Raw genomic sequence first — 57,671 nt, 5'->3', positions numbered from 1 at the left:
CGATAGGCCCAACATTTTCCAATTTTACATTTAAATTTGATAACATGGAATCCCCTTATTTTAATAAAAATCGTATAAACTAAAATAAATGCTTATATTATAACTACTCATTATGTTTATTTAATTCTACTTAAATAATTAACTGAAATAAAAATCTATGCATAAAATAGATTATAATTAATTTACATATTCCTTGTAATTATCATATATTTTAAAAGGAACAACAGGTTCAACTAATTTTCCTCTTTTAATAGCAATGACTTTAAAAGTGTCCATTTTTTTAACTTTATATTCCAGTTCTTTCCAAAATTGGGCGCATAAATGCCTATATTTGAACGGCACATTTTTTCTTTTAAGAAATATCCTTCTTAAATATTTCATTTGTTTTATGGCAATGTGATTCCTAAAAGCAGATTCTTGAAAATCAATTGATGGATCATATTTTGATATAATATTAAATATTTCAGTTAAATCAACACCTGACCCTTTTGGTCTTTCAATATCATATATTTTTAAAATTTTTGAATCTGCTTTAATAATTCTTTGAGGGTCGCTTAACCAAGATTGTTTGATGTAATTCTGATCTTTAGCAACAATTTCAGACTTCGCCAATTCAAATGCAAATTCGTCTTTAAAATTCTGAGATTCATTTTCATTTGATGAAACAATATCATTCAGTTTATTTCTCCAATTATAAACAGATAAAATTAAATCAGCATAATTGTCCCAAGTATGGAACTGGGAACCAATATTGATGTCATTACAATTTTTTATCATGAAATCGTCAAAAAGATCTTTATATGTTAACATGAAATTTGAATTATTTATAATCAATTCCTTATATTTCAATTTTATTTCATATGCCGTGTCCTTATTAATATGTAAATTACCTATAATATGCTTATCATGTTTATACATTACCTTACATTCCAAAGGTAAAAACAAACCTTCATTTTTATCATTAACCAACAGGAGAACTTTTTCACCAGATTCAATGAATCTGTGTTGTGGCTCATATTCTATATCTAACCTTTTGCCAATTTTTTCTTCATTATAATAATCATTTATGATATCTGATAGAAAATCGTGTTCAAATTCATCTTGTTTTGGTAAAAGGATTTCTAATGATTTTGGAATATCCCAATCCTCTCTAAACAAAATAGGTCTGCAAAAATTCACATCCATACGATAATTAATGATATCTGTTGTGTCTTTTAAAAATTTATCTCCACCGATAAAATATATTTTACTAATTTTTGAGTGATATAATTCATATGTAATGAATGGAGGAGTTGCAGTAATCACAATTAGATCATCATCGAATTTATTTAATTTATTCCAAGTTATAATTTCAATATCCTCAAATTCTTCATGAAAACCTTTTAATTCTATAATTTTTTTAAATGCTTTAATTTCTTCTCGATTATATAAAACTAATTTGATATTTTTCCTGTCTGAATTTTGGGATGTTTTTTCAATACAATCTAATATTGGTTTTAACAAAGGATTTGAATCATTTTTATAATGCTTTTCATATATTGACAATAATTCCTCAGATAATTCTTTATTAGTATTGTCCAAATACTCTAAAATAATTTCATAATCAATATCCGAATTTTTAATATTGAAATTCAAATTAAAAATAGATGACTTAACAAATAATGGGGATTTTGAAAGCCTATATAAAAATTTAAAATATTCTTTATTTTTAGTTTCATCATAAATTTTGGAAATCAATGATTGGAAATTAGTCAATTCTTCAACTTCAATGGTTTCAAAATCAAAATCAGAAATTGATTCTATATCATTAAATGATAATGAACCTGCGGTTTTAATTTTATTTCGGGACTGTTCTGAAAAATTATTTAAAACAATGTCTGAATCCCATGTATGAACATTAATGGAATATTTATCTATAAATTTATCAAAATCATTGAAACCATATAAATTCCTTACATCTTTAGAATTTGAAAATAGCAATAAATCTGAATTTGTATCATTAATAAATGATAAAAAATTTTCATCAGTCTCTCGAGAAAATATAATGGAATCAATCATGAATTTGTCTGAATCGGAAAAAATCACGATTGATGGGTTAATATCGTGTATTAAACTAAATAAATCTTCTCTTTTTTGTGAAATAAAATATAACTGAGATTCATAATCCCAATCCAAATCCATTACATTATAGAATATGGTAAAGTATTTAATTTTATCTTTTAATCTGTTAAAGTTATTTATATTTACAATATTTTCTAAAAACTTATTTTTGTTTAAAATAGTTTGTTTAGCAGTCCATGAATAATTATAGCTAAATTTGAAGTTTATAAACCCATTTTTATTAACATAATAATTAACCTTTTTACCATCAACTATGTCCGATTTGACACAATCCTCCCCGAATTCTTCAATGAATTTTTTTACAACAATCCCATTATATTGTTTTAATGTTGAGCCTATACAAACCTCTGAGTGATCCATAGGAATGTCTGGAAACTCATGACCCTTTTCAACATTAATATGATAATGAAATTGATTCAACTTTTTAAATATCTTTTTTGCTGAAAATAAACGGCCCCATTCTTCTTCAAGGTCATCATCATACGGGGTTGTAGTGGATGAGTAAACCAAATTCTCAAACAGTTCTAAAGAATTAGGTTTAAAGAACAAATCCTTATTATTCTTATCAATATCATCAATTATAACTATTTTAGATTTTGGATTCATAAACAAATATTCTGCTGCCAAAATAGGTATGAATTTTACTTCTTTCCAAGGCCAAGTAATCAAATACTTTCCATTAATTTCATTTATCCAACCGATATACTCTTTTTCAATTTCATTCAAATCTATATTCCAAAATAATGGAACTTTTGAATTAAAATCTTTTGAATTATTAATAAACTCTGATAGCTTTTCAAATTCAATAAAATCCAAATATTTCCTAAAAACTGCACCACAGTTGCTGCAATAGAATAAATCATTATACTTTTCTTTGCGTTCTTTGTATATGTCTCCTTCACAAAAATTTTTTCTACAATTGTCTCCGCATGCTTGGCATAACAGGTCTGGTGAAATCTGTTTAATAGAAGTTCCCTTATAATGGGGTTCATGGCATTTTGGGCATGTTGGAAACAAATGGTAATAACTATGCATTATAATAACCTTTTTATTACTTTTTCTAATTCAAAAGCTATATGTGGATCATCTATAAAAACACCCAATTCATAATTTGAAAAAAGAGCTCTACGTGAAAAATTAGCCGATCCAATAAGTAATTTTGACCTGTCTGAAATTATTATTTTAGAGTGGATAAATTCTTCATCCAAAATGTGGATTTTACAATAATTATAGGAATCAGACAATTCTTTTAGCTTATTTATCAAGTGTAAATAATCTTCATTATAGTAAATAAAAATTTCTATTTCGACACCTCGTTTAAGTGCTAAATGAATTTTGTCAAAGATTAAATCAGAAGTCAACACATATATCGTCATGATTAAAGAATCTTCGGAATTATCTATTAACTCTGAAATAGCAGACATTGTAGGTATTACTCCATCACCAATCCATTTGTCTCCACTAGCAATAATCTCAATATTATTCATTTAATCACCTAATAATAAATGCCTGTCCAAAAACCTATTTCCATATTCACATGAAGTTTCTGAAAGGAACATGCAATTTATACATGCAGCACCATTAACATTATGCCCTCCAAAACGCATGGCATGGCATAACGGATCATTAGAACAATCATTTACAATATTTAATGCATGGTCTAAAACATTGTCAAAATTTTTCGCCGAATTTATTAACCCACCCATTCCGGAATCATCACCTGCAGAAGTATTATATAATAATATACCTCCGCGGTTATCTCTTGTAATATAAATCCGTTCACGTATGGATGCGGAAGAATATCCTGAAATATAACCTAAAGCACGAATAATTGCATGAGATAACGAATGCCACCAAACCAATAATGCCATATCGATATCTTCTAAAAGGAAATATGATAATTCTGTAAAATCTAATTTACGCCATTTTGGGACGCTATTGCTCAATTTTAAATTATCCAAAGGATTTAAATTGGATGTGATAAAAATTCCTTCACCAATACTTTCAAATGCAGGATACCATTTTTCATTACCTAATTTTGGTTGGGACCCAACATCAACAGGTTTCAGATTACTTTCATCAAATTCATCTTTGGAAGAAAATCCTTCGGGCCGAATATTTCTTTGATACGCATATTGAGTAGTTATAGTTTTGATTTTATTAATTGGAGATACTTTGAATTCAAATGGAATTCCATCAAAGTCTGCATTAAATGAGTTGTAATAATCTTTTTCAAAATTATCTTTAACAACAGGCAAATCATTATTTAAAACTTCAAATTCCTCTTCAATTAATTCCTGATAATTCCATTGTTTATTATATAACCTTTTGGCTTCATCAAAGAAAGTTTCCCTATCTTTTTCTATAAATTGTTTTACATCATCTTTCAATAAATCCAAATAAATTTTTCTTATGTTTTCATCATCATAATTTTCAATCAACTTTAAAATTATATCCCTTTGAGTAGAATCTTGATTCTGAATAACTCTTAAACATGGTTTATCATTTTCTGGTAAAATCAACAATGTTCTATTTAATGGGATTCTAAGAGAAGAAGATTGTCTTTGGATAACTCTCATATGTTTTGGTGGGTCTTCACGGCTACTGAATCCTTCAGAGTAACCCACACTATTCCTATCAATTGTTTCCGTTTCAGGATGTCTGGAATGACAATTGTAAGTTGCACTAGCTATTTTCTTCATAGTAGTCTCTTCTTCACATTTAGGACAACGCAATTTAATACTATCCAAAGAGTTACCTTTCGCATCCCATTCAAAATAAGAACCATGATCACAGTCCCCACTTGAATGAATGGCATATTTCCAAGGGACTTCATCTAGATGCCCCTCATAGCATGCACAAACAAATCTTACTGGATTTGAGTATTTACTTTTTCCACAACAAGGACATTTATCATTATGATATTTAGAATTAAATAGAATATTCGTATTAGAATCATGTTCCTTATTGTTATAACAAATCTTCCAAACGGGAAAAATCATTGTTTTATACAAACCTTTATGTTCTTTTTCCCCTTCGGAATCATTAGAAGGTAGTTGGAAAAATCGCACATTATCATTTGAATTGAAAAATGTATTGACTAGATGTTCTAAACGGATATCAGGAACTTGATATTTATCAACATATTTATCAAAATCTTTTCCCAAACCTATTTTTAATGAAGGTATTAATCTTGGACCATTACTACTTTCAATAATTGATCCAGGACCATATGTTAAAATATATTGTGATCTCATTAACGGTTGAGTTCTTCTTGCCATGTTTACACCCAAAACATTGTACTTTCTTCAACTTCTCTTAAAGAATTAGGAGCCTTTTCAAAAATTGATTCAACTTCATCATCATATTCATGATAATAATCGCCTAAAACAACATTAGCTCGTTTATTACGAGTATCCGTATAATCAAAACCAACTTCATTGGTTTTAGTTTTCCATTCCCAAAATGCGGAATCAAAACTCTTTTTAATTTTATTTAACTCGTCTTCATTATCCATAATGAAATTCAATCTATCAATAATATGATTCTTTAATTTTTTATAATCTTGCACCGAAATTTCATTTAATTTCACAGGTTCGCTATCCCAATCAAAATCCATGCCTATTGCATTTCTAAAAAATGATACAATTGCCGGACCGACCGTTTTTTCTAAAGACCCCAATGAAAAGGGAGATACTGAAATTGGTTCAACATCCGTCTGAATTTTATAATGATATGCTGGAAACATCTCATAATGGTTTAAATCTCTCGGCCTACCAGATTTTAAAAATGTAACAACTAGACCACCATGCTTCCTACCAATTCTACCTGAAGCCTGAATATAGCTTCCAGTAGTTTTAGGTTGCCCATTCAAAATCATTAATGATAAATGAGATATATCAACACCCGTTCCGAACATGGATGTGGTGAATATAGCTTTAAAATGAGGCATATTATCTTTTATACCATCATTTTGAATTTTATTAAGTTCTAATGGAATTTCACTAGACGATAACCTGCTAGATAACTCTAAAGAATCAGTTTCGGGATCTAGTGAAATATTACATGAACGACTTACTCTTTCATTAATGTCCTCTTTATATAATGAAATTCCACCACCTAATTCTCGCATTGCATTAAAATATTCGACAATTGTCGAATAAAATAATTTATCTTCACCTTTAACAAATCTTGATGAAGTACATAGCATATTTGACCATAATCTAACTAATGGAGTCATTGGTCCTCTTCCAGGGGCATAAACTCCCATATAGATTCTGCCAGGATTATTTTCATCCCATGGGTCGTTAGGTTCCCTAACAAAAAAGTTATTTTCAACTTTCAATCCATGAGGTGGGAACTGGAACAATTCTTTAGCAAACAACAATCTGGATTGATTTGTTGCATTTTTAATAGTTGCTGATGAGGCAATATATTTTGGGTTAATCCCATTTTGTTTAATAATAGATTCCAATATTAATTCATATATTCCAAAAAGACTTCCTAATGGCCCATCAATTAAATGCAATTCATCTTGAATAATTAAATCGGGAGGTAAAAAATTATCAACAGAAACATTTTTTTCCTTATTTCTTTCAGAAATATTCCTTGGAAACATGTTTATATTCTTTAAAAATCCGTAATACTTGTTATACAATGAAACATTACCAAAGATATTGGCAATTCGACCATTGTACGGTAATCTTGCAATTTTATCAACAGTCCCTATAATTATAGTTGGACATCTTGAATAAATCTGTTCATCAATAACATAAGCGGGAATAGGAATTCTTGAAGAGTTACTAAATGGAGTATCAATAATTTTTTCATAATAAATATCTAACTTTTCATTCTCTTCAAAAGGACTTCCTTCCTTCCATGATACATCAGAATTTAAACTACATGAAGGATTAGTGCAGAATATTTCAAAATCAGAAAAATTATCTCCGTCCTCTGATTTATTTACACCAAAATAACCTGGATGATAAATACTTAATGATGAGACAGTAAAGTATCTTCTAAAATCTCCAAATAAATCATCAAGTTTTTCTTGATTGATAATCTCCTTAAACCTGAATCCTAATGTGATATGTCCTTCTTTATGATTAATATCTGAAACCTCAATCTCTTTAATATAATTTTTATTCATTAATTTATCATGGATTTCTTCTATATTCCCTTCATTTAATTTTACAACTACATGAAAAACTTCATCAGTAGGAATCCCCCCTTCGGGAATAGATAATAAATTACCACAAACTGGACATCGTATTACCTGAACGGGGTTTGATTTAAATTTTAACTCACGTGGAGTTAATCTTTTTAAAATTGCTAATGCAGAATATTTATCTTGAATACTATTATCAATCAGTAAATTATTTGGAGTAACTGCAGAACCTACCCACATTCCAATAGAAAATCTTAAGGACCCATAAATCCAATCATCTTTGATTGTGCAGTTTTTAGGCCTCCAACCCACATTGCCATCAGTATCGAAGACTCTAAGATATTCCGCAGCGGTCACTAATAAAAGTGTTCTTTCAAACTGTTGTATTGTCAATAATCTCAAAGTATAACGTGATATGATGCTTGTTCCACCATAATTTTCATTGGTCAATCTACGGTATGCAATAGTAAATGCCATTATTGCAAGATATGCTTCAGTTTTTCCACCACCAGTTGTAATCCATAATAAATCTAAATAATCCCTATATTCTGAATCCGGATTTACAATTGACTCTATATTCATTAAGAAAAATGCTAATTGGAATCCTCTCCAATTAAATGGTTCATTAACAATGACTTCATCATCATTAGAGTTTATTATTTTCTCTTTTTGACTATTTTTCCATTCATATTGGGTTAAAATTGCTTTATTTGCAAAACAAAAAGCCAATCTCGCCATTTCATCTTTCTTTAATCTGTCAATTCCTTCTTGAATTCTATCTCTTGCTTTGATTTGGTCATCAATAATTTTTAGAGAAATGTCCATATACTCTTCTTCAATTTTTTCTTTTTGAGTTTCAATCCATTCAGAGTATTTATTAACAATAACTGATAATTGTTCATCTATTTCCTCTTCAGACCATATTTCAGATAACACTTCGGCATTCAACAAATTTAATTCTTTTTGTTTACCATCAAAAATATCAAATGATGGCAGCCCCATAGGCGCTAATGGGACAAATTCTGTTCTCAGTTGAGGTTCAATAAATCTTTTTAATTCATTATTTTCGGCAATGAAAAAAGAACCGTCAGGCCAAATATCATCTAAATCAAATTTATTAATATAATCAACATTGTCCCATAATGCAGAACACATATGGCCTCTGGCACGAATATGGTTGTCTTTATAGACAAAAGATAATTTATTATCAAATACATCTTTACTGATAGTGTTTGAAAAATCAGAATCTGAATTAATTCTAATTGATGGTTGGAAAATCATATTGTCTACATCAAGATAGTTTTCTGATTGAGTCAAATTATTTACAAATGAAATCAAAATGTTTAAACCTTCATTTTCGACTTTTTTTGTTTTGACAATTATTTTCACGGAATCATCATCAAAATCATCCCCAATTATTTCTTGCTTCTCATCAAAATCAACATCAAAATTTAAAATTTTATAAAATGGATGCCTTTCCCATTTTTCATTTTCTTCATCCCCATTTGAAATATATCTTGCCCATGAAATACATACATCCAACTTTGGGGTTAAAGATTCCAAAACAAATGAAATTCCAAATGACCGTGCGCGTAGTTTAGGGTCGAGTTCGGATGGGAAAATTTCACCAAAATTCTCGCTAAGATTATCTTCTTCTTCATCAGGAATTTCATCATCTTTTATCCATTCATTTTCTAAAGAAGAATTTTCATTAATTTCTGATAATTCAGGTTTTGGTATAAGAACTCCTGTTAAATATTCGACAGCCGGATTTTCGTCCATTATTTCTTTACAACCTTGTCTAGGACCAAGCACTTCTTTAAGTAATTCTTCAATGAATTTTTCCCTCAATATATCACCTTCATACATTATTTTTAATTTTCTCTGCAATACTTTCAGCCATTAATGGAGGTACGGCATTACCTACTTGTTTAAATTGAGAAGTTCTAGGACCTTCAAACTTATAATTATCCGGAAATGACTGGAGCCTAGCTGCTTCTCTAACTGTAATCGACCTAGCCTGACCAATATCTGGATGTATGAAATAATGACCATCTTTTGATAAATGAGCCATTATTGTATGAGAATAAGGCAAATCTCCTGCAACAATTTTAAATCTATCTAAAAAGGATTTTTTATTTTTATGTGTGGTAAGTTCTTTAGGCAATTCATCATATTTAATTCTTTGATGGTTATTATTCCATGCTTTTATAACCAACCGATAAATTTCCCTATCATTCGCATTATGATTTCTAGCAGCGTGATTGATTACAATATCCCTTTTTGTACGAATATTAGTTTCTTTTAAATATCTTGAAATTTTATTAGTGTATGCAACAGGAGAATCATTTCCTTCCCCCGGATTTAATTTTGGCAAATCGTTTAAGACATCCCAAACTTCAAAGTTATTTTTTTTATCAAAACTAAAATCAAAATAATTTTTGCTATCTTTATGGCCTATAATAATTAGGCGTTTTCTTTTCTGCAATACCTTAAATTTATTTGCATACAAAAGTTCATAATCTATATTATAACCTAATTTTTTAACATTTCTTTCAAAATCCGGAAATATTTCAATATCTGTTTTGGCAGATAACATTCCCGGAACATTTTCAAAAACAAAAAAATCTGGATTGAATTCTTTTAAAAATGACAAATAATGTTTATACAAATAATTTCTAGGATCCTTTTTCATGTTTTCATAGGCACGGCCTCTACCCGCACATGAATAAGCCTGACAAGGAGGACCTCCAATGATTCCATCAATATGTGAAATATCTTGGATTGCAATTAATTCTTTAATTTGTTTAATAATATTTTTCTCTGAATCCGAATCTATTTCTTGATTAATAATTGATGATGCTGGAAGATTCAAAATTTCACAATTATCTTCAAAAAGTTGGCCTAATGTGATTTCCTCATTTAGATATGCATAATAATCATCGATTTTATTTTCTTTTAAAATATGGTAAAAAAGTCTGGTTCTTAATGTTGAACATGCATGTGTGTCCATTTCAACATGAGCAACAGTATTGAAGCCCTGTCTTAAGAAACCTTCTGTTAAACCACCCCCTCCTGAAAATAAATCAATGACATTCATTTTTACACCCTCAAAGAAAAATTGAAATATATTAATATATATGTACATAAACTATTAATAAATGTAGTTAATACCCTAGTTTTTTAAGAGAGCATGAATGAAAGTTGATTAATATGGTTGATAAATTTAGCAAAGAGACTCGTAGCTATGTTATGTCTAGGATTAGAGGCAAAGACACGAAGCCAGAAGTTCTTGTCCGCAGTTACCTTTTTTCAAGAGGACTACGATTCCGAAAGAATGACAAGCGATATCCTGGAAGCCCAGATATTGTGCTCCCAAAATACAAGACCATTGTCTTTGTTCATGGATGTTTCTGGCATCTGCATGAAGGGTGCAAATATGCAGTAATGCCAAAATCCAATGTTGATTACTGGAAGAAAAAGCTCTACAGAAACAAGGAACGTGATGAACGCAATCAAAAAGAACTTGAAGCGATGGGATGGAAGGTCATAACTGTTTGGGAATGCGAATTGAAAAAGGACAAACGTGAACAGACACTTGAGAATTTATATGTCCAAATAACATCCCAACATTAGCTGTTGAAATTATTTTAAATTCTATTTTTAACAAAACATTTATATGTTCTGAAAACATAATATACTCTAATTAAACTCAAATGTGGTTCAATTATGAGTAAAAGAATACAAGTTAATTTCACTGATGAACAGTATGATCTTCTTCAAAAGCTCAAAGGGGAGCTTGGAAGCAGTGATTCTGATGTTGTAAAGAATATAACTATAGCTTGGCTTACAGAGAAGTCATTCATATCAACAACATTAAAAGAAAAATTATTCGGAGAATAAACCATGAAAAAGAAAATGATTAGTTTATTTACAGGTGCTGGCGGTCTTGATTGGGGATTTCACAACAGCAATAACTATGAACTTGTAATAGCTAATGAGATTCTAAGACCTCACCTAAAGACATATGCAGACAATCATGAAATAAAATTGATTGACATTAGAGAATATAACAATGATAATGATGTGGCAGTTTGCGGAGATATCCATGAGCTAATCGTTCCTCTAAAAACAGATATCATCATGGGGGGCCCTCCATGCCAGGATTTCTCCATTTTGCGAGGAAGCGACAACAGAGCGGGATTCACCGTGCAAAGGGGGAAACTATATGAACAATATTTGAGGATTATTAAAAGTTCAAAACCTGATGTTTTCGTTTTTGAAAATGTCCCCGGAATGGTTTCCGCCAATAAAGGCGCAGCTTATGAAGCTATTCAGGAAGATTTCATCAATGAAGGCTATGAGCTAGTCTTTAATGGTGTGTTGAATTTAGCGCATATTGGAGTTCCTCAAGCCAGGAAAAGATTGATCATTATTGGCGTTAAAAAAAGCTTAAATTTAGACTTGAAGAAAGTGGATGAAATCATTGGCAAATACTTGAAGAACAATCTGCTTGAAAAATATCCATTGACTCCTATTGAAGTATTTGAAGGCAAGATATTAACAGACTTGTCTGATAAATACAAATCAATAATGCAATCATACGAACATAGTATGGATGACCTCGATAATGAAGAAAGTGTGAAATGGGCTGAAGAATATTCAGAATTAACTTTGGATATCAAAAAGGATTATATCAAATACAATGACATTAAGGACTTTGATGAAAAGGAATTTGATGATGCAATGAACGAACATGAAGAAATCCTTAGATTATTGGGATATCTCAATAAGAAAGTTGACCAACAGCCTTTCCAGGATGACACTAATAATAGGGGAAGACGAAATAGAAAGGTCATTTCCAGAATGCACCATATTCCACCTTACTATAATTTCCACGCAGTTGACAATACGGAATGGAAAGTAAAAGGTTTGATGAGCAATATCTACAGAAGAATCCATCCTTTAAAACCTTCTCCAACAATAATTGCTTATGGTGGAGGAGGAACCGGAGGATACCATTATGAATATGACAGACAAGGATTGACAAATCGTGAAAGGGCAAGGCTTCAAACATTTCCAGACAATTATCTGTTCAATGGAAAATCTTCTGAGATTCGAGCACAAATAGGGGAAGCTGTTCCTCCGCTTTCAAGCTATTGGATTGAAAAGGCTGTCGATGAAATTTTGAAGCTATAATTCAAAAAGGTTGTACTGGCCGATAGGTTTTATCTTTAAAGGTTTTATCAAACCTGTTTTAATATGGAACCTAGGTCGCACTCCTCTTTTTTGCTGGTCTCTAAAAGTTTCATCACTTCTAACAGGATAATTGTAAACTGACTCGTTTGGAATTAAATAAACATCAAAGCACCCATCATATTTTCCATTAGGGAAAAAGTCCATAAAATACAGTTCATCCCAAATCGATCTTGGGCCAAATGAAGTCAAGTCATCAGCGACACTGGTTGCTTTAATTTGAATTCGGGAATAGGTTTTGGGATTATAGCAATCAAAGGAACTGTGTTTTATTTGAGGGACATTATTCACTCTCCAACAATCATAAATATAACAAAAGATTAATTCGCTGATTTCAGGAAAATTCAGTCTTCTGCAACCGTATTTAGATAAGATGGATGACAATTCATTCCATAATGAGTACATTTTTATCAAATTATTCTTATCACTTTTCTCAACTATTTCTACTTCAGCAAAATAGCTAGTTCCATCAAGGATAAGTTCTCTTTTTTCTTTTTTCATGAAGATAGTTATATTGCTTTTATCCTATAAAGTTGCCTTCTAAATTAATACCAATAGAATGTTCGTATTATTTTTTAACATGAAGTTTTAAGTAATCTATTTATTTTATTTATGTTCAAATATGTAATTATATAAAAATTAATTATAAAGGATGATTTAATATGATACCAGAATTTAAATCTTTTTTTAACCCTACATTGGAATTTTTTGATGACGGGGACATACATACTAAAAAAGAAGTTTCACTAGCTAATGCAAAGTATTTTGATTTAAGTGATGATGAGCTAAAAGAATCAACATCAAAGGGCTATAGTCGAAAGTATAAAAATAGGAGCGACTGGGCCGTTAATTATCTGTATCATGCCGGCCTTCTTGAAAGGAAAAAAAGAGGATTATATATCATAACCGATGAGGGTAAAAAAGTATTAAATCAGAAAACTCTTATTGACATTGAATTTTTAGAGCAATATGAATCTTTTAGATTATTTAAAAATGGAAAGGACAAGGAACAGCAGGAAGATTCAAAAATTGGAACTAATTCTGAAGATAAAGAAGAGGTTTTATCACCAACTGAAAGATTAGAAGAAGCGCATAATGAAATTAATGAAGAATTGTCAAATACAATTTTAAATGAAATTATGAATAACACACCAGACTTTTTTGAAAGATTAGTTGTTGATTTATTAATCAATATGGGTTATGGCGGTTCAAGACAGGAAGCTGGACAAGCTGTGGGAAAAGTTGGTGATGAAGGAATTGATGGTATTATTAAAGAGGACAGGCTAGGTTTAGACAATATTTATGTTCAAGCAAAAAGATATAAAAAAGGCAATAACGTTAACGGTGATGCATTAAGATCATTTAGTGGAGCATTAGATACAAAAAAATCAAATAAAGGTGTTTTCATCACAACATCTGATTTCACACCAGGAGCAATAAAACATGTAAAAGAATCAAGTAAACATATCGCTTTAATTAATGGAGATAAATTAACAGAATTAATGATAAAATTTAATGTAGGAGTATCCGTTAAAGATACTTATGAAATTAAAGAATTAGATATTGATTATTTTGAAAATTAAAAAATTATATATTATTTTCTATTTTAAATAATTGGGCTCCATTAGCATATTATGGGCAAATTTGGCATGTCTTAAAGAACAAATAATGATTAAAAGAATTGAAATATCATTGCTTTTAATTTGATAATTTATAAATTAGTTAATTTATAAACCATTATAGCATATATAATATATTCACGACCTATTTTTTCGATTTTTACTAAAAAACCTTAACTTTCGCTTAAAAGTAGCTATTTATATAAAAGTAATAATAAAATATTATATTAATTAATATATACAGGTTGTAATAGCTATGGCTAATATAAATAATACCTCATCCTACATGGATGAAGACAAAAAGCAAATTATCAAGGAATCCAATTATACCTATAGGGATGCTCTTGAGGTTTCAGCTTTTCTCATTGAAACTGGAAAGTTCGAAAGATTTTATAAGAAAATGCAGATTGCAGACCTTCAAAAGGAACTTAAAGAAATAGATGAAAAAGAATAACTTCAAAACTTGTCTCCCGTATATGACTCTAAAAAAAAACTATTTTGGACTGCAAAATGAATATAAAATTTATTATTTCTTTTATATTTTTTATATAATAAACTTATAAATATTAGACAAGGAGCCACATCATGAACAGAATTCGTTTGTCAAAATCAAGATACTGCAAATGCGTGCAATGCAAAAAGATTCTTTGGCTGGATAAGTACAAGCCGGAGAGTGCCACAGAAGATAACAAGGAAGCGATTTTTGAAACAGGAAAAAATGTGGGCGAACTTGCAAAGGGACTGTTCGGGGATTATGAAGACATTGACTTTGATAAGAATCTCAGCGCAATGATAGAAAAAACAGACGAATTAATGAAAAACAAACCGAACATCATCACGGAAGCGTCATTCACATTCAACAACAACTTCTGCAGCGTGGATATTCTCAAAAATGACGATGACGGAGTGGAAATCTATGAGGTCAAAAGCTCAACCAAAGTCAAGGACATTTACCTGGACGATGTCGCATACCAGTACTTTGTCCTTTCAAATCTAGGATTGAACATAAAAAAAGCATGCCTCATCTACATCAACAATGAATACATAAGAGATGATGAACTGGACATAAGCCAACTCTTCAAAATTGAAGACTTAACGGAAACCGCACGCCAGAAGCAAGCTGAAATCAGAGAAAACATTGAGAGAATCAACGATTTCATGCAGACACACGACAGAGATAACGAGCCTGAAACAATCATTGAAAAGCACTGCTTTGATCCCTATTCCTGTGATTTCTGGGACTACTGCACAAGAGACTTGCCGAAACCGAATGTCTTTGATATAAGCGGAATGCAAAGGCGCTCCAAATTCAAGAAATATCATGAGGGAAAGGTTTCATTCAGGGATCTGGAAAATGAAAGGATTAACCGGAAATACCTCGAACAGATCGATTTCGAGCTAAACGACAGAGAGCCTAAAATAGATAAATATGCAATTAGGCAACTGCTGGACTCCATAAGATATCCCATTTACTTCATCGATTATGAATCCTGCCAGTATGCAATACCGGAATTGCCAAAAACAAAGCCTTATCAACAGATTCCTTTCCAGTACTCGCTGCACATCATCCCCGAAAAGGGCGCTCCAATTGAGCATAAGGAATATTTAGCGGAAGCTGAAGACAAAAATATTATCAGGAACTTTGCCGAAGCCATGATTGAAGACATGCCCGAGGACGGAAGCGTGATTGTCTACAACAAAACCTTCGAAGCCACACGAAACAGGGAAATCGGTGAAATGTATCCTGATTTAAAAGGCGAAATGGAGCGAATCAACGGCAATATCGTTGATTTGATGGTGCCATTTAGACAGAGAAACTATTACACAAAGGAGATGCAGGGCTCCTATTCCATCAAAAAGGTCTTGCCTGCATTATACCCGGATGACCCGGAACTTGACTACGGCAAACTGTCAATGATTCACAAGGGCGATGAAGCCTCAGAGGCATTCGTAAAGCTAAAAGACAAAACACCTGAAGAGCAAAAAGAGATAAGAAATGCACTGCTTGAATACTGCAAGCTCGACACATTGGCAATGGTAAAGATTTGGGAAAAGTTCAGGGAAGTGACAGACTAGCGAATCGGGATGCGCCGCTTGAAGAGCACTGTCGGATTGTCAATGAATCCCATCACTACCAATCATCTTCCATTCTTTGTGAATAACGCCCGTCATATTCATCATCATCCCATATGAATGTAGCTCCGCAATGAGAGCAATATGGATCGCCTTCCATCACTATTTCACCGCAATTAGGACACACCGGCATATTTCGACCTCCTTAACTTTCATCATACATTGAAGTTATAACAATATATGCACAATTATTATATATTACTTTGAAAAGACATATACTTAAATTTAATCGATTTTGCAAAAGCAAAAAAAGGCAATCCCGAATGATTACAGCCAGAAACAAATGTAAAAACATCCGAACAATCGAAGCGAGGTGACATGAATGCCATTGTGCCCGAATTGCGGAAGCTACGTTTCGCCAGGAGCAACCGTCTGCAGCTGCGGAATGACCTTCGGCCATATAAGCGAACCCCAAGAGGAAAGAAAGCCCACTGAACTTGACATCCCGGAAGAGAAAAAGAGAAAGATCAGAAGCGAGTATAACAAGAGGGCGAAAAGGCTCATGGAAGAGGGAAGGTATCTTGAAGCGGGCGAATGCTACGACAGGCTTCTTGAGATGTCGCAATCCGAATTATACAAACTGGGCAAGGCAAAGGCATATTACTTTGCGGGAATGTATGAAGAGGCCCTGCCGCTTTTCAGGCAATCAGTAATGCCGTTTCTTGGTATAGACAACTACATCACATACGAATGGATAGGCCATACCCTCAATGAGCTTAACAGGTTTGACGAGGCAATCGAGGCATACGAGGAGGCCGCCAGCATCGTGAATGACGACTATGAACGGAAAGTGAAATTCCACGAGGAAAACAGATGGAGCGCCCCTTCCGAGTCATACATGAAGAAGCTGCTTGACGAGAAAAACGAAAGGATCTCCTCACTTCAGAAAATGATTGACAAATCAAGCCGCCTTAAGGAAAGATATTCCGAAAGCAAACCTGCAAGAGATGAGGAATATCTAAGAGAGATTGGAAAGGCCTACCTGGTCACGATAGCCGGAACTCATTTTTACGACTGTCCAGAATTCAAAAAGGGAATGAGGCTGAAGCTTAAAAGAGAAAGGGAAAACGAGTTCGACACATATGCCATTGCAGTCTATCTCGATGATACTAAGGTAGGGTATGTGGCAAACGGCGATAGGACCTGCTGCCATCTGACATCAACTGCAAGCGAGGTTCAACTTCCGACATCGCATGGTCTGAATATATACTGCTTTATGCTGGAAGGTTCCATATCGCAAGGATAGAAAGATAATGAAAGCGAAGGTTAATAAAACGATAAGCAAAACCGGTTGCATAATAAATAGTGAAAGGTAAAATGAAGCAAACGAACTGGGGCAGCCATCCTGAAATGGAGGGAGCGGATTGCATCAGAAGTCCTTTCAGTTTCAGTCTATGTTTCCTCCAATCAGCATGTCCAGGTTTCTTACTGGTATTGATTTTAGTGCAGAGTCTTCAAATTCCTTTTTGCATACTTCCCCATATATTTCGGGATGCGCATAGCAAAAGCAAGAGTTTCCATATAATGCACTGATTAGATTAGGGTCTTCTTTTAAGGCATCATCTACAATTTCCTTCATGATGCTTTGCTTGTCTTCCGGATACAGTTCCAGCCATAATTCAATCACTCTTTTTTCATATTCCTCATAGGTCATCGGATATTTCTCAGCCATTATATCATCTCCTAAAAAAAACCATCATTTAAAGAATATTGACATGATCCAGACGATAAATTCAATGATTGACTAGCATATTCAGACACTGAATTGTGGTGACGGCACGTCTAAAAATATGGTTGTTAATAAGATGTTAGTAAAATGTTACTTATAATGTTTTCGATAAAAAAAAATAAGAGATTAGATGAGAATCTCATCTAATACGGATTAACCGGTTTCTGTGTCATGAGCCCCTCTGAAGACCAAACGGAAATCACGGCACGATTGTCGCCCGGATAGCCTCCGTCCTCATAATGGGATGACAGGGTCATTTTCACGGAATGCTTTACCTTTTTGACTCCGACCTGTACCTTAACGGTCTTTTTGAACTTTGCATAGCATTTCTTGTACATGGTTCCTGCAGCAGGATCCGTATATTTTCCCTTCTGCCATGTCTTTACAACCTTCCAGCCTCTGCTTGTGTATTCATCAAGCCAGAACCCGTAGGTGTATTTGCCCTTGCCGAAACAGACCGTTTTGGTCTTGGTCTTGTATTTGTATATCGGCTCTTTTGAAACCACATACTTTCCTGTGCTTACGCTTACCTGCTTGTAGTATCCGCTGTCATGAGCTTTCATTACGCTTTTAATCTGGTTTCCTGTAAATGTTCCCCTGTATTTGCCTACAACAAAGGTCTTTGTGTGAAATGACCTTGAGCCTGCCAGAAGCTCGTCGTCTGAAAGTGAAACGCTTAATGTTTCAGGAAGGCCTGAGCCTTGAGATAGCGCATCATCATCGCTTTCAACAGTCAGGACGTCATCTGAAGAGATGTCCTCACTGACTGAAGAAACCTCATCAGCAGTGCCGTTGTCTGCTGCACTTACGGCGGATACGGCAAAGAGAGCTACAAGAAATATTGCCAAAATCATGAACTTTCTTTTGAACAAAAAAATTACCTCCTTTAATTCTATATATAAGTTGTGTTTATGATAGTATATAATTATTGCCATTATGCAATGGAACATTGAAAAATAAGAAAAAAAGAAAAAAGGATAAAAGCTCAAGTCAAGCTTTTATTTGTGTATCCATACCCAAAACAAGATATTCGCCATCGTTAAGGTTAATGGTCCTGGTTCCGCTTTCAAAGTAATCGTTGGAAACGATATCCACGTGCCTGCTGTTAGACAATATCTCATAATATCCGGAACTGCCCAATGATTCTACCTTGTACTGTCCTTCAGGAATGTCCTTGCCTACCTTGTACATGCCTTCCCTGTAGTACCCGTCTTCATCAGGTCCTATGTAAGGAGCATCATCCAATTCGTAAAGGCTTCCCCCATCTATTTCAAGATATTCCCATGATTCAAGTGTGATGTATGCACCGCCTTCAGTGTTCAGGTTATAGACAATATCATCTATTCTGTTTGAAGGAGCGGGGGAGACTTCAACATAGAGATTGCTGCTTGTGCATTGCACATAGTACTCGCCCGGAGGAAGGTCATCTCCAACCTTGTAGTTTCCGCTTGTGAGAAGCGGGCCTCCATTGTTAGTGTTGGCGTTGCCATTTCCGTTGCCGCCGCCCATGAAATCAAAAAATCCTGCGCTTGCGCAGCTCATACCGACGATGAAAACGGCCAAAATGACAAGCATCTTCAAAACGTTTTTCCATTTCATTTTCAAAACCCTCTCTTAATGAGTGATGTATGTCGAAAATTCTATATTAATGTAATCGAAAAAAAAAGAAAAAAAATGAGTTTTTACAATGGTGATTGACTAAAAAAAACTCAAGTAAAATCATGAAAGCCTAAACCGGAATCTCTATACGTGCACTGTTGCTTAAAAGAAGGTATTGGCCTTCCTCCAGTGTAATGTTAGTGCTGTTGTGGAAATACAGGCTTTCGATTATGTCGCCGGCTATATGCCTGCTGCTGTTTGTAATCTCAAGATAGGCTGAGCTTTCAACTGTTGTCACCTCATACTCCCCTGCAGGGATGTCTTCCCCTACACGGTACATTCCTCCCTTGTAGGTTCCGTTGTCGGGACCTATGTACGGTGTGCTGTTAAGCTCGAATATCTCTCCGCCGTCTATTTCAAGAAACTCCCCTGACTCGACAGTGATGAACACACCCCTGTCGGTGTTCAGGTTATAGATTACGCTTTCGTTGGAATTTGACGTGTCGTTTGCAACCTCAATGTAGAGATTGTTGAAGTTGTCGCAGTATACGTAATACTCACCGGGGGTCAGGTTCTTTCCGACCTCGTAGTATCCGCTTGCCAGAATTGGCACTCCGTTTTTGGCGGTATCGCCTGTGAAAAGCCCAGCGCTTGAGGCGGCTCCGAGTGCAATTATGGCTATGAACACCACTATCAGTAAAACATTCTTGCGATTCATGTCAAATCCTCAATTATTATATTTCATATACAATTTTATAAACTTATCCTATGCCATCGCCATCCATGAAAACGAGCAGGATGAAAGTGATGATAATCCCATCAATATAAGAACCGGACTTACTTAAAGCGTATTGGCTCCCTCATCATCCTTGAACTGCTTTCTAAACTATGGGCAGTTGCCCACGTGATTTTCGACTAGTTACCCATGAATTGCATTCTGGCAATCTCGTTGGTCTTTTCAACCTCAAGATAGGTCAGGATAAGTCCTCCAATCCATACTGCCAAAAGCACTATGAAGAAAATGATTCCTCGTATTCGGACAAACGCAAGGGCAAAAGTGATCACGATTGAACCGATGAAGTACAGCACTCCCTTCAATGTGTCTCCGGCATAGGCGATTCCCAAGCCGGTGAAGAAGAATGAAATTATTATGGCTACTGCCATGCTCTTCTTGTTGGCATTATAAAGCAGATACTTGTTTGCTTCAGGCATTCCACTGTTTTGGGATGCCCCAATCTGGGCACCACACTTCTCACAGAACTTTACGTTTTCTTTCACTTGACTTCCGCATTCGGGACAAAACTTAGACATAATAACCTCCTCAATGTATTGCTATAAGTGCAAATAAAATTATGAATATAGCTAAAAATGCGATAACCATCACTGCCACAATGACTAATACCAAACCCTTGGCTGTCCTCTCTTCGGGGTCCTCACTCAATGGCCTGCCGCAATATGGGCAGAGCCCCATCGGATTCTTGACCTGGCCCTGGCAGTTGGGACACAGCATGACGAACTCGTTGTTGCGCCTTGGCTCAGCGACAGCCTTATGGCCGCACTTGTCGCAGAACTGGGCGCCGGCCTTAAGAGGGCTTCCGCAATTTTCACAAAATTTAGCCATCCAAACCAGCTACCTGTTGCTCATGTACACTCTTGCATTGGCCTCATTGACCTCTTCGACTTCCTTGTGGGTGAGGTAGAGTCCTCCCGCCCACAGCGGAATTGAGACAATGAAATTAAAAATACCAAGTGTAAAAAAGCCAATGACATCAATTATGATTGTGGCCACAAAGTACAGGACGCCCTTTCCAGTGTCTCCGGCATATGCAATTCCCAATCCCGGCAAGAATACTGAAATGATCAACGCCTTGATCATGCTCTTCTCGTTTGCCTTATACAACATCAAGTTGGTCATGTCATCATTCGGACTGGTTGAATCAGAGAGAACCTGGCTTCCGCACTTGTCGCAGAATTTCACGCCGTCCTTGAGCTGGTTTCCGCACTCCGGACAAAATTTCGGCATCTCAATGAACTCCTTAATCTATCACTTCAGCAGGTTTTGCTTCCTCTTCAACTTCATCTTCAACAGCTTCTTCGGCTGCAGGTGCTTCAATGGCTTTAACTTCCTCTTCAGGAGCACCTACATCAGCACCGCATCCAGGACAGAACTTTGAGTCTGCAGTAAGTCCTGCACCGCAGTGTCCGCAGTATGAAACGATTTCCTCATCTGGAGCTGCAGTAGAAGCTGCGGATGCTGCGCCCGGTCCGGCGGCATAGTTCTGCTTGATTACCACAACATCGTCTGAAGCTGTGAAATAGTAAATCAAGGCTGCCGGCCATATAAGGAGAATCAAGACAATCAATAATCCTGTGCTGTATGATTTCTTCTTCAATGTTGCCTGTCCGTTGTAGTTGCTTTCCAACTTGTATTTTTGGGAAAAATACAATTGCAGTTGACTGTTGAATTCATCTTCGCTGTTTACGTCAATAACATAATATGAGCCCATGATTAATCTCCTTTGAAATTAATTGTGTTAATGATAATAGATTTAACCCTTGCAATATTTATAAATATCGAAAAAAATGGGGCAATGCCCAATTTGAATGAAAAATAGCCGGACATATTCATGGCTTTCATGGCCACCCACAAACAAAATGCCGGCACCTCCATCCAACCTAGACAATAGCTTAATAAGAAATATTATCCTTTCATCCTATTTTCAATCCGAATACTATCTCAAACAACCGATTGGAATGACTTTAACACCATCCGGGCGAGTGTATGCATATTTTCCACCAGTCAACACTGCAAGAAATGTCGGATTATCCAATTTTTTATTCTTTTCAATCAAACTATTAATCTTAAGCAGGTTTCCGGCACCTTCATCTATCCCCTCACTTCCAAGTTTACATTCTATCAATGCATATCTCTCGTCCCTCAAATGAACAACACAGTCAACCTCCAAACCGGACTTGTCATGATAATATGAAACCTTTCCACCATGGGAATTCGTATAGACACTTAAGTCACGAATGCACAAATTCTCAAAAACAAACCCGAAAGTTTCCAAATCATTCTCCATTGATTCAGGATTTGCATTCAATGCCGCCACTGCAATTGAAGGGTCAATGAATACTTTCTTGTTGCCTGATCTGATTGCTGATTTGGATTTGATGTTTGGTGACCATCCCCTATTATCCTCAATTACGAATAATCTTTTCAGGGCATCAACATATGAATAGTATGTTGGTCGGCTTATATCCATAAAATTAGCGTTAATATCATCTATAATGGTTTTGTCTTTAGCCAGCGTGGAATTGTTTCTTGCAAGTGAACGCAATAATATTCTTACTCTATCAGGATCCCTTTTAACCCCATCAACAGCAGAAACATCTGTATTGCAAATATTTTCCAAATAGTTATATGCAACAAAGAGCTTGCCTTCTCTGGTTTTTTGATTCATCGAATCGGGCCATCCTCCACGACATGCTGCAAATATCAAGCCGTCCATTGTCAAATCGGATTCACATTCATTGATGTTGATGTCGGGATTGTAAAATAAGTCCATGATTGAAATCTGCCCGTTTGATTCGCCGCTTTCATACAAGCTCATAGGCCTCATCAGCATTCTGTGGATTCTTCCTGTTCCCGAATGCATGATGCTGTCTTCATCAACCACTGTTGAACCGGTTAAAATATACAGCCCATAGCCTTCACTTTCATCCACGCTTGTTCTCACGGAATCCCATAATACGGGAGCTACCTGCCATTCATCGATTAATCGTGGCTTGTCCCCTTTCAATAATCTGGAAGGCTCTATGTCTGCCCACATCATGTTTGTCTTAAAATTGTCTTTATCCTGTAGTTTCAATACGCTGTTGGCATGCTGTTCGCCGGTAGTTGTCTTGCCACACCATTTTGGTCCGACAATGAGAATCGCTCCAATCATTGTGAGATATTTTTCCAGATCATCATCCACTATTCTCGGCAAATACTTGACCGCCATTACGACCACCTCCTGATTTTACAATTTTTCCATATTTTACTTTACATTTTCTCATTAATATACTTTACAATTTTTCCATATTCTAGTTTACAATTTTTCCAAATTTTATTTTACAATTTTTCTATATTCTACTTTACAATTTTTCAAAACGAAACCCCATCACTAATTCATCCTATTTTCACACGGTTTTCACACTAGAAATCATGCACATGATCTCCATTAACTGTGAAAGCAGTCAAGATTTGCGAAAATATCGTGCAACTGAAAATAAGACCTAAAAATGGCAGATACAAAAACAGAAATTGGGCCAATCCTACCGATAATCAGCAAAAATGAAAAAATAGAGTAGATGAAATGTATCATCTACATGACTTTGACGCTGGATTTTACTGTGTCCTTGATGTAAGTCACCTTGACAGTGTATGTCTTGCCTTTCTTGAGCTTCTTTATGACATTCTTGCGCAAGGTCTTTTGCGCAACACCTTTTGCATTGGTCTTGACCTTATAGGTCTTGCCGTTGAGCTTGAATGACACCAGCTTGCCTTTCTGGAGCTTTCCGTTGATTTTAAGTGTTGCCTTCAAGGTGAATTTCTTTGCAGTCTTTTTGACAGTGAGCTTATATGCAGTCAGAACGTGCTTTACGTTGACAGTGTTCTTGAAGGTCTTTCCATTGTAGGTTGTCTTGATGGTGTACTTGCCCGGAGCCTGCGTTATCTTGATTTTGGCGACTCCGTTGCTGTTTGTCCTAACTGAGACAGTCTTGCCGTTGATTGTGAACTTGACTATGGCACCGGCGCCTACAGCATGGCCGTCAGCAGTCACGACCTTAACGCTGAAGCATGAGCCTGAAGAATAGTCCACTGCAATGTCCCTGTTGCCTATCACTTCACTATCGTCCCTAACGGTGTAGACCTTGAGACAAACTGTTTTGTTCAATAATGCAAAATCCGTCCAGCTTTCGCCATTATCGCTTGCCAGAGATGTGCCGTTCAGGTAATGCACCCTTGACCATGCCTGGTATGGAACCGAATTGCTTTTAAACACTACCTTGAAGATGTCATCTTCCCTGATTGGAATGTACTTACTTAAAACGATTGTCCTGAAGCCTGCAAACTCGCTGGTTCCACTCTGGGAATGGACCTTTTCGCCATTGATGAAAACATCAAACGAATAGTCGATTCCGGACTCGTTGAAGTAGGTTCCCACCGCTCCGATGAGCTCGTCATATTCTGATGTGAACTCATTTGAATAGTATGTGTAGTTTTCATCAAAGCCCGCAAGGCAGGTGAGATCTGTCTGATAGTTGACATGGTAATCAACAGTATTCTCGAAGATGTAGGCCACTGCAACCCTTTGGGGTGCAATTGCATAATAGTCTATCTGCGGGAAAGTGGTGTATGCAAGCGGGCTGAAGCCGTACAGGGAATCCTTGGCTATCCAAACGCCTTTCTGGTCATCGTGGATTGGAACACTGTCGTCCCATCCTATGAGTGAAACGAAATGTGTGTCGTGATCCATGATGGCGATGTCCTCGCCTTCAGTCGGTATTTCCTCTTCAGGCTCATTCACCCACTTTTGAACAGATACCGCTCCATATTTCAGTATGGCCCTTTTCAATTGGTCTATGGTATCGTTCAATCCTGTGTAGATGAAAATGGCATCCTGCAGGTGAATCCTCTCCGTGTCCATGTCAACATCTGTAATCATTCCACGGTCATCGTATTCACTGTCCATGGCAAGGACTCCGTACCAGCTCAATGCATAGCCCAGGCCGCTGTATGAAAATCCGGTCAGGCTGTTTCTCAAATCGCCTACATCATAGTATTTCAGCTGCAACTTCTGTACATAGTTCTGGGATAGGTTGTATGCGACTCCGGTTGATTTGAGAAGGGAGGTTTCAAGTGACGCCACTGTGGCAAATGCCCAGCAGTCATCGTTGTCCCCCTGAACCTTTACCGGTGTTACCCATCCCCAGTCACGAGCATCAAACTTGGATGGAAGCTCATCGACCACTATTTCATTGCATGTGAGATTGATCCTGATTCCCCTGTTTTCGATGCTGAGGATATAGTCATGGTTGTCCAGAAGGAATATGTCATCGTTTTTCTCGACGTTTTCAAGTTCGCAATCGCCTGCAAAGTCCGCATAGACTGAAAGTCCTCCATTCTCAAAGACACAATCCGAGAAGCATAAATCAACCTCATGCGCATAGATTGCATTTGTCGCATCGGATGACTCGCCGTGAGCCCTATTGTCCCTGAAAGAGGACCCTGCGATTGTCAGATTGTGCTTGTCGAAGTATATCGCTCCGGCAGTTTCAGCGGCGAGATTGCAGATGAAGCTTGAGCCTGTGATGTTGAGATTGGTCCAGGAGGAATATATCGCTCCCCCCTCAAAGCCTGCAGTGTTGTTTTCAAAATTGCATTCAAAGACGTTCAATGTTCCGCCAAGGATTGATATCGCCCCTCCGAACCTGGCGCTGCAGCCAGTGAAATTGGAATTAATGACATTCATGGTTTTAGGAATGTTATGGGAGGCGGAATCAAGGTCAATGTGAATTGCCCCTCCATCGTTTCCGCATGAGAGATTTTCGAACACGCAGTCCCTGAACACAAACGGATAATTCATGACCGGCTCACTTGAATAGATATTCGGGAAATACTTTGCAAGAATTGCCCCTCCGCTTAAGTTGGAACGGGAATGCACGAACCTTGAGCCTGAAAGCTCAAAGCGGTCCCCCTTGAACTCGATTATGGCGCCGTTCCTGTATGTGAAGTCCTCAAAGGAGGAGTTGGTAACGATCAGCTGCCATCTGCTTGTAAAAATTGCGGCTCCCCCATTGCAGTTTCCATAAAATCTTGAATCGCTGACGGTTGTTCTTGAATATTCACCCTTTATCATATGGTTGGCCAGGTTTGAATGGAAACTGCAGTTGTTTGCAACAAGCTCGGAATCGGAATATGACACGATCATGTCACTGTTCGAGTTATTGAATCCTGTGAAACTGACATTGTTCAATGTGACCTTTCCATAGTTTGACAGGACCGATACGTTGAAGTTTTTGAAGGTCACATCATTGATGACGATTTCCCCTTTGGCATTTGGAAGATAAAGGGATGCTCCGCTTCCGGCACCGTCAATGACATGACCTTCACCGTCAATCACAAACTTGTCCTTAACTACAGAAACCAGGATAAAGCCCCATTTTTCCAGATTGACCTTGTCAATGCTTTCATTGAACCTGTAGTCATGGGTTAATTTCAGCCCCTCACCGGATTCGTTGATGTCCCTGGAAAGGGCAGTGAAGGATGATTCATCCTCAAAACTGCCTCCATCTCCCCCTGAACTCAGATTCAAATCCCAATTCGCTTCCATGCTTGAGTGTTGATTGCTGTTCCCATCAATGCCGGAGGTGATTTCGCTTGCCGAAACGGCCGAAACGCTCAACAGGATGCAGACAACAATCAGAATTACAAAGATTTCAGATTTGACTTTCATTTTGTTTCCCCTATTGAATTTGAAAAATTTTATAATTATAATATACTATAAATTATACGGTTTCTACAATATAGATTATACGGTTTTCATGCTACAAATTATATGCAACAGCTGCTTTTCCAATTGAAAAAGGAGTCAAGGTTTACTAAAATGTCATGAAACTCAAAATGCATTCCATTGATGGCAAAACAGGAATCATCAAAAGCATGCTTTGCAATTAAAAATAATTTAATTCATGAAAAATTAAAAAAAAGAAGAAAATGAGTTTAAAACTCATCTAAAGTTTCTTTCCGCATTCCGGACAGAACGGGGCATTGCCCTGAACTTCGGTACCGCATTCTTTGCAGAATTTGGCGGTGTTTTGCTGGGCAGGTGCTTGCTGCAATGCTGCAACATTGCCCAAGGCAGGATTTCTGTTTTCGATTCCATCGGTGTCTATGCTCAAGAGGAATGAGCAGAACAGTCCGTAGAATGACAATATTATCAGGCATATGTCCTCAGCCAAGTACCAGTATCCATTGCTATATGAAGGAGTGTAGTATGAATATGAGTAATAGCTGGAGTAATAGGATGAGTAATAGTGTGAGCCGAATATGTAATTTGCCAGTGTGTCATACAGGGAATAGAACGCTGATGCCAGACATATCACAAGAAGTATTGCGCATATAATGGCCAGAATCTTGTTGAACTTGATAGTGTCTTTCGGAACTATAAGGAATATTCCAGGCAATGCGATTATCATGGCCCTTACGAAATCGTTGTATAGCATGTTGAATCTATAAAGGACAATGCATGCAAGAATAAGAGCCAGTCCGAAGAGTGTCTTGTTGTCAAAAGTAATTTTGGATTTGAAACCATCAAAAGTCATTTGAATCACCTACAGTTTTTTCCCGCATTGTGAACAGAAAGTCAAGTTTGCATTGACTTTTGCACCGCATTCTTTGCAGAATCTTGTATTCGCAGCCGCATTCATATTGGCGTTTGGAATTGCAGCGTTTCCGACTGAGCCATCTGTTGGAATGAACAGGAGATATGAGCAGAACAGCTCATAAACGTGCAATGCTATAATTAAAACATGTATCACAATATACAGTTGTCCATAACTGATATAAAAATAGAAACCTGAATTATATGATATAAGTGTCCATATATAGAAGAGCAGGCTTATCACTACAACAATTCCGCACACGATGGCCAAAGCCTCATTGTGCCTTAATTTCTCATATGGGAGCACCAGAAATATTGCCGGCAGGAGCACCAGTATGCATCTCACTGCATCGAGATACAAAATGCCCGCACCCATCATTGCGACCATGGCAATTATAGGCACTATCCCAAACCATGCTTTCTTCTCATAAGTAAGCTTAGATTTAAAATTTTCATTCATAAAATCACCATTTTCCTAACTGAAAATAAGAAATATTTTCACATAATATATATCTTTATACAAATGAGTATTAATAATTAATCTTCATGGCGAATGAGCTCATCGACAATTTCATCGCCAACGCTTGTCAGGCGATAGAGCCTTCCACGATGGACCTCCTCATTGATGCACTCCGCAACGCCTGATTCCTTCAGCTCGCGAAGGACCTTTGAGATATGATTTCTCCTGATTCCAGTGTCCTTGGCGATCTTTGTCGGAGTCTTGACATCGTCCTTGAGCGTCTTTGCCGCCTTTGTCCTGTAAGAAGAGATGCCAATATAAGCCATCTTTTTTAACATTTCATCATCCATAAGTTCACCTGTTCTATACTATGTTAGTAACATGATATAAATATTACAGTTACCTGCTGTACTTTCGCACATCGAGCTTCCAGTTCTTTTCGGCAAGCTGCCTGTCGGTCTGCCTCCACTCAAGGCCCTGCCTTTCGGCATTCTTTTTCAATGTCTGCAGGCTATGGGACTTCAAGCCTGTGCCCCTATAGTGCCATAAATCGTCCTTTCTGTAGACGTTCAAAAATCCGGTATAATTGGATTGCTTGTCCTCTTCAACGGATTTATGGGCCAGCTCCTCATCAAGGATGCTCCACTTGAGGCCGTGCATCCTAACCAGAAACTCCAGGTCCTTCAGGTTTGAGGCAGTGTGGGATTTCTCACCGAAAACGTATTTCCAGCTCATGTCGTCCATCAGGTAGACGTTCAAAAATCCTGAAAATTTCATGTATAATAATCTTTCTTTAGAGTTTTAAATACCTTTTCACATGCGGATGCATCTAGACCAAAGCCATTCAATATTGCAATCTTTTGTGAAAGTGCCGTTAGATACAAATCATCTACAAAAAAATAGCTGTTCATCATGTCATCTATGCATTTGATGGACTCATCATGCATTTTAATGTCATCTAAAATCAGTGCCCTTTTAAGCTTCAGCCTTCTTGGAATCTTCAGCTCGCCCAAAAAGGAATCGTTCAGTTCCAAACCCAAGTGGTACCGGCACAAGCCTGAGCCGAAACGTGCGCAATCGGTATCTTTAACATTCAATGATTCATTAAAACAATCCAAAGCATCTCCATACCTTTTAAGCTTGATTAATGTTGAAGCCTTCTTGTTCAATAGCTTGGATATGATTTTAGACTTGAAACTGGAAGGGCTTGAAAGCGCCTTGTCGTAGCTTTCAAAGGCATCCTCATACTCGCCCCTTGCGAAATGCTCGTCTCCGGCATAGATATTGCGCTTGATTGGCGGGAAATTGTCCCTCTCCTCGTTTGACTTTTTAAGCAATAGCTTATGATAATCGACATCCCTTAAATTGTTATCCGCCATCACAGCCTTCCTGTAATGCCTTAAGGCCTTGACATAGTGTGACTGTTTGAAAAGCGCCCTTGACTTCAAAAGCAACGCCTCCGCATAAGCGTCGTCATAGCATATCGCCTCATCAAAGCATTTGATGGCTTTAGGATACCTTTCGGCCTCAAGATAGGAGATGCCCTCATCAATGACGTTCCTTATCTCGATTTCCCTTCTGAGGTGCTTTTCCAGAAAGCACCTGTTCAGCCTTTCGAACTGAATTCTTGCGATAAAAAAGTCATCAATGCCCATCCAGGAGGTCTTGATATCATCCACCTGAAACCTGACCTTATCTTTAAATTCAAAAACAGTAAAATTAAAGCTATAGGCGATTTCGCCGTCGCCTCTTGATAGGACATATTCATCAGGAATGTTCAGAGGGTTCATCATATTATATCTTTATGAACGCCCCTAAATATTATTACGGTTCGGCCATGAAAAAAAGTGATATAGGAGTCAGAAGTGAAACGAGATGCAAAAAAAACATGGCCGAACCGCTGTCAGATTAACTAAATTTCACTTGAAATTTCAAATAATTCATAATCAAATACATACCATATTCTATTTTGACTTTCAACAATTTCCTTAAGCTCGCTCAAACTTCGAGCCCTTATCACATATCCCCTTTCCTCATAACACCAGAATTGCCTGAATTTCGATACCCTGAAAATTCCAGTGCCATTTTCCTCATAATTTCTCTTAAGTTCAACTTCCAGTTCCTCTTCGATTGCAAGCATGATTTGCCTAAGCTCCAAATCCCTTACTTGGTCCAGATCAAGGACGCCCCAATCGATTGCCTTCAACGTGTCAGCATTTACAAAATCAATGATCTCCTGTGCGTATCCTGCGAAATCTAACATGCCCACCTCGAAAATCCTACATCCTCAAAAAGTCATCGATCAGTGCGATGATGAACCTGTTCAATGGATTTTCAAGCGACAGATACTTCCCGCCAGGCCTTCCGGATCCGAACTCGGCAAAATACGGGGTCTGGCCGGCCTCATCGACTGTGGCCCCCAAGGTAATCTCATCGCCCCTGATTTTTATTCCGTAGTCAGCAAGGTCAATGAAATGAACAGAATCAAGGTCATTTGTCCCGAAAGTCTTTTCATCACCTGCGATTTCAATTGTGAAAACCGCCTCGCCGCCAGTGATTTCACCTGTCAGATAGCAGATTCTCAAATAGATGCCCTCGGATGCTATTTTCCTTTCGATGAATTCGAAAAAACCGTCATCCATGCTGTCGTATGTGTACTTCTCATCGGCTATGCCCGCATAGGTCGGCATGCAGCCGTCTTTTGTCAGCTCGTCTACAAAGAAATGGAATTCGGGATGGTTGTTCACTGCTCTTATAACTGTTCTTCTTACATCAATATTATTCTCTCTGATGATTTGCATGTTTTCTCCTCTAATGATGATAGTCAAGTTTCTTATCTAGAATGAAATCTAGACAGGTCGGATTACAAAGGTTTTCTAAGCTTAATCCGGCGGGTTCGATTAAGCGACAATAAAGTTTAAAAGAACACTACGCTCCATGCAATAGTTTTGTATGCTTGTGGCATTGTTATCAACTCCCTAAAACAGTTGAATTCGTATATAGGCAAATTTCTTCGATATAATGGTGTGGTCAGCTTATATCAATTTAAGTATCTATATATAATTATGTCTTCAGGTGATATATAAAGTTTCTGATTTCAGGGAAATATTTCCCAAAAAATGAAATTTAAAAAAAAAGTAAATGTTTGAAGGGGCCTAAAGCTCCCCTCTCTGGCGCCTTTCATCCAGGTACTTGAGCCCCAGATCACCTAGCTTGTACTTCTGGATCTTTCCGCTTGTGGTGAGCGGGAACTCGTCAACGAAAAAGACGTATTTAGGCACCTTGTACCTTGCGATTGAGCCTATGCAGAAATCGCGTATGTCGGCTTCAGTGACATCGTCAAAGCCTTCCTCTTTTATGATGAATGCCCCCACAATTTCACCGTACTTCTCATCCGGAATGCCTGCAACCTGCACATCCTGAACGCATTCATGGGTGAAAAGGAACTCCTCGATTTCACGCGGATAGATGTTTTCCCCTCCACGGATAATCATGTCCTTGATACGTCCGACAATGGAATAGTATCCGTCCTCATCGACTGTAGCAAGGTCTCCTGAGTGAAGCCATCCGTCAGGCTCGATTGTCTCTGCGGTCTTTTCTGGCATGTTGTAGTATCCCTTCATGACGTTGAATCCCCTGCACATGATCTCGCCCGGCTCTCCGACGCCGACTTCCTCCCCAGTTTCGGGATCGACAATCTTTACCTCGATGTTCGGGAACTTGCGCCCGACAGTGTTGATTTTCTTCTCGAAAGAGTCGGCGGCATTTGTCTGGGTGAAGCCCGGAGCGGCTTCGGTGAGGCCGTAGACGCTGGTGATCTCCTTCATGTTCATCTTCTCGATGGCATCCTTCATGGTCTCGACAGGGCATGTGGAGCCCGCCATGATTCCAGTCCTAAGTGAGCTCATGTCGAACATCTCGAACATCGGATGGTTCATCATGCCTATGAACATTGTCGGAACCCCGTAGATTGATGTGCACTTCTCCTTCTGGATTGATGATATCGCAAGAAGAGGGTCGTATTCCTCAAGCACAACCATGGTGGAGCCGTGGGTTATCACTGCCATCACGCCAAGAACTGTCCCGAAGCAGTGGAAAAGAGGCACCTGAAGCAGAAGCCTGTCCTCAGGGGAGTAGTTCATGTTCTCTCCTATGTAGTAACCGTCGTTGACGATGTTTCTTGAAGTGAGCATGACGCCCTTAGGGAACCCTTCAGTTCCTGATGTGTACTGCATGTTTATCACGTCATGCTGTGTGACGGAGTCCTTTATTTCCTGATACTTTTCATCATCATAGCTCATTCCCAAGAGGAGCAGCTCGTTGGTGTTGTACATTCCCCTGTGCTTTTCCTGGCCCACATGGAAGATGAACTTCAGGTGAGGGAACTTCTCGCTTACGAGGTTTCCACGTGCGCAGTTCTTCATTTCAGGGACCAGTCCGTGAATGATGTCGAAATAGCTTGTGTCCCTGAACCCGTCGGTCATTGCCAACGCCTTCATGTCGGACTGCTTGAGCACGTATTCAAGCTCATGTGACTGGTAGGCGGTGTTGACGGTCACGATTGTTGCGCCTATTTTTGCTGTTGCGAACATGTAGGTGAGCCATTCAGGCACGTTCTTGGCCCATATTCCCACATGATCTCCCTTCTCAATTCCGATAGCCAGCATTCCCTTTGCTAGGTTATCTACCCTTTCATCAAATTCCTTATATGTAAATCTTAAGTTCCTATCCGGATAAACGATAAATTCGTGGTCTGGCTGCTTTTCAACCATTGATTCGTAAAACTTCCCTAACGGAAGCTCTGTAAATAGTTCAGACATGCTTTTCACCTCATGATAATTTCAATAAAATAACTTCTCCCAATAATGCAAACCTCTAATGCAATCCCAAGTGCAAATCCAAGTCCTGTGTGTGATTTCTTTTTGGCTTTAAAGTTATTTTACTCATCTTGACAACCTCAGTATGGAGTGTAAAGTACAGCTAATATCTTAGCGTCGTTTTCGCCGGTCGCATGAAGGTGATGAGGGACCGCTGAGTCATAAAATATTGTGTCGCCTTCACCGATTGTGAAAGTGTCCTTTCCGTAGATGACCTCAATCTGGCCTTCAAGAACATAGATGAACTCCTCACCCTCGTGAGATGAAAGCTCCTTTTCGCCCTTCTCATACTTGATGTCTATCATGAACGGGTCTATGTTTCTGTCTATCTTTCCTGCACCCAGTGAGTGGAACTCAAGGTTTGTGGCATTTGTAACGTCTTCCCTTCCTGAGAAGTACAGTGAGTTTTCGGTTACCCCTCCACGGGTCACGACAGGCCCGAGTTCAGGGGTGTCGTCTAAAAATGTGCCCAGGCGAACGCCCAGAGCCCTTGCCATCTTGGTCAATGGAGTGAGTGACGGTATGACTTCACCCGCTTCCATGGCCTCCAGAACCTCCTGCTTAACGCCGCTTCTTTGGGCCAGTTCCTCTATAGACATGTCCTGTCTTTCTCTTATGTCCTTAATTTTTTTTGCAAAATCCTCGTTTGTCATATTTTCACACAATTTCTTTGAATCTACACTTAAAACAATTTAAGTATTTATAGATATATTTGACAAGCTATTTAAAAGTAACCTAAAATTAGGTACATTCCGTTTAATTTCACAAATCATTCATTAAAAGAGAGTGAAAAAATGTTCAATCTGAAATAAATTTTGCATATAAAAAGCAACCTTATCAGATTTAAAGTTTGCAAATGTCGTGTTAGCGGATACAGTTGATATTGAGGGCATTTGGCAATATCCATCTAATCGTCAGCTATAGGAAAAAGCAGACATCCACAAAATAGTCATAGATATCATTGCGTTTGGAAAATTCCCTCATGTGCCTTGAAATCTCAACCACAGTCGAGCCCAACTCATCCATCCGTTTTCCATTAAGATTTTCAAAAGAGTAGATGAAATCCATTGTATCTATATCCGGCTCCACCGTCAAGGTGATTTCACCTAAAAAGTCATATCTTCCAGTGAAATCCTCAAGCTCATCCATGAAAATCCTTTGAGTATCATCCAAATTTTCATAAACCTTTTTCAAAAAGATCACCTGTCAACATACTTTTGCAAGTTTATATGAGAATTCAGGGCTTTAAAATCAATGCTTAAAGATATTAACCTAATTAAATAAATATTTTTTCTTTTATTTAAAGGAAATTCTCCACAAATAAAGCAATACTTGCCAACGACAGCAATATTAAAACTAGAAAAAGGCCCTTGCTATTTTAAGATAAAATCAATCCCGAAGTTCTCCGGAAACTCCATCTTCAGGGCGTTTATGATGTCCTCGACCAGGGCATCCTTGAGAGGACTGCCCTCAAAGGTGAAATCGGTCAAAGACCCTCGCTTCTCATCCGGAAGATACTGCGTGTGGATTCCGACAAAGTAATCCAAGGACTCCTTATAGATCTTCTCATATTCCATGGTGTAGTCAAGCATCATCGCCTCAATGTCGAGACCGGAATCCCATCTTGCATCGTACTGGCGGATGTTGATGCAGTGACGATTATCGGCATCCTCATCGACTTCCTGCTTGGTCTCATAAATCAGGTCCTTTGCCTTTGCGATTTCCATGTCCATGACTTCCTTGTCCATTCCGTTGGACTGGTTGATGTAGTGGGTGATTTGAGAGTTGTCAATGCCATTGAGATATCCAGGATTTCTGAAATAAAAAAGAGCATGCTTTACTGGAGGAAGCTCGGTCAGCTTGCCGTCGATGCACTTGTCGAACGGCGTTAGGGCATGCATGATGGCCAACTCTGTGATTGAAACGTTTCCAATAAAGTCAACAAGTTCAGGATACTCATCCAATGTAAGGCCGTCAATGTCATTCGGGCATGGCCTCCATCCCAGTTTCTGGCCCCTGAAGCAGATGAAAATTGTCCTGTCGGCATCTATGCATCTCAAGTCCTGCAATATGATCCTGCGGGTGAATGCCTCTTCAGGCACGGAAAATGCAACGTCCTCATAGGAAACGTCAATGCCGTGCTTCAGGCAGATTTCCCTGACTTCGGGATAGACCTCCCTTATGAAAAGCAGGTACTCCCCGAACATGTCATAGAATGTACTGTTGATTCTCAATGAAACATGCTTTCTATCCATCAAAAAACCTCACGTGTAATGTTTGTTAAACATCATATAAATAATTTAAATTTAGAAGAATGATTTTAAAAAAAGAAATGAGAAAATAAGGATATCAATCCCTATTTTTAAATTATTCCAAGTTTTAAAGCGGTATTCTCATCCACTTTTCCAGTGACCTTCAATCCGTTGGCTTTCTGGAACTGCTTGACGGCCTTTTCGGTGTAGATGTCGTAAATGCCGTCGACTTTAAGTTTATGGCCGTTGGACTTGATGTAGTAGCCATTGCTTTTCAAGGCCACCTGTATCTTTTTGACGATTGCCTTGTCCTTGCTTCCTTTGGACACTGTCTTGAAGCCAGTTTTCACGGTCAGTTTAACCTTTTTGAACACCTTACTGTAGTTGTCGTCTCCCCTGTAGGTTATTGCGGCTGTGTATGTTGCGGCCCTGGTCAGTTTTGTGAGGCGGAATGTTGCCTGGCCGTTTTCATCTGTTTTTGCATAGTATGTCTTGCTGTTGACCTTAAGGGTGACTGTTGCGTTTGCCATCGGATTGTCGTTGCTGTCCTTAAGGATTACCATGTATTTCTTGGTCTTGTCTGTTGTCTTGAATGTCTTTGCGGTCGCATTAATCACAGGTGTCGCCTTTTTGATTGTGACGTTAACCGCTTTTGCTGAGTTGTAATACTTGGCGCTACCGTTGAAGGTTATCTTTGCATCATAGATGCCGGAAGCCAATCCATTGGTTGAAACCTTGACGGAACCGTTCTCATCAGTGCGGTATGTTTCGACGCCGTTTACATCAACAGTTATGTTCTCACAGCTTATAGGAGTGCCGTTAGCGTCTTTCAATGTAATTACCAGATACTTGTCGGCATTGTAGGTTGCAGTGATAGGGTCTGCATCAATTTCTGTTGGAATCCTGCTTACGGTGACAGTGACGTTTGTTGAATTTATAGCATAGATTTCGCCATCACCGACTTCAACTGTGATGATTGCAGTGCCTTCGCCAACAGCAGTGACAACACCATTTTCATTCACAGTAGCAACAGAGTTATTGCTGGAAGTGTAGGCGATATCAAGCAATATTGTATCAGGACTTTTGGTAGCATTGATTGCATATGTTTCGCCAACATTCAAATCCAAAGTGTCGTTGTCAACAGTGACGCTGGCATCATTCAAGCTAACAGTTACAGTGATAGTCTTGTTTTCAGCAGCTGCATATTTATTATCGCCTGCAAAGGAAACAGTGATAATTGCTTGACCTTTACCTTGAGCAATAACATTGCATTCATCATCAAAATCAACAACATCATAATCACTGGATGTGAAAGTGACATTACCTGCACCGGCTGGAGTCAGATTAGCGACAATGACAGTCTCATCACCGACAAACAAGTCCAGTGAAGCAGGATCAATATTGATTTCAGTAGGTATTTTGCTTACAGTTATAGTTACATTTGTGGAATTGACAGCATAGGTTTCGCCATTGCCGACAGTTAATGTAATTATGGCTGTACCTTCACCTACGGCTTTTACATTACCATAATCAGTGACTGTAGCAACGGATTCATTGCTTGAGGCATAGTAAACAGTCAGGAACCTTGGATTGGCTGTAGCATCAATTATGCAGGTATCACCAACATTTAGATCTATCGTATCGTTTTCAACGCTGACGCTTGCATCATTCAAGGTTACATTAACTGTAATGGTTCTATTTTCAGCCGCTTTGTATTTATCGTTGCCTGCAAAGGAAACAGTGACTGTGGCAGTACCTTTGGTGCGTGCATAGATGATGCCGTCTTCTGATACCAGTGCAATTTCTTCATCACTTGATGCGTATGTTAGATTTCCTGCCTCCGCAGGAGATAATGTTGCCAAATCGCCAACACTTTTATATGCTTTCAGTTCAATAGTCTCATTCCCTAGAGTAATATTGGTAGCTATTCTGCTTACTGTTACAGTCACTTCAGTTGAATTTTCAGCATAAACACCATCTCCACCAACTTTAACCATAATAGTGGCATTACCTTCTTTCAATGCAGTGACAACACCATTTTCAACGCTGACAACACCAGAGTTATCAGGAACATAAGTAACATTCAAGCCGACAGGATCAGTAGTGGCAACAATAGCGAAGTTATCGCCAACGAATAAATCCAAGGTAGAGTTATTCACACTGACGCTGGCATCATTCAAGTTGACAGTTATTGTAACTGTCTTGTTTTCGGCTGCAGCATAGTTGTCATTGCCTGCAAATGAAACAGTAATTAGAGCAGTACCTGCTCCGTTAGCCTTGATTACACCGGTTGATGATACGCTAACGACACGGGTGTCATTTGAAGCATAACTTAAATTACCTGCATCAGAAGGACTTAATTCAGCTGAAACATGCCCCATTGCACCAATAGACATTTCACCGGTAGAACTGGCAATTGTAATTTCAGCAGGTGCCTTGTTTACTGTAATGTTGACTTTTTTGGTTGCAGAGTTATGGTCTTCGTCAGGGATTGTTGTTACTGCCAATGTGTAGTTGCCAACATCCAAGCCAGAAATCGGAATTGTATAATTGTTGACAACAGTAACGTTATTTTCATTGATTTTAGCTGTGATTCCAGTTGCGCCTTCAGCCGTAACAGTGACGTTTTTAGTTTCGCCATAATACAGAACAACATCACTGACATTAACGGTTGAATTGGCTTTAACAATACTTATAGTGGCATAGTTTACGGTTACATTGCTTAATCCGATATATGATGCATTGACCTGATAATCTCCATAATCGTCAAATGTGTGTTCCGCCCACCAGATGCCGCCATCAGCATAAGTTGCATTAATTTCAGTGCCATTTGGTAAGATAAATAGTAATTTACCAGATATAATTTCATTTTTTATAATATTGGATTTTGCAGTAATATTTACAGTCTTATTTGTGGTTTTTATTTCAGTAACGTTAACATGGAATTTCATGTTTGTTTTTATTGTTTCGGCTCCGGTGTAGTAGGAATCCTCATCGTGGCGGACACTGATATAATAGTTTTCACTAGCAATTATATCCAAAACAATTGTACCGTTCTCATCTGTGACTTTAACCTCATTTATAACAAGTTTATCATTAGCAACTACTCCAATTGTTATGTTTTGACCTGCTTCCTTATTGGACCCGGACTTGGTGGAACTGATAGTTGTAATTCCGTTTGCACCCCAATATGTCACATTGTTAAAGGTGACTTCAGCATTATCTCTAGAATAAATCGCATTTAAAAGGTTATTCTGACCCATAAATGTGATTGTAATATTGTTTTCATTTTTGGTAACTTCTAAAGATTCTGCATTTGCCCTATTATTTAAAAAAGTAGAATTTGAAATAGTGAGAGTATGTGAAGAATGCTTGTTGAAGTAAATTGCAGAACCAATAGTCGCTTTATTGTCAGTGAAATTACAATTTACCACAGCACCATCCTCATAGAAGCAAACTGCACCACCACCACCTATACTTACTTGATTATTAGTAAAATTACAATTTTCAACAGTACCAGAACTGTAGAAGCAAATTGCACCACCCCAATAATCACCAGCAGTGTTATTAGTAAAATTACAATTTTCAACAGTATGGGTAGAACCTGAACTACTAAAGTAAATTGCTCCACCACGACTAGATGCAGTGTTATTTGTAAAATTACAATTTGATACAGTACCAGAACCTTCAAAGTCAATAGCACCACCACGACTAGATGCAGTGTTATTTGTAAAATTACAATTTGATACAGTACCAGAACCTTCAAAGTCAATAGCACCACCACGACTAGATGCAGTGTTATTTGTAAAATTACAATTAGTTACATCACCATTACTATTAAAGTAAACTGCACCCCCATATCTAGCAGCGTTATTAGTAAAATTACAATTTATCACCCTACCGGATTTAGCAAAGTAAACTGCTCCACCAGCATCATTAGCATTAGCATTTTCAATAGTTAGATTTTCAATAGTCACATCATCTGCTTGAACATTAAATACTCTTGCTTGGCCTTTGGCATCTATTGTGTATCCGTTACCGTTGATTGTTACTGGCCTATTAATAACAATACCTTTTGCAAATTCCTCATCATAAGCTGGATCAAAATAATAATCATTTGTCAGATTAACTTCGGAAGCATCATTGGCATTGATTGTATGATTCAATACCCAGAATGTACTTTTTGGAATAATTATAATTGTTATTGTTCTCTTGATTGGTTTGAATTCTGCATATTCCGTATTGAAAATAGCATAATAATAACCGACCGGCAAATCTACAGTCCATCCTTCACCGCTTAAACAACTGTAATTGCCAACCCAGCTATCATTATTTTTATAGTATATGCTTATTGAGATGTTTCCATTATCTACAGGCTTGCCGCTGTTTGTTTTCAAGTCAAATGTTAATTTCTCACCGGAATTATAAAGTATTGTGAAATTACCAACATTCAGTGTAGGCGGAAGAATACGTGTTTGATAAGTTGTATCTGAATCTGTTTTAAAAATACATGTATCTGCAGTAACACCCAAATCAACATAACTATAGATAGCTCCACCATACTTAGAAGCAGTGTTTCCAATAAAATTACAATTTAATACATTACCAGGATCCAAAAAGTAAATTGCTCCACCACGATTAGATACTATGTTATTTGCAAAATTACAATTTGTCACATTACTAGTATTATACCATAAGAAAACTGCACCACCAACTTCAGCGGAATTATTAGTAAAATTACAATTTGACACATTACCTGAAACCATATTGATAGCACCACCATCAATGGAAGCAATATTATTAGTAAAATTACAATTATTTATATTGCTTTCCTTTTCAAAGTCAACAGCACCACCAAATTTGGCAATATTATTAACATAATTACAATCTATTACTTTACCCTTTTGCTTAAAGAAAACTGCACCACCGCTATCAGAAGCTTTGTTAAGAGTGAAATTACAATTTGCTACAGTACCAGAGTATATCCAGATGGCCCCACCATGCTTAGAAGCAGCGTTATTAGTAAAATTACAATTATTTATATTGCTTTCCTTTTCAAAGTCAATAGCACCACCATACTCGGCAGAGTTATCAGCAAAATTACAATTTAACACACTTCCTGATTTATCAAAGTAAACTGCACCACCATATCCAGTTGCTTTGTTTTTAGTGAAATTACAATTTGTTACACTACCAGAACTGCCGAAGTAAACCGCTCCACCGTCGCCATTATAGTTGGCGTTTTTAATTATTAGATTTTTAATTGTTACATCACTTGCCTTAATGTCAAATACTCTTGATTTGCCTTTGGCATCTATAGTATATCCTTTCCCATCAATAGTGATGGTTTTATTGATTTTAATTCCGCTAGAATCAAAACCATCATCATATTCGTAGTTTCTGCCTAATTCTAATGTGCCGCTAGATATTGCAGTAATATTATTCTGTAGTTCAGAAAATGTTCCTGCATTTCTTTCACTTATTATTCCTTCATCATTTGATTGTCCAATTGCTTGACTGTCATCATTAACACTTACTGCATCAGTTTGAGCCATTTCAATAAGTGCTGTATCTTCACTAGCCATTGTCGCATCATCCGCATCCGCCGCACTTACGCTGGCAATGCTTACGAGAAAAATAGCCAATATAATTATAATCATGCTTTTTTTGTATTCCATATTCCGGTACTCCCTGAAAAATATTTTGCTAAAAATGTTTTATATTAAACGAATAATCTTTAAATGTATTGTTTTTGCCTAAAACATTCAATACAATTTAAAGTCTATGCCCAGACATATAAATATATAACTATCATGACAGATAGGAAAGCCATATTTATAAAAACTATTTATTATTCGGCCATTAGAAGGTATACAGATAATTGATTTTATAATGTAGTAGATTAAACAGATATGTCTAACTATGAAAATAATTAAGCATCACTGCAAGCAAACAGGATAACATATAAAAATAAGTATATTCAAGATGATGGATGTATACGAAAATATAAAAAAATGAGGAAATGAATCCCCGCTTATGGAAAGCAGGAATCAATCTCAGTGAAAAAAAATGCATATTGCTACAATTTAATATATGCCTGAACAGCTATATAAGGTCTTCCGCAGGCGCTAAAAAATTAATAAAACATGAAATATTCGTGACTACATGTATAGGAAACTATACATGAGCATCAATCCAAATAGGAGGTATTCAAATGCCTTCAGGAATAGCTAATATAATTGAGCAGGAAATTTTGAAGTGGTGGAATGGTCTAGGTCCCAATCAAGTAGGATATAGAAAAAATTCTTGTAAAAAAAAAGAAAAAAATTGTAGATGAAAGAAATCATCTACTTAACGGTTATCTTAGGTTTTACTGTTTTTGCATTGTAGTATTTACTGCCCGCATATTTTATAGTAGCTGTAAATTTACCTTTTTTAGTCAATTTCAAAGTGAATGTAGCAATACCTTTAGTATTGGTTTTAGCAGAGTATGTTTTGCCATTAACTTGTAAAGTAACTTTGGTATTCTTCATTACTTTGTTTTGATTGTCCTTTAAAGTAACTGTATATTTTTTGGCTGCTTTAACTTTATATGTTTTAGCAGATGCAGTCATTTTCGGAGTTGCTTTTTTAACTACGATTTTAGCGGTTGTTGCATCATTTCCATATGTTATTGCTGCAGTATATGTTGCAGGCGCTAAAGTAATAGGCATTGTAGCCTTACCATCGATACCAGTTGTGATTGGTGTAACCTTATTATTAATGTTGACATTAACGATCGCATTTGCTATTGCATTTCCCTTGCTGTCAATTAAATTAACAACAAATTTATTGCTAGTGCCATAAGTTTTGGTAAGATTCTTTGCAGTTAAAATAGGATAAACCTCAGCAACATTGAAGGTTACAGCATTTGATGTGGATGCCTTCAAGTTATTATCCCCATTATAGCTAGCAGTTACAATGTAATTGCCAGGTTCTAAATCCTTAAGTGTTAATATGGCTTTTCCATTGCTGATTACAGCATTCTTATTTTCACCGTTGACATTGAAAACGACATTGCCACTGGCGGTTGTTGGTGTCAATGTAGCAGTTAAAGTAGTAACACCATTGCTTTGAGTTGATGTTAATGCAATTTTTGAATCCGCTTTTGAAATTGTTAGTTTAAATGTTTTTTGCTCATTGTTTGCAGGATTAACAGCAGTTACAGTGTATGTGCCCACGCCCAATGGAATATTTGCAGAAGCAACACCGTTGGAGTTGGTTGTTGCAGAGTATGATGCGGTTCCTATTTTAAAGGTGACCTGTCTGGAAGCTAACGCTTTACCTGCGGTGTTTAAAAATGTTGCAGTGACTTTGGAATTTGAAAAGGTGCCACTTGCATCATTAGCTGTAACAGTTGATTTTACAGTGACATTGGATGTTGTTGAATCACTTCCATATTCTGTTAGGACATTATGAGTTCCGACAGGCAAATTCAAATCCAAGCTAGCCCGACCATTGGAATCTGTAGTAACGGTTGAAGTTTTTCCATTGACTGTGATTTTAACATCTACATTTGATAAAGCCTTATTATCTTTAGTTAGTCTAATAGTGAATTTTTCAGAACTTCCATAATATTTTGTTAAATCAGCTGCATCAATTACAATATTGGCTTTAAATATGCAGTCAACTGTGACTGTTCCGTACACCCCATCATCATCCTCGCCCTTGTTGTTTGAAAAGATGCATCTTTCGGCATAGCCTCCATATCTTTTTCCGCCAATTGTACCTGCAATTGCATATATAGCTCCTCCGTCGCTTTCTGCAGTGTTACTTTTGAATGTTGAATCTTCAATCAGGTTGGTGTAATAAGTGGTTGAAGAACCTGACCTACCTGTACTGTCGAAATAGACTGCACCTCCCTTGCTTGATGCATGGTTGGATGTAAACTCGCAGCCACTTATGCTTTGCTCTTGGCTTGACCAGACTGCGCCTCCGCTTTTTGCTGTGTTTGATGTGAATATGCAGTTTACGGCATTTACGCCCCCAATGGCAGCACCTCCCCTGTCGCTTGCTTCATTGTATAAAAAGGAACAGCCATTCAATTCAAGTTCGCTTCCGCTGCTTACGGCACCACCGTCGGTTGCATTATTTGATATGAAAACACAATTTGTAATATGAAAATTACCACCTCTTGTCGCCCCACCATAGGATGCTTCATTGCTTGTAAAGGTTGAATTGGTGATTATAACATCACCGCTGCCTGTATGGTCTATTGCGCCTCCCCATTTTGCCTTGTTGCCTGTAAAAATACAGTTGCTTATGTCCATGCCCCATGAATACGAATAGATATCGGTAACGCGTTCACCGTAGAAAGTGCTCCTAGTGGACTGGATGGCTCCCCCATATTCACCACCATTGCCGTTTAGAAAAATCACGTTTTTCACTGTGAGCTGGAAACTATCGGTACGACCAAAGTTTTTTTCACCGTAAGTCAGCTTGAAAATTTTTGATTTAGAAAGCCCGTTTATAGTGTGGCCGTTTCCGTCGATGGTGATGCTCTTGGTGATTGTGATTCCGTCAGTGCTGAATCCATCATCATAATTATAATCATTTTCCAAAGTTATTGTAGAACCTTCAGAAGCACTGTTAATCTTCTTTTGCAGTGCCGTGAATGTTCCGGCATCATTAACACCAATTACATCATCATTATCCGTTTGTTCAATTACTTGATTTTCTTCAATGCTAATAACATCTTCAGTTGTTTCATCTACACTAACAACATCACTTGTGGTATTATCTGCTGCACTTACAGCAGAAACAGCAAACAACAAAACAAGGATGATTGTTAATATAAAAATTATTTTCTTGTTAAACATGTTTTTCCCCAAATTTTTTTATTAATTGATATATATTTATGCACAACATTATATTAAAATATATGGTGTGGATGAACCATACAAATTATTAATTTCATGATCAATTATACAATTAGATACATCAACAACTATGAAAATAATTAAGCAATCCTGTAAGCAAACAGGATGACTTATAAAAACAGACTTATTCCAGATGATGAATGTATATACGAAAATATAAAAAAATAGAGATAGATGCAAAGTTGCATCTACATTAAAATTTAAATTATTCCAAGCTTTTTGGCAGTCTTTTCATCAACTTTTCCTGTGACTTTAAGGACCTTGTCATATTGGAACTCCTTGACAGCCATTTCAGTATAATCCCAATAGATGCCGTCAACCATCAGGTAACGATCATTGTATTCAAGATAATATCCATGGTTTTTCAAAGCACGTTGGATCTTTTTGACTATTGCAGATTCTTTGCTTCCTTTGGAAACTGTTTTCCACACAGACTTGACCTTAATTGTTACCTTTTTGGTCTCTTTGTTGTAGTACTTGTTTCCTTTATAGGTTACTGTGGCCTTATATGTCCCCTTATTGTTGAGCTTGGTTATCTTGAAGGTAGCATTACCTTGGGAGTTGGTAGTTGCTTTATATGTTTTGCCTCCAACTTTCAAATAGACTGTACCCTTCTTGATTGCTTTACCATCATTGTCCTTTAAGGTTATTGTGTACTTTTTGGTTTTTGTAGTTGTCTTGAAGGTTTTTGCATTGGCAGTTATTTTAGGAGTTGCCTTTTTAACTACAACCTTGACATCATCATCACATCCAAGATAGTTGCCATTGCCAGCGAATGATATTTTTGCAGTGTATGTTTTTGGAAGCATATTGCTGACTTTAACTTTGACCTGACCATTTTCATCAGTGGTGTAGTTTTTAGCTACACTTAACTCAACAGTTACAGTGGCATTAGTCAATGGATTGCCTTTACTGTCAGTTAATGTGATTACAAGGTATTTGTCGACTTTATATGTTGCAGTCACATCATCTGCAGTTAACTTTGTGGAATCCTTAGCTATATTAACTGTAGTGTTTTTTGAAGCAGATTTGTATTTGTCATCACCGGAGTAAGCTATTTCTACAGTATGATTACCTACATTTAATTCAGGTAACTTGACACTTGCAGTTCCGTTTGTTACTGTTACTGTGTCTATAATTTTACCATCAACTGTTAAAGTTACGTTTCCTTCTGCATCACTTGGCAGCTTGACATCAACAGTAGCATTATCTCCAAATGCAATGTCAGAAGGAATAATAATTTCAGGAAGAGTATCCTTTTTGTAAACAGTTATTTCTTTAGTTTCATTTACCGGATTATATTTTCCATCACCAGAATATGAAATCTCAACAGTATGATTACCAGCACTCAAGGAAGGAATTGTAACATCCACACTTCCATCTTTTACCGCTACACTATCAACAACTTCACCATCAACCTTAACAGTAACATCACCCATAGCATCACTAGGCAATACTACATCAATAGTTGAATTATCACCGACAGTAATGTTTTCAGGTATTGAAACATTTACATTAGTGTCCTGTTTATTTACTGTAACAGCAACTGTAGCATTTGAAGCAACATACTTGTCATCACCTAAGAATCTTACAGTAATATTAGCAATACCTTCACCAACCGCAGTAAGTTCCCCAATACCGTTAACAGTAACAACACTCACATCACTGGATGTGAAATCTAACTCCCCAGCTTCACTAGGAGTTAAAGTAGCATTGACTTTAACTTCATCACCGACTTTTAAATCAAGAGTTGTATTAGTTAATGTAATTTCAGCAGGTATTTTACTTACAGTTACAGCAACTGTGGTTGAATTTTCAGCGTAAACTCCGTCGCCGCCAACTTTAACAAGAATGTTTCCAGTACCCTCCCTTAAAGCAGTGATATTGCCATTTTCATCAACAATGTAAACACCAGAATCATCCTGAACGAAAGTAACATTCAAACCATCAGGATTTGTACTAGCAACAACAGTAAAATTATCATCTACAAATAAATTCAAAGTAGAGTTATTTACGCTGATGATTGCATCTTTTAAAGTGACAGTAACACTGATGGTTTTATTTTTAGTGGCTGTATAATTTTCATTGCCTGCAAATGAAACTGTGATTGTGGCAGTACCTTTAGCAAGAGCTTTAATTTTACCATCTTTAACTATAACAACTGTTTCATTGTTTGATTTGTAGGTTAAGTTGCCTGCATCTGCAGGAGTCAAGGTAGCCCCTGAAAGAACTTCATCAAGCACTTTTATGTCCATAGTTGCAGAGTCAACTGTAATTTCAGCAGTTGCCTTATATACGATGATTTTTACTTCTTTAGATACAGAGTTATGATCACCATCCGGCACTGTTGTTACATTTAAAGTGTAGTTGCCAACAGCCAAACCTGAAATTGGAATAGTATAATTATTTATAACAGTGACATCTGTTCCATTGATACTGGCAGTAATTTCAGTAGCGCCAGTAGTTGTTACAGTAACATTCTTGCTTTCACCAAAATTCAAAGTAATATCATCCAACATTATTGTTGAATCAGGTTTATTTATTGTAATTGTTCCATTGTTGACAGTTACATTATCCAATCCAGTATATGATGCATTTACTTCATAGACTCCGTAATCATCAAATTTATGTACTGCCCACCAAGTTCCATTACCACCATAATTGGCACTAATTTCCTCACTGTTTGGGAGGATAAATAGTAATTCTATTCTCAAAATGGATTTTACCTCTTTTTTCTAATCTGATGAGATTATCCTCAATATTTTCACAGCCAAATCGGGAAAGATCATCAGATTGACGGAATTCAGAAAACTCTGGTACAAAATCGAAAAGTTTAAATTCTATTGGCTCCATATATTCATATGGAGCTTTTGTTTTGATATTGGACATATTAATATATTAGCTCCACTTCATATATTAATTTTACTGCTTTTAAATTAAAAAATAAGAAAAAATAGAACGAAAAAATTTGATACTCAAAAACTAGTGAAAATTCAAATCACACAAGTTTTTGAAAGTGACAATATGGGCGGGAGCGACGGTAAACTGATATTAATAATCCTATCGATTTTTTCATGAAAATGATGGAAGAGATGAATTTCAAACATTATAGATTTTTTAACTTATAACTATTAGAAAGAAACATTGTCTGATTAATAATTCAACCATCTCCCCCGTCAACATTAATATTCACTCAAATTGTCATCCTATATATTTTCTGTGGGATATTTTCACATTATTCTGATTGACCATGGCATATTGCATGGTGGTGTCAATCTGCACATGGCCCAATAGCCTTTGAACTTGTTCTATCGGCATTCCTTTGTCGATTGCATTGGTTGCCATTGTTCTTCTGAACTTGTGGGGATGCACTTTTTTGATATGGGTTTCATGACCAAGTTGGCGCATTTTTTTTCTACTCCAGCGATTCCAAGCCGGTCGTGAGGTTTTCTTAATGACACAAAGAGTGCGGGATTGGTGTCATTTCTGGACTCCAGGTATTTTTGGAGGTGAATTTTTGTTTTTGCGTCAAAGTATACTATACGTTCCGAGTCGCCTTTGCCTAATACTACACATTCCCTTTCACTAAATAAAACGTCATCGATATTTAGGGTTACAAGTTCGCCTACACGCATACCGGTTGATGCCAAAAGTTCAATCATTGCCAAATCCCTGATGTTGGCACAGTTGTCCCTCAAGACTTCGAAATTCTCATCGCTTAAAACCTCTTTTACTACCCTTCTAGTTTTAATCCTGTGAATTCTTCTAACCGGATTTTTTAAAATATAATTTTCATCTTCAAGCCAGCTGAAAAAGCTGGACAGAACCCGTCGGATATTATCGATTGTTGATTTGGATGCATTGCTTTCATTTTTATAGTCAGAGAGATATTTTCTTAAATCATCAGTAGTTATATCTTCAATTCTGGAATTGATTGAATTCAGCATGCCCATAATTGTATTCTTATAATAAGTAATTGTTTTTTGAGAGCAGCCTTCAATCTCTTTGGCTGAAAGAAAAGACAACAGCAATTCATGATTTTCTTTTGTTCATCATGTTTATCTTTTTTAAACACTTCAAAATCATTTAAGATTATTTTAAGATTCATATCAAGCTCTTCAAGTTGAACTTCATTTAAAAAAGGCACCATTTTAGCTTTTATATTATTAATCAAATCATTTTTCATTAAAATCCCATATACGAATATCTTTTTATAACTGCAAAATTATTCCCATAAACCTAACTTCAAGACATGATGAAAAAAGTTAGTAATATACAACTAAAATATTAAAAAATTTAAAAAGTTAGTATTATATACCTGAAAAAATATAATATAATTATGGTTCAAAGAGATTTATACATGAAACAAATTATCCCATTAATTGATAATGAATTAATCAAAGTGATTACAGGCATTAGAAGATGTGGAAAGTCCTATATGTTGGGGCTAATTAAAGAAGAACTCCTTAAAAGAGGAGTAAAAGAGCATAACATCATAATCATTAATTTTGATAGTAAAAAATATAAAAACATCAAAAATAATAATGAATTAGACAAAATTGTTGAAAAATCAATCAAAAATAAAAAAGGAAAAGTATATCTATTTTTTGATGAAATCCAAAACGTTAAAAAATGGGAACGCTCCATTGCAGGATATAAAATAGATTATGACTGTGACATTTACATCACAGGATCCAACTCAAATTTACTGTCTGGAGAATTGGCAACCCATTTAACCGGAAGATATTTCGAAATAAAAATGTATCCATTTTCATATCAGGAATTCCTTAACTTCCATCAAAAATCAAGCAGCTTAGAGATGTTTAACGAATATCTCCAATATGGAGGAATGCCCCAAACATTCATGCTTGACGAAACACAAAAAATAGAATACTTGGATGATTTGTTCAACTCAATTTTTTACAAGGACATCGTTAAAAGATATCAAATAAGGGACATCGGCATTCTCGAAAGACTGACAACTTTCATTTTTGACAATATAGGCAATATATTCTCCGCTTCAAGCATTATGGAATACTATAAAAAAGAAATGAATATTAAAATTTCAAACAAAACAATATCAAACTATCTCAAATACTTGGAAAATGCATGCTTTATAAAAAAAGTAAAAAGGGAAGATTTGGAAGGCAAAGGCATCTTGAAATTCAATGAAAAATACTATGTAACCGACCATGGCTTTTGTGAAGCAAAAGCAAAAGGAAACATTGACAATATAGGAAGAGTTATGGAAAACATTGTTTATTTCGAGTTTTTAAGAAGAGGCTGGAAAATAACAATCGGAAAAACAAAAGATTATGAAGTAGATTTCGTCTGCAGAAAACACAAACAGACTATATATGTGCAGGTAAGCTATTTACTTGAAAGTGATGAAACAATTGAAAGAGAATTAAGACCCTTTTCCAAAATCAAAGACCATTATCCAAGATACATAATAACAATGGATCAGTTTGATAGGTCTCGAGATGGAGTAAAACACATTAATCTATTAGATTTCCTAACAGATGAAACAGACCCGATATGAAAATTTTTCAACAAAAAATGCAATCGACACATCTTAGATATTATTTCATTGTTTAAAATATTAAAACTCCATAAGTTTATAAACTGATATTTATAAAACCAGTTATTCTATATAAATATGCAGATTTAATCCCGATTTGAAAACAGAATTTAAATAGCTAAATAATGGTTTTAAATATAATCGGATAGAAGAAAATCGATTATATTCCTATGTTTCAGACCTTCTCCTGAAAAGTCCATTTGATCCATGCTCAGCACATACTTGTCAAAGTTATCATTGATTTTTGCAAGAGCGGAAAACTCCCTTTCAATTGTCTCATCACCGGATAGCATGTATGTTACCTGGATATAGATTTTTTCTTTGTCTTTTGTGCAGACGAAATCTATCTCCTTTTCGTTTAAGATTCCTATTCTTACATCATATCCTCTGCGAAGCAGTTCTATATACACGATGTTTTCCAGAATTGAACCTATGTTTTCTATCTCCCCATATTTTGCCTGAAAGAATCCATGATCAACCAGATAATATTTTTCGTTGTGCAATAATACTTTTTTTCCTTTGATGTCTTCTCTTTGGGCTTGATGTATGAAACATGCGTTTTTTGAGTATAATAGGTAATCTAGAATTGTGTCCTTTGCTATTTTTCTTCCCTCATGCTTCATGTATTTTGATATGTTTGTTGCTGAGAAGTTTTTTGCCATGTTCATTATGACATAGTCAAGTATTCTGTTGAGCATGTCCGTGTTTCTGATGTTATGTCTTGTTATGATGTCCTTTAGGAGTATGGTATTGTATATGTCTGATAGGTAGGAGTATTTGTCTTGTCTTGCAACCTGCTGTATTGGAGGCATTCCTCCATATTCAACGTATTCCCGAAACAGTTCGTTTAGGTTGATTACATCCCTATTTTCCATTTCCCTTTTGTATTGGAGGAATTCGGAAAATGAGAATGGATATATGTTGATTTGGTAGTATCTTCCGGATATGAGTGTTGCCATCTCTCCTGAAAGCAGTTCTGAATTTGAGCCGGTGACATATAGGTCACAGTCAAGGTCCACTCTGCATGCATTGATGCTTTTTTCCCAGTTTTCCACGTTTTGTATTTCATCAAAAAGCAGGTAAACTCTGCCTTCAGTATTTTCTGTCAGCTTTGCAATGCATTCATCAAGCTGTTTGAAGTTTTCTATTTTATTGTATTTCACTGATTCAAAAGATATCAGGAAAATGTTTTCTTCAGGTATTCCTCTGTTTTTGAGTTCTTCACAAATGCTTTTTAAAAGGTATGTTTTTCCGCTTCTTCGAACTCCTGTAATGATTTTGATTGGTTCCTTATCTATTAATCGTTCTATCTGGTTTAGATAGGATTTTCTTTTTATCATTTTTTCCACAACCTCTTTACTTTTAATAATTTATTGTACTTTAAACCATATAAATATTGTAGATTATACTCGACAAAAAGTATAAAAATAACATAAGTGTAGAATACAATAGACAAAATTGTTAAAATTAACAAAATTGTAGAGTTCAATCTACAAAATAATGGGAGTCAATACATATCATCCATATTGTAGTATTACTTTATTTAATATAAGTATTACTATTTATGGCTCGCATCTTTTCCGACAAAAGATATGATAAAAAGTCATGTAAACTGATATTTATAATCCCACACACAAATCGAATGAGACATCATTTTTTGACAACCATATGTATGCCAGTGAAGTCAAGTCCTGCCGACCCCATACCCAACATTTAAATACGATTAAAAGAATAGCCACCTATAACAGAGCAATCGAGGCATGCCATGAGAAACCTGTTAAGACCGCTTAAAAACAAAGTTCCCCAGATGACATTGATAGTGATTTTTCTCATCGTTCAGGCATACGCCAACCTAACCCTGCCATCATACACTGCAGACATTGTCGATATAGGCATACAGAACACTGATGTTAATTTCATAGTCAACACAGGAATCACTATGCTTTCGATGGTGCTCATCTCCGTGATTGCCGCCGTTTTCATATCATACCTCTCAAGCAGGGTCTCATCAGGATTTGCGAAGGACCTGAGAAAGGTCGTCTACAGGAAGGTCCTCAAGTTCTCGAACCATGAGCTGAACGACATTTCAAGGTCATCGCTCATAACACGCACCACAAACGACATAAACCAGATCCAAAGCGTCATCGGCGTGATTTTTACGACACTTCTTTTTGCGCCTATCCTAGGAATCGGAGGAATCGTCAAGGCCTTCGAGCTTGGAACCGACCTTTCATGGATCATCCTGGTGACTTTCATAGCGGTTGCCGTCCTCCTGATTTTCGTGCTATTGAGAACTCTTCCCTACTTCAAGATCACCCAGGAAATCATTGACAGGATGAACAGGACAGCAAGGGAAATACTGATTGGGATACCTGTAATCAAGGCATTCGTAAGGCAGGACACCGAAAGGGAAAGGTTCGAGGCCATAAACAGGGACTTTCTTGACGTCAACCTGTATGTCTACAGGAACATCTTCATCATATTGCCCTCAATGACGCTGATCTTGAACCTCATGATTGTGGCCATCCTCTACTTCGGTGCATACGATGCACTGAACTCCTCCATACTTACGGGAGAAATCATAGCGTTCATCCAGTATTCGACACAGATTGTGACCTCATTCATCCTGATGGGAGGGTTCCTGATTATTCTTCCAAGGATTCTGGTCTCAGGAAGGCGTGTTGCCGAAGTGCTCAACACCGAAATCACAATAGCCGACGGGAACCTGGAGGCGACCCCCGAAAGGCCGGCACTTGAGTTTAAAAACGTGTGCTACCAGTATCCGGGAAGCGAAAGGCAAACCCTCAAAGACATCAGCTTCAAGCTCGAGGCTGGAAAGACCACTGCCATCATCGGAGGAACCGGAAGCGGAAAATCGACTATCCTCAATCTCATTCCTCGCCTTCAGGACCCCACCTCAGGAGAGATTCTAATCGACGGCACCGACATAAGGGACTTCAAGCTCAAATCATTGAGGGACCTCATCAGCTTCACTCCACAAAAGGCCATTCTCTTTCAGGGAACTATCAGGTCAAACATGCTTATCGGGAAAAGCGATGCCACTGATGATGAAATCGGGACCGCCCTTGAAAGGTCGCAGGTCGACTTCATCCAATCCATAGACGATGAGGTCGCACAGGGAGCGTCCAACTTTTCGGGCGGGCAGAAGCAGCGCCTGTCGATTGCAAGGGCCATCATCGCCAAGCGCTCGTTTTATCTGTTTGACGACTGCTTTTCAGCCCTTGACATGAACACCGAGGCAAAGGTGAAGGACAGCCTGCACGAGCTCAAGGAAGGTTCATCCATATTGATTGTATCCCAAAGGATTTCAACGATTCAGGATGCAGATGAGATTTTGGTGATGGACAACGGCGAGATAATTGACCGTGGTACACACAATGAGCTGAATGACTCATGCAGTATATATCACGAGATTGTAAAATCCCAAATTGACAGCATGGAGGCGAACACATGAGCCCTCCGCCTGCAAAAAGAAAGCCTCCAGAAAAGGCGGCAGACAACAGAAAGGCAATCAGAAACATATTGAAGCTGCTTGGAAGATACAAGCTCAAGCTGATTGTGACCGTAATCTGCGCAGTCATATCAACGCTTTTCAGCATAATCAGCCCGCTTTTCATCGGCCAGGCAACAACAACAATCTATAACGGAATAAGCAACATCGCAAACGGCACCGGCACAATCGACCTGAACAGCCTGATTCAACTCCTGAGCATAGTGGTCATCCTCTACATCATAAGCTCTCTGTTCTCATACCTGCAAAGCTACTTTTTGGTGGGAATCTCAACCAAAATCAGCTATAGCCTAAGGTCACAGATCATGGACAAGATCACCGCCCTTGCAATGGAAAACGTGGACGAGAACAAGAGGGGAGACATACTTTCAAGGCTCACCAACGATGTGGATTCTCTTCAAACCGGAATCACCCAGGCATTCCTCCAGATGCTCACGGCAGTCATCACAATCATCGGAGTGGTCGCAATGATGCTCTACATCAACCTGTGGATGACACTGGCCATAGTAATCCTGATTCCAATCACATTCCTGATGATCATATTCGTGACAAGACACTCACAGAGCTACTTTTTAAAGCAGCTGTCGTTTAAGGGAAGCCTGAACGCGCAGATTGAGGAGACCTTCACAGGCCATGACATGATACGAGCATTCAACCAGGAAGCCTCATCAATCGAAAAGTTCGAAAGCGACAACGAAAACTGGTATGACCAGGAATGGAAATCCCAGTTCTTCTCAAGCCTCACAGGCCCTGCAATGAACTTCATCTCAAACTTCGCATACGTCCTCATAGCGGTGCTCGGCGCAATATTCGCCCTGCAAAAGACAATAGCCGTCGGGGACATACTGGCATTTTTCCAATACATCGAAAACTTCACAAGACCTATACAGCAGATAACAAGAGTGATGAACCTTGTGCAGACCGCAATGGCTGCAACCGAGAGAATATTCGAGTTTCTGGAGCTTGACGATGAAGACAACCCATCCGACAGGCAGCTTACAGAAGTCAAAGAATCCATTGCCTTTGAGGATGTGAGCTTCGGATACGAGCCTAACGAAAAGATAATAAACGGCCTGTCATTCGACGTTAAAAAAGGAGAAAAGATAGCGATTGTAGGCGAGACCGGTGCGGGAAAAACCACAATAGTGAAACTGCTCATGAGATTCTACGACACCAACAGGGGCTCAATCAGGATTGACGGAGTCGACATCGACGAGTTCGACAAGCACTCCCTCAGGTCACATGTCGGAATGGTCCTTCAGGACTCCTGGCTATTTTCAGACACGATAGCGAACAACATCCGCTATGGAAACCTGGATGCGACAGACGAGGAGGTCATTGAAGCGGCCAGGCAGGTCTATGCCGACAATTTCATAAGGCAGCTTCCAGAAGGATACGATACCGAGCTCAACGAGGATACCGACAACATCTCCCACGGACAAAAGCAACTCCTCACAATCGCAAGAACCATCCTCTCAAAAAAGGAAATACTGATTCTCGATGAGGCAACATCATCCGTAGATACAAGAACAGAAAAGCTAATTCAAAAAGCGATGGACAAACTGATGGAAGGAAAAACAAGCTTCATAATAGCCCACAGGCTGTCAACCATCAAGAATGCGGACAAGATCATTGTAATCGAGAACGGAGAAATCATAGAGCAGGGAACACATGATGAGCTATTGTCCCAAAAGGGATATTACTACAACACCCTGAACTCACAGAACAAGAGAAATATTATCTAAACAAAAATATCCTATTAAATTTATTTTATTAATACTTACAATATTTTATAAAAAATTATAAATTGAGATAAAATTATAAAAAATAGATTATATGGTAATATTAATTGATTAAAAACCATAAATATAATTATTATTAAGAATAAGTAATATTATGATAAATAAAGACTTAATAGAAAACTATCACTATGAAAAATTAAACAAATACCCTGATTTAAGCAAGTTTAGTTGTGGTGTTAAAGACCTTGATGAATTTTTAAAAGAAGATGCGTACAACCAACAAGAAAAAAATCTGAATGTGACATATCTAGCCATTTATAAAGATGAGGTAATCGGATATGTGTCATTATTAACAGATAAAATTAAATGTAAACAAATTGATAAATCAATTCAATCTGAATATGAAAGCTATCCCGCCATAAAAATTGGAAGACTAGCAGTAAATGAAAAATATAAAGGTTTAGGATTGGGGAATAAAATTTTAGCCTCAATTTCTGAATTAATTAAAGAAATTTCTGAAGAAGTTGGCGTTAGTTTTATTACAGTAGATGCATACTGTAATGCAAGAAAATTTTATTTAAAGAATTCATTCAAACAAAAAAGAATTCATAATAGCGAAAATCTAAAAAGAAAATCACAAAGAGATGAAACAACATCAATTTTCATGTATAAACATATAAAAAAAGTGAAAATTACCTAGATGAATTAAATCTAGGGATTTTCTTTGCATTTTTTACACGCTCATTAAATTCTTTTTCTTGTTGAGTTAATGGCCGCTTCATATATTTTTTTAAATCATCTACATCCTTTTCATCAAAAATAGGAGTAGGAGCTATAGGTTTTGCCATTTTATCACCTATCATATATTATATTCCCCATAATTAATAAATTTTATTCATGAATGGCTTCAATTTTACATACATAGAACAATTTTTTAACAATCCAGAAATATTAATCATCCTTTAGATGCTCCAAGCACTCAGACCAAACTTTAAATGAATCCTCATCCAGATATTCAATTGAGTTTGCTTTTGAAAACATCTCATCGCAGAGGGCATAATCTCCCATGTCAAAGCATGTGAATGCAATTCCCTTGACGGCCTCGACGGATTTTTCGTTCCTTTTCAAAACGGAATCATATACATCTATCGCATCGCCGAAGTCTCCGTTGAGCCTGTTTGCATTTCCAATTGCCAGCCACACTTCCACATCATCCTTCAGTGAAAGGGCATTAACGAACTCGTCAATGGCTTCAGAGTATCTTTCCATGTTGACCAGTGCCTGGCCTTTGATGAAATAAGCATCAAAATTCTCTTTTCTAACAGCAAGGGCCTTATCGCAAAGCTCGATTATTCGTATATTGGTCTTATATACATCAATGAACTCCCCTGAATTCAATCTGGCCATCTTTTTTCTTGCCCTTCTTATGTAATCCTCATCCCTGTTCAAAAACATTTGGGTGTTTCTGTATTGCCTTTTGACGTCTTCAGGCAAATCATCAGAGCTGATTATTTCAGACTTGAATTTGGATATGTCATCGACAATGTCATCGGCCCGCTCAATGGCCTGCCCGCTGAATTCATCAAAATCAAAGTCATCCAACTGTCGCTTGAACTCATGCGAATCGATGTCGCTTAAAATTTCCTCTTTAAAAAAATCGATCTTATCGGAAACTGACTGTATGAAACTTGATTCGAAGAATACCTTATCTGTGCTTCTTCTGTTAACCTTAATATCATCTTCTGCCTTGTCCTTTTTCATGAAAAACACCACAAAAACAATGACTGCTAAATGATATTACATGTTGAGATATAAAAAGCTTTCTAAAAAATAGTTTTTGAAAAAAAGAAAAAAAGTTAGTGAGAGGTTAGTCTCACTAGTTAATTGTTATTTTTACTGTTTTGCTTGCGGAGTTGTATGTTTGGTCTCCAGCGTAACTAATCTTAGCATTGTATGTGCCTTTCTTAGTCAATTGGAGATTGAATGATACTTGTCCTTTAGAGTTGGTAGAACCAGTGTAGGATTTACCGTTTATATCCATGGTAACTTTCAATCCAGTTCTGAGGTGCACTTTACCGTCAGCGGATGAACCAGCTATTGTGCTTAGTGTTGCTGTGTATTTTTTGGTTTTTGCAGAAGCCTTGTAGGTTTTTGCAGAAGCCTTGATTGTGATTGGTTTCTTATCAAGGTCAATACATACTACAGCAAATGTGCTGTTGTATTGGTCGTTTCCTCCGAAGGAGAATGCCAATG

General features: G+C 37.1%; 49 protein-coding genes and 3 pseudogenes (1 of these 52 running past the window's edge). 13 read left to right on the top strand and 39 right to left on the bottom strand.

The features are described from left to right. The 6 genes from IJE64_RS01240 to IJE64_RS01215 form a co-directional block, all read right to left on the bottom strand. A protein-coding gene (locus IJE64_RS01240) for an AAA family ATPase (protein ID WP_292780865.1) crosses the window boundary here: on the bottom strand, nt 1–46 show its 5' portion. The gene continues 1,301 nt to the left of window position 1, outside the view; only the first 46 of its 1,347 coding nucleotides appear in the window; its start codon is at nt 44–46; its stop codon lies off the left edge, out of view. 131 nt (nt 47–177) lie between these two features. Beyond that, on the bottom strand, nt 178–3,156 hold the full coding sequence (locus IJE64_RS01235) for a hypothetical protein (protein WP_292780862.1): 2,979 nt from the start codon (nt 3,154–3,156) through the stop codon (nt 178–180). Continuing rightward, nucleotides 3,156–3,608, bottom strand: a complete 453-nt coding sequence (locus IJE64_RS01230; RefSeq protein WP_292780859.1) for a phosphatidylserine/phosphatidylglycerophosphate/cardiolipin synthase family protein — start codon at nt 3,606–3,608, stop codon at nt 3,156–3,158. Before IJE64_RS01230 ends, IJE64_RS01235 begins: the two co-directional genes overlap by 1 nt. Further along, nucleotides 3,609–5,402, bottom strand: coding sequence for a DUF1998 domain-containing protein (gene drmB, locus IJE64_RS01225; protein WP_292780856.1), 1,794 nt, complete (start codon nt 5,400–5,402; stop codon nt 3,609–3,611). It abuts the gene before it with no gap. Between the two features lie 2 nt (nt 5,403–5,404). Continuing rightward, entirely contained in the window at nt 5,405–9,139 is a 3,735-nt protein-coding gene (drmA, locus tag IJE64_RS01220) for a DISARM system helicase DrmA (RefSeq protein WP_292780853.1), read from the bottom strand. A 10-nt stretch (nt 9,140–9,149) separates the two neighbouring features. Next, a complete protein-coding gene (locus IJE64_RS01215; RefSeq protein ID WP_292780850.1) occupies nt 9,150–10,388 on the bottom strand; it encodes a DNA cytosine methyltransferase in 1,239 nt (412 codons plus the stop codon). A gap of 113 nt (nt 10,389–10,501) precedes the next feature. Between IJE64_RS01215 and IJE64_RS01210 the strand changes: the two genes are divergently transcribed. The 3 genes from IJE64_RS01210 to IJE64_RS01200 all read left to right on the top strand — a co-directional run bounded on the left by IJE64_RS01210 (nt 10,502) and on the right by IJE64_RS01200 (nt 12,487). Continuing rightward, nucleotides 10,502–10,924, top strand: a complete 423-nt coding sequence (locus IJE64_RS01210) for a very short patch repair endonuclease (RefSeq protein ID WP_292781074.1) — start codon at nt 10,502–10,504, stop codon at nt 10,922–10,924. 93 nt (nt 10,925–11,017) lie between these two features. Continuing rightward, complete coding sequence (locus tag IJE64_RS01205) at nt 11,018–11,191, top strand: CopG family transcriptional regulator (RefSeq protein ID WP_292780848.1); 174 nt, start codon at nt 11,018–11,020, stop codon at nt 11,189–11,191. 3 nt (nt 11,192–11,194) lie between these two features. Then, nucleotides 11,195–12,487 carry a DNA cytosine methyltransferase gene (locus tag IJE64_RS01200; protein WP_292780846.1) on the top strand — a complete coding sequence of 431 codons (1,293 nt, stop codon included), beginning with the start codon at nt 11,195–11,197 and terminating at the stop codon, nt 12,485–12,487. Here IJE64_RS01200 and IJE64_RS01195 read toward each other — a convergent pair. After that, nucleotides 12,482–13,045, bottom strand: coding sequence for a Bsp6I family type II restriction endonuclease (locus tag IJE64_RS01195; protein WP_292780843.1), 564 nt, complete (start codon nt 13,043–13,045; stop codon nt 12,482–12,484). The genes IJE64_RS01200 and IJE64_RS01195 overlap by 6 nt on opposite strands. 161 nt (nt 13,046–13,206) lie before the next feature. Here IJE64_RS01195 and IJE64_RS01190 point away from each other — a divergent pair, with 161 nt between their 5' ends. The 3 genes from IJE64_RS01190 to IJE64_RS01180 all read left to right on the top strand — a co-directional run bounded on the left by IJE64_RS01190 (nt 13,207) and on the right by IJE64_RS01180 (nt 16,239). Further along, nucleotides 13,207–14,127, top strand: a complete 921-nt coding sequence (locus IJE64_RS01190; protein WP_292780840.1) for a restriction endonuclease — start codon at nt 13,207–13,209, stop codon at nt 14,125–14,127. Nucleotides 14,128–14,419: 292 nt separating this feature from the next. Next, nucleotides 14,420–14,617 (top strand): hypothetical protein, encoded by a 198-nt coding sequence (locus tag IJE64_RS01185; RefSeq protein ID WP_292780837.1) that lies wholly within the window; start codon nt 14,420–14,422, stop codon nt 14,615–14,617. A 131-nt stretch (nt 14,618–14,748) separates the two neighbouring features. After that, nucleotides 14,749–16,239 carry a DUF2779 domain-containing protein gene (locus IJE64_RS01180; RefSeq protein WP_292780835.1) on the top strand — a complete coding sequence of 497 codons (1,491 nt, stop codon included), beginning with the start codon at nt 14,749–14,751 and terminating at the stop codon, nt 16,237–16,239. 55 nt (nt 16,240–16,294) lie between these two features. Here the strand turns inward: IJE64_RS01180 and IJE64_RS01175 are convergent, their stop codons facing one another. Next, entirely contained in the window at nt 16,295–16,429 is a 135-nt protein-coding gene (locus tag IJE64_RS01175) for a zinc ribbon domain-containing protein (RefSeq protein WP_292780833.1), read from the bottom strand. Nucleotides 16,430–16,618: 189 nt separating this feature from the next. On the opposite strand from IJE64_RS01175, the gene IJE64_RS01170 reads away from it, so the two are divergent. Continuing rightward, nucleotides 16,619–17,542, top strand: a complete 924-nt coding sequence (locus IJE64_RS01170) for an HIRAN domain-containing protein (protein WP_292780830.1) — start codon at nt 16,619–16,621, stop codon at nt 17,540–17,542. Between the two features lie 141 nt (nt 17,543–17,683). Here IJE64_RS01170 and IJE64_RS01165 read toward each other — a convergent pair whose 3' ends face one another. The 4 genes from IJE64_RS01165 to IJE64_RS01150 form a co-directional block, all read right to left on the bottom strand. Next, complete coding sequence (locus IJE64_RS01165) at nt 17,684–17,968, bottom strand: hypothetical protein (protein WP_292780828.1); 285 nt, start codon at nt 17,966–17,968, stop codon at nt 17,684–17,686. A gap of 200 nt (nt 17,969–18,168) precedes the next feature. Further along, on the bottom strand, nt 18,169–18,897 hold the full coding sequence (locus IJE64_RS01160; RefSeq protein ID WP_292780826.1) for a hypothetical protein: 729 nt from the start codon (nt 18,895–18,897) through the stop codon (nt 18,169–18,171). A 118-nt stretch (nt 18,898–19,015) separates the two neighbouring features. Beyond that, a complete protein-coding gene (locus IJE64_RS01155; RefSeq protein ID WP_292780824.1) occupies nt 19,016–19,624 on the bottom strand; it encodes a hypothetical protein in 609 nt (202 codons plus the stop codon). Between the two features lie 130 nt (nt 19,625–19,754). After that, nucleotides 19,755–19,964: a hypothetical protein gene (locus IJE64_RS01150; protein ID WP_292780822.1), complete on the bottom strand. Its 210-nt coding sequence runs from the start codon at nt 19,962–19,964 to the stop codon at nt 19,755–19,757. 295 nt (nt 19,965–20,259) lie between these two features. Between IJE64_RS01150 and IJE64_RS01145 the strand changes: the two genes are divergently transcribed. Next, nucleotides 20,260–20,469, top strand: coding sequence for a hypothetical protein (locus tag IJE64_RS01145; protein ID WP_292780819.1), 210 nt, complete (start codon nt 20,260–20,262; stop codon nt 20,467–20,469). Nucleotides 20,470–20,539: 70 nt separating this feature from the next. Here IJE64_RS01145 and IJE64_RS01140 read toward each other — a convergent pair whose 3' ends face one another. The 23 genes and pseudogenes from IJE64_RS01140 to IJE64_RS01030 all read right to left on the bottom strand — a co-directional run bounded on the left by IJE64_RS01140 (nt 20,540) and on the right by IJE64_RS01030 (nt 48,749). Beyond that, nucleotides 20,540–20,935 carry a zinc-ribbon domain-containing protein gene (locus tag IJE64_RS01140; protein WP_292780817.1) on the bottom strand — a complete coding sequence of 132 codons (396 nt, stop codon included), beginning with the start codon at nt 20,933–20,935 and terminating at the stop codon, nt 20,540–20,542. Nucleotides 20,936–20,945: 10 nt separating this feature from the next. Beyond that, nucleotides 20,946–21,245, bottom strand: a complete 300-nt coding sequence (locus tag IJE64_RS01135) for a zinc ribbon domain-containing protein (protein ID WP_292780814.1) — start codon at nt 21,243–21,245, stop codon at nt 20,946–20,948. 9 nt (nt 21,246–21,254) lie between these two features. Next, nucleotides 21,255–21,500 (bottom strand): hypothetical protein, encoded by a 246-nt coding sequence (locus tag IJE64_RS01130; RefSeq protein WP_292780811.1) that lies wholly within the window; start codon nt 21,498–21,500, stop codon nt 21,255–21,257. Between the two features lie 78 nt (nt 21,501–21,578). After that, a pseudogene (locus tag IJE64_RS10650) lies at nt 21,579–21,647 on the bottom strand (zinc-ribbon domain-containing protein); the annotation flags it as partial. A gap of 13 nt (nt 21,648–21,660) precedes the next feature. Continuing rightward, nucleotides 21,661–22,131, bottom strand: a complete 471-nt coding sequence (locus IJE64_RS01125) for a zinc ribbon domain-containing protein (RefSeq protein ID WP_292780809.1) — start codon at nt 22,129–22,131, stop codon at nt 21,661–21,663. A gap of 225 nt (nt 22,132–22,356) precedes the next feature. Beyond that, nucleotides 22,357–23,631 carry an ATP-binding protein gene (locus IJE64_RS01120; protein ID WP_292780807.1) on the bottom strand — a complete coding sequence of 425 codons (1,275 nt, stop codon included), beginning with the start codon at nt 23,629–23,631 and terminating at the stop codon, nt 22,357–22,359. A gap of 363 nt (nt 23,632–23,994) precedes the next feature. Beyond that, nucleotides 23,995–27,129, bottom strand: a complete 3,135-nt coding sequence (locus IJE64_RS01115) for a lectin like domain-containing protein (protein WP_292780805.1) — start codon at nt 27,127–27,129, stop codon at nt 23,995–23,997. 277 nt (nt 27,130–27,406) lie between these two features. Further along, nucleotides 27,407–27,997: a zinc ribbon domain-containing protein gene (locus IJE64_RS01110; RefSeq protein ID WP_292780803.1), complete on the bottom strand. Its 591-nt coding sequence runs from the start codon at nt 27,995–27,997 to the stop codon at nt 27,407–27,409. Between the two features lie 9 nt (nt 27,998–28,006). Further along, nucleotides 28,007–28,516: a zinc ribbon domain-containing protein gene (locus tag IJE64_RS01105; RefSeq protein ID WP_292780800.1), complete on the bottom strand. Its 510-nt coding sequence runs from the start codon at nt 28,514–28,516 to the stop codon at nt 28,007–28,009. A gap of 77 nt (nt 28,517–28,593) precedes the next feature. Beyond that, on the bottom strand, nt 28,594–28,866 hold the full coding sequence (locus tag IJE64_RS01100) for a helix-turn-helix domain-containing protein (protein WP_292780797.1): 273 nt from the start codon (nt 28,864–28,866) through the stop codon (nt 28,594–28,596). A 49-nt stretch (nt 28,867–28,915) separates the two neighbouring features. After that, the gene (locus tag IJE64_RS01095; protein ID WP_292780794.1) at nt 28,916–29,293 is read right to left on the bottom strand and encodes a hypothetical protein; all 378 of its coding nucleotides are present in this window, start codon (nt 29,291–29,293) and stop codon (nt 28,916–28,918) included. After that, nucleotides 29,290–30,309 carry a tetratricopeptide repeat protein gene (locus IJE64_RS01090; protein ID WP_292780792.1) on the bottom strand — a complete coding sequence of 340 codons (1,020 nt, stop codon included), beginning with the start codon at nt 30,307–30,309 and terminating at the stop codon, nt 29,290–29,292. The genes IJE64_RS01095 and IJE64_RS01090 overlap by 4 nt, the downstream gene beginning before the upstream one ends. A 119-nt stretch (nt 30,310–30,428) precedes the next feature. Next, nucleotides 30,429–30,779, bottom strand: coding sequence for a hypothetical protein (locus tag IJE64_RS01085; RefSeq protein ID WP_292780790.1), 351 nt, complete (start codon nt 30,777–30,779; stop codon nt 30,429–30,431). Nucleotides 30,780–30,795: 16 nt separating this feature from the next. Further along, complete coding sequence (locus IJE64_RS01080) at nt 30,796–31,317, bottom strand: hypothetical protein (RefSeq protein ID WP_292780787.1); 522 nt, start codon at nt 31,315–31,317, stop codon at nt 30,796–30,798. 354 nt (nt 31,318–31,671) lie between these two features. Continuing rightward, nucleotides 31,672–33,336: an AMP-binding protein gene (locus tag IJE64_RS01075; protein WP_292780784.1), complete on the bottom strand. Its 1,665-nt coding sequence runs from the start codon at nt 33,334–33,336 to the stop codon at nt 31,672–31,674. Between the two features lie 137 nt (nt 33,337–33,473). Next, on the bottom strand, nt 33,474–34,046 hold the full coding sequence (locus IJE64_RS01070; protein WP_292780781.1) for an XRE family transcriptional regulator: 573 nt from the start codon (nt 34,044–34,046) through the stop codon (nt 33,474–33,476). A 265-nt stretch (nt 34,047–34,311) separates the two neighbouring features. After that, a complete protein-coding gene (locus IJE64_RS01065; protein WP_292780778.1) occupies nt 34,312–34,587 on the bottom strand; it encodes a hypothetical protein in 276 nt (91 codons plus the stop codon). Nucleotides 34,588–34,766: 179 nt separating this feature from the next. Continuing rightward, on the bottom strand, nt 34,767–35,648 hold the full coding sequence (locus tag IJE64_RS01060) for a hypothetical protein (RefSeq protein ID WP_292780775.1): 882 nt from the start codon (nt 35,646–35,648) through the stop codon (nt 34,767–34,769). 107 nt (nt 35,649–35,755) lie between these two features. Further along, nucleotides 35,756–41,323 carry an Ig-like domain-containing protein gene (locus IJE64_RS01055; RefSeq protein WP_292780773.1) on the bottom strand — a complete coding sequence of 1,856 codons (5,568 nt, stop codon included), beginning with the start codon at nt 41,321–41,323 and terminating at the stop codon, nt 35,756–35,758. A gap of 669 nt (nt 41,324–41,992) precedes the next feature. Then, nucleotides 41,993–44,503: an Ig-like domain-containing protein gene (locus tag IJE64_RS01050; protein ID WP_292780771.1), complete on the bottom strand. Its 2,511-nt coding sequence runs from the start codon at nt 44,501–44,503 to the stop codon at nt 41,993–41,995. 260 nt (nt 44,504–44,763) lie between these two features. Further along, on the bottom strand, nt 44,764–47,277 hold the full coding sequence (locus tag IJE64_RS01045) for an Ig-like domain repeat protein (protein ID WP_292780768.1): 2,514 nt from the start codon (nt 47,275–47,277) through the stop codon (nt 44,764–44,766). Nucleotides 47,278–47,764: 487 nt separating this feature from the next. After that, nucleotides 47,765–48,588 (bottom strand): annotated as a pseudogene (gene xerA / locus IJE64_RS10645) (site-specific tyrosine recombinase/integron integrase). Beyond that, nucleotides 48,504–48,749 carry a hypothetical protein gene (locus IJE64_RS01030; protein ID WP_292781082.1) on the bottom strand — a complete coding sequence of 82 codons (246 nt, stop codon included), beginning with the start codon at nt 48,747–48,749 and terminating at the stop codon, nt 48,504–48,506. Before IJE64_RS01030 ends, xerA begins: the two are co-directional and overlap by 85 nt. A 153-nt stretch (nt 48,750–48,902) precedes the next feature. Here IJE64_RS01030 and IJE64_RS01025 point away from each other — a divergent pair, with 153 nt between their 5' ends. After that, complete coding sequence (locus IJE64_RS01025) at nt 48,903–50,105, top strand: ATP-binding protein (RefSeq protein ID WP_292780765.1); 1,203 nt, start codon at nt 48,903–48,905, stop codon at nt 50,103–50,105. A 170-nt stretch (nt 50,106–50,275) separates the two neighbouring features. Here IJE64_RS01025 and IJE64_RS01020 read toward each other — a convergent pair whose 3' ends face one another. Then, on the bottom strand, nt 50,276–51,484 hold the full coding sequence (locus IJE64_RS01020; RefSeq protein WP_292780761.1) for an ATP-binding protein: 1,209 nt from the start codon (nt 51,482–51,484) through the stop codon (nt 50,276–50,278). 328 nt (nt 51,485–51,812) lie between these two features. On the opposite strand from IJE64_RS01020, the gene IJE64_RS01015 reads away from it, so the two are divergent. The 4 genes from IJE64_RS01015 (at nt 51,813) to IJE64_RS01000 (ending at nt 56,118) form a co-directional block, all read left to right on the top strand. Continuing rightward, on the top strand, nt 51,813–51,935 hold the full coding sequence (locus tag IJE64_RS01015; RefSeq protein ID WP_292780758.1) for a hypothetical protein: 123 nt from the start codon (nt 51,813–51,815) through the stop codon (nt 51,933–51,935). 16 nt (nt 51,936–51,951) lie between these two features. Further along, a complete protein-coding gene (locus tag IJE64_RS01010; protein ID WP_292780756.1) occupies nt 51,952–53,619 on the top strand; it encodes an ABC transporter ATP-binding protein in 1,668 nt (555 codons plus the stop codon). After that, nucleotides 53,616–55,421 (top strand): ABC transporter ATP-binding protein, encoded by a 1,806-nt coding sequence (locus tag IJE64_RS01005; protein WP_292780753.1) that lies wholly within the window; start codon nt 53,616–53,618, stop codon nt 55,419–55,421. The genes IJE64_RS01010 and IJE64_RS01005 overlap by 4 nt, the downstream gene beginning before the upstream one ends. 151 nt (nt 55,422–55,572) lie before the next feature. Next, on the top strand, nt 55,573–56,118 hold the full coding sequence (locus tag IJE64_RS01000) for a GNAT family N-acetyltransferase (RefSeq protein ID WP_292780751.1): 546 nt from the start codon (nt 55,573–55,575) through the stop codon (nt 56,116–56,118). Here IJE64_RS01000 and IJE64_RS00995 read toward each other — a convergent pair. From IJE64_RS00995 to IJE64_RS00985, 3 genes and pseudogenes are all read right to left on the bottom strand, one after another. Next, complete coding sequence (locus IJE64_RS00995; RefSeq protein ID WP_292780749.1) at nt 56,111–56,266, bottom strand: hypothetical protein; 156 nt, start codon at nt 56,264–56,266, stop codon at nt 56,111–56,113. The genes IJE64_RS01000 and IJE64_RS00995 overlap by 8 nt on opposite strands. 103 nt (nt 56,267–56,369) lie before the next feature. Beyond that, a complete protein-coding gene (locus IJE64_RS00990; RefSeq protein ID WP_292780747.1) occupies nt 56,370–57,179 on the bottom strand; it encodes a tetratricopeptide repeat protein in 810 nt (269 codons plus the stop codon). Nucleotides 57,180–57,294: 115 nt separating this feature from the next. Then, nucleotides 57,295–57,671: pseudogene (locus IJE64_RS00985) on the bottom strand (adhesin); the annotation flags it as partial.

Origin of the sequence: Methanobrevibacter sp., assembly GCF_017409525.1 — an archaeon.
Classification (GTDB): Archaea; Methanobacteriota; Methanobacteria; order Methanobacteriales; family Methanobacteriaceae; genus Methanocatella.
This window is presented reverse-complemented; position numbering and strand designations above follow the sequence as displayed.

Coding starts and splice junctions, on each gene's coding strand:
- IJE64_RS01180 (WP_292780835.1), top strand. CDS start 14,749: ATGAACAGAATTCGTTTGTCAAAATCAAGATACTGCAAATGCGTGCAA.
- IJE64_RS01025 (WP_292780765.1), top strand. CDS start 48,903: ATGGTTCAAAGAGATTTATACATGAAACAAATTATCCCATTAATTGAT.
- IJE64_RS01000 (WP_292780751.1), top strand. CDS start 55,573: ATGATAAATAAAGACTTAATAGAAAACTATCACTATGAAAAATTAAAC.
- IJE64_RS01135 (WP_292780814.1), bottom strand. CDS start 21,245: ATGGCTAAATTTTGTGAAAATTGCGGAAGCCCTCTTAAGGCCGGCGCC.
- IJE64_RS01050 (WP_292780771.1), bottom strand. CDS start 44,503: ATGTTTAACAAGAAAATAATTTTTATATTAACAATCATCCTTGTTTTG.
- IJE64_RS01030 (WP_292781082.1), bottom strand. CDS start 48,749: ATGAAAAATGATTTGATTAATAATATAAAAGCTAAAATGGTGCCTTTT.
- IJE64_RS01235 (WP_292780862.1), bottom strand. CDS start 3,156: ATGCATAGTTATTACCATTTGTTTCCAACATGCCCAAAATGCCATGAA.
- IJE64_RS01190 (WP_292780840.1), top strand. CDS start 13,207: ATGATACCAGAATTTAAATCTTTTTTTAACCCTACATTGGAATTTTTT.
- IJE64_RS00995 (WP_292780749.1), bottom strand. CDS start 56,266: ATGGCAAAACCTATAGCTCCTACTCCTATTTTTGATGAAAAGGATGTA.
- IJE64_RS01020 (WP_292780761.1), bottom strand. CDS start 51,484: ATGATAAAAAGAAAATCCTATCTAAACCAGATAGAACGATTAATAGAT.
- IJE64_RS01210 (WP_292781074.1), top strand. CDS start 10,502: ATGGTTGATAAATTTAGCAAAGAGACTCGTAGCTATGTTATGTCTAGG.
- IJE64_RS01110 (WP_292780803.1), bottom strand. CDS start 27,997: ATGACTTTTGATGGTTTCAAATCCAAAATTACTTTTGACAACAAGACA.
- IJE64_RS01120 (WP_292780807.1), bottom strand. CDS start 23,631: ATGGCGGTCAAGTATTTGCCGAGAATAGTGGATGATGATCTGGAAAAA.
- IJE64_RS01090 (WP_292780792.1), bottom strand. CDS start 30,309: ATGATGAACCCTCTGAACATTCCTGATGAATATGTCCTATCAAGAGGC.
- IJE64_RS01095 (WP_292780794.1), bottom strand. CDS start 29,293: ATGAAATTTTCAGGATTTTTGAACGTCTACCTGATGGACGACATGAGC.
- IJE64_RS01125 (WP_292780809.1), bottom strand. CDS start 22,131: ATGGGCTCATATTATGTTATTGACGTAAACAGCGAAGATGAATTCAAC.
- IJE64_RS00990 (WP_292780747.1), bottom strand. CDS start 57,179: ATGAAAAAGGACAAGGCAGAAGATGATATTAAGGTTAACAGAAGAAGC.
- IJE64_RS01005 (WP_292780753.1), top strand. CDS start 53,616: ATGAGCCCTCCGCCTGCAAAAAGAAAGCCTCCAGAAAAGGCGGCAGAC.
- IJE64_RS01070 (WP_292780781.1), bottom strand. CDS start 34,046: ATGACAAACGAGGATTTTGCAAAAAAAATTAAGGACATAAGAGAAAGA.
- IJE64_RS01185 (WP_292780837.1), top strand. CDS start 14,420: ATGGCTAATATAAATAATACCTCATCCTACATGGATGAAGACAAAAAG.
- IJE64_RS01155 (WP_292780824.1), bottom strand. CDS start 19,624: ATGAAATGGAAAAACGTTTTGAAGATGCTTGTCATTTTGGCCGTTTTC.
- IJE64_RS01055 (WP_292780773.1), bottom strand. CDS start 41,323: ATGGAATACAAAAAAAGCATGATTATAATTATATTGGCTATTTTTCTC.
- IJE64_RS01215 (WP_292780850.1), bottom strand. CDS start 10,388: ATGAATGTCATTGATTTATTTTCAGGAGGGGGTGGTTTAACAGAAGGT.
- IJE64_RS01100 (WP_292780797.1), bottom strand. CDS start 28,866: ATGGATGATGAAATGTTAAAAAAGATGGCTTATATTGGCATCTCTTCT.
- IJE64_RS01205 (WP_292780848.1), top strand. CDS start 11,018: ATGAGTAAAAGAATACAAGTTAATTTCACTGATGAACAGTATGATCTT.
- IJE64_RS01105 (WP_292780800.1), bottom strand. CDS start 28,516: ATGAATGAAAATTTTAAATCTAAGCTTACTTATGAGAAGAAAGCATGG.
- IJE64_RS01010 (WP_292780756.1), top strand. CDS start 51,952: ATGACATTGATAGTGATTTTTCTCATCGTTCAGGCATACGCCAACCTA.
- drmB (WP_292780856.1), bottom strand. CDS start 5,402: ATGGCAAGAAGAACTCAACCGTTAATGAGATCACAATATATTTTAACA.
- IJE64_RS01140 (WP_292780817.1), bottom strand. CDS start 20,935: ATGTCTAAGTTTTGTCCCGAATGCGGAAGTCAAGTGAAAGAAAACGTA.
- IJE64_RS01115 (WP_292780805.1), bottom strand. CDS start 27,129: ATGAAAGTCAAATCTGAAATCTTTGTAATTCTGATTGTTGTCTGCATC.
- IJE64_RS01170 (WP_292780830.1), top strand. CDS start 16,619: ATGCCATTGTGCCCGAATTGCGGAAGCTACGTTTCGCCAGGAGCAACC.
- IJE64_RS01015 (WP_292780758.1), top strand. CDS start 51,813: ATGTATGCCAGTGAAGTCAAGTCCTGCCGACCCCATACCCAACATTTA.
- IJE64_RS01200 (WP_292780846.1), top strand. CDS start 11,195: ATGAAAAAGAAAATGATTAGTTTATTTACAGGTGCTGGCGGTCTTGAT.
- IJE64_RS01150 (WP_292780822.1), bottom strand. CDS start 19,964: ATGTACCGTGTAGGGGAAGACATCCCTGCAGGGGAGTATGAGGTGACA.
- IJE64_RS01080 (WP_292780787.1), bottom strand. CDS start 31,317: ATGCAAATCATCAGAGAGAATAATATTGATGTAAGAAGAACAGTTATA.
- IJE64_RS01075 (WP_292780784.1), bottom strand. CDS start 33,336: ATGTCTGAACTATTTACAGAGCTTCCGTTAGGGAAGTTTTACGAATCA.
- IJE64_RS01165 (WP_292780828.1), bottom strand. CDS start 17,968: ATGGCTGAGAAATATCCGATGACCTATGAGGAATATGAAAAAAGAGTG.
- IJE64_RS01060 (WP_292780775.1), bottom strand. CDS start 35,648: ATGGATAGAAAGCATGTTTCATTGAGAATCAACAGTACATTCTATGAC.
- IJE64_RS01085 (WP_292780790.1), bottom strand. CDS start 30,779: ATGTTAGATTTCGCAGGATACGCACAGGAGATCATTGATTTTGTAAAT.
- IJE64_RS01230 (WP_292780859.1), bottom strand. CDS start 3,608: ATGAATAATATTGAGATTATTGCTAGTGGAGACAAATGGATTGGTGAT.
- IJE64_RS01130 (WP_292780811.1), bottom strand. CDS start 21,500: ATGATCAAGGCGTTGATCATTTCAGTATTCTTGCCGGGATTGGGAATT.
- IJE64_RS01195 (WP_292780843.1), bottom strand. CDS start 13,045: ATGAAAAAAGAAAAAAGAGAACTTATCCTTGATGGAACTAGCTATTTT.
- IJE64_RS01175 (WP_292780833.1), bottom strand. CDS start 16,429: ATGCCGGTGTGTCCTAATTGCGGTGAAATAGTGATGGAAGGCGATCCA.